This is a genomic window from Catenulispora pinisilvae (assembly GCF_015356865.1).
In the GTDB taxonomy this organism is placed as follows: Bacteria; Actinomycetota; Actinomycetes; order Streptomycetales; family Catenulisporaceae; genus Catenulispora; species Catenulispora pinisilvae.
In genome coordinates this window covers 1-41,076 of the sequence record NZ_JAAFZA010000078.1, presented here as the reverse complement: position 1 = coordinate 41,076, position 41,076 = coordinate 1, and the positions used below count along the sequence as shown (strand labels likewise).

24 protein-coding genes are annotated in these 41,076 nt (G+C 71.3%); 16 read left to right on the top strand and 8 right to left on the bottom strand.

What is annotated here, in order from left to right; genetic code table 11:
- Positions 1-1,090 (top strand): putative Ig domain-containing protein (locus IZR01_RS21860; RefSeq protein ID WP_194924936.1); only part of this gene is annotated, 1,090 nt, incomplete at its 5' end.
- A 195-nt stretch (positions 1,091-1,285) separates the two neighbouring features.
- Complete coding sequence (locus IZR01_RS21855) at positions 1,286-2,659, top strand: aspartate aminotransferase family protein (protein ID WP_194893229.1); 1,374 nt, start codon at positions 1,286-1,288, stop codon at positions 2,657-2,659.
- Between the two features lie 46 nt (positions 2,660-2,705).
- On the opposite strand, the gene IZR01_RS53405 is transcribed toward IZR01_RS21855, so the two are convergent.
- Both IZR01_RS53405 and IZR01_RS21845 read right to left on the bottom strand, forming a co-directional pair.
- Positions 2,706-3,347, bottom strand: a complete 642-nt coding sequence (locus IZR01_RS53405; RefSeq protein ID WP_194924935.1) for a Clp protease N-terminal domain-containing protein — start codon at positions 3,345-3,347, stop codon at positions 2,706-2,708.
- Positions 3,347-3,595 (bottom strand): RNA polymerase sigma factor sigma-70 region 4 domain-containing protein, encoded by a 249-nt coding sequence (locus IZR01_RS21845; protein WP_194893205.1) that lies wholly within the window; start codon positions 3,593-3,595, stop codon positions 3,347-3,349. The genes IZR01_RS53405 and IZR01_RS21845 overlap by 1 nt, the downstream gene beginning before the upstream one ends.
- Before the next feature lie 122 nt (positions 3,596-3,717).
- Here IZR01_RS21845 and IZR01_RS21840 point away from each other — a divergent pair, with 122 nt between their 5' ends.
- Positions 3,718-5,607, top strand: a complete 1,890-nt coding sequence (locus IZR01_RS21840; protein WP_194893204.1) for a Na+/H+ antiporter NhaA — start codon at positions 3,718-3,720, stop codon at positions 5,605-5,607.
- 18 nt (positions 5,608-5,625) lie between these two features.
- Here the strand turns inward: IZR01_RS21840 and IZR01_RS21835 are convergent, their stop codons facing one another.
- Positions 5,626-6,159, bottom strand: coding sequence for a hypothetical protein (locus IZR01_RS21835; protein WP_194924934.1), 534 nt, complete (start codon positions 6,157-6,159; stop codon positions 5,626-5,628).
- A 229-nt stretch (positions 6,160-6,388) separates the two neighbouring features.
- Positions 6,389-7,594, bottom strand: a complete 1,206-nt coding sequence (locus IZR01_RS21830; protein WP_194924933.1) for an ROK family transcriptional regulator — start codon at positions 7,592-7,594, stop codon at positions 6,389-6,391.
- 144 nt (positions 7,595-7,738) lie between these two features.
- Here IZR01_RS21830 and IZR01_RS21825 point away from each other — a divergent pair, with 144 nt between their 5' ends.
- Positions 7,739-9,643, top strand: coding sequence for a ricin-type beta-trefoil lectin domain protein (locus IZR01_RS21825; RefSeq protein ID WP_194924932.1), 1,905 nt, complete (start codon positions 7,739-7,741; stop codon positions 9,641-9,643).
- A gap of 111 nt (positions 9,644-9,754) precedes the next feature.
- Entirely contained in the window at positions 9,755-13,669 is a 3,915-nt protein-coding gene (locus IZR01_RS21820; protein WP_194924931.1) for a ricin-type beta-trefoil lectin domain protein, read from the top strand.
- Between the two features lie 1,568 nt (positions 13,670-15,237).
- Here the strand turns inward: IZR01_RS21820 and IZR01_RS21815 are convergent.
- Both IZR01_RS21815 and IZR01_RS21810 read right to left on the bottom strand, forming a co-directional pair.
- Positions 15,238-16,179 (bottom strand): DUF2797 domain-containing protein, encoded by a 942-nt coding sequence (locus IZR01_RS21815; protein ID WP_194924930.1) that lies wholly within the window; start codon positions 16,177-16,179, stop codon positions 15,238-15,240.
- Between the two features lie 124 nt (positions 16,180-16,303).
- Positions 16,304-16,945, bottom strand: coding sequence for a TetR/AcrR family transcriptional regulator (locus IZR01_RS21810; protein ID WP_194924929.1), 642 nt, complete (start codon positions 16,943-16,945; stop codon positions 16,304-16,306).
- Positions 16,946-17,082: 137 nt separating this feature from the next.
- On the opposite strand from IZR01_RS21810, the gene IZR01_RS21805 reads away from it, so the two are divergent.
- Together IZR01_RS21805 and IZR01_RS21800 are read left to right on the top strand one after the other, a co-directional pair.
- Positions 17,083-18,624: an MFS transporter gene (locus tag IZR01_RS21805; protein WP_194895201.1), complete on the top strand. Its 1,542-nt coding sequence runs from the start codon at positions 17,083-17,085 to the stop codon at positions 18,622-18,624.
- Between the two features lie 186 nt (positions 18,625-18,810).
- Complete coding sequence (locus IZR01_RS21800) at positions 18,811-19,176, top strand: VOC family protein (protein WP_194895200.1); 366 nt, start codon at positions 18,811-18,813, stop codon at positions 19,174-19,176.
- 117 nt (positions 19,177-19,293) lie between these two features.
- Here the strand turns inward: IZR01_RS21800 and IZR01_RS21795 are convergent, their stop codons facing one another.
- On the bottom strand, positions 19,294-19,767 hold the full coding sequence (locus IZR01_RS21795) for an SCP2 sterol-binding domain-containing protein (RefSeq protein ID WP_194895199.1): 474 nt from the start codon (positions 19,765-19,767) through the stop codon (positions 19,294-19,296).
- 101 nt (positions 19,768-19,868) lie between these two features.
- Here IZR01_RS21795 and IZR01_RS21790 point away from each other — a divergent pair, with 101 nt between their 5' ends.
- The 9 genes from IZR01_RS21790 (at position 19,869) to IZR01_RS21750 (ending at position 37,400) form a co-directional block, all read left to right on the top strand.
- Positions 19,869-20,714, top strand: a complete 846-nt coding sequence (locus IZR01_RS21790) for a MaoC/PaaZ C-terminal domain-containing protein (protein ID WP_194895198.1) — start codon at positions 19,869-19,871, stop codon at positions 20,712-20,714.
- Positions 20,715-20,839: 125 nt separating this feature from the next.
- Entirely contained in the window at positions 20,840-21,679 is an 840-nt protein-coding gene (locus tag IZR01_RS21785) for an SDR family NAD(P)-dependent oxidoreductase (RefSeq protein ID WP_194924928.1), read from the top strand.
- Positions 21,680-21,779: 100 nt separating this feature from the next.
- Entirely contained in the window at positions 21,780-22,457 is a 678-nt protein-coding gene (locus IZR01_RS21780) for a hypothetical protein (RefSeq protein WP_194924927.1), read from the top strand.
- A gap of 135 nt (positions 22,458-22,592) precedes the next feature.
- Positions 22,593-24,311 carry a phosphodiester glycosidase family protein gene (locus IZR01_RS21775; RefSeq protein WP_194924926.1) on the top strand — a complete coding sequence of 573 codons (1,719 nt, stop codon included), beginning with the start codon at positions 22,593-22,595 and terminating at the stop codon, positions 24,309-24,311.
- Between the two features lie 143 nt (positions 24,312-24,454).
- On the top strand, positions 24,455-25,327 hold the full coding sequence (locus IZR01_RS21770; RefSeq protein ID WP_194924925.1) for a DUF4132 domain-containing protein: 873 nt from the start codon (positions 24,455-24,457) through the stop codon (positions 25,325-25,327).
- Positions 25,324-30,492 (top strand): hypothetical protein, encoded by a 5,169-nt coding sequence (locus tag IZR01_RS21765; protein WP_194924924.1) that lies wholly within the window; start codon positions 25,324-25,326, stop codon positions 30,490-30,492. Before IZR01_RS21770 ends, IZR01_RS21765 begins: the two co-directional genes overlap by 4 nt.
- Before the next feature lie 77 nt (positions 30,493-30,569).
- Complete coding sequence (locus IZR01_RS21760; protein ID WP_194924937.1) at positions 30,570-31,787, top strand: ATP-binding protein; 1,218 nt, start codon at positions 30,570-30,572, stop codon at positions 31,785-31,787.
- On the top strand, positions 31,771-35,451 hold the full coding sequence (locus IZR01_RS21755; RefSeq protein ID WP_194924923.1) for a DUF5682 family protein: 3,681 nt from the start codon (positions 31,771-31,773) through the stop codon (positions 35,449-35,451). Before IZR01_RS21760 ends, IZR01_RS21755 begins: the two co-directional genes overlap by 17 nt.
- Complete coding sequence (locus tag IZR01_RS21750; protein WP_194924922.1) at positions 35,448-37,400, top strand: hypothetical protein; 1,953 nt, start codon at positions 35,448-35,450, stop codon at positions 37,398-37,400. The genes IZR01_RS21755 and IZR01_RS21750 overlap by 4 nt, the downstream gene beginning before the upstream one ends.
- 97 nt (positions 37,401-37,497) lie before the next feature.
- On the opposite strand, the gene IZR01_RS21745 is transcribed toward IZR01_RS21750, so the two are convergent.
- Positions 37,498-40,953: a hypothetical protein gene (locus tag IZR01_RS21745; protein ID WP_194924921.1), complete on the bottom strand. Its 3,456-nt coding sequence runs from the start codon at positions 40,951-40,953 to the stop codon at positions 37,498-37,500.
- Positions 40,954-41,076: the final 123 nt, after the last annotated feature.

Sequence of the window (41,076 nt, the reverse complement as noted above, 5' to 3'; positions counted from 1 at the left end):
CTACGACGGCCCGACCGGCATCGGCACCCCCAACGGCGTCACCGGCCTGTCGACCGGCGGCAGCGGCACCGAAACCGTCTCGGTCACCAACCCCGGCAACCAGACCTCCACTCAGGGCACCGCGATCAGCACCCTGCAGATCTCCGGCACCGACTCGGCCGGCAAGTCGCTGACCTACTCGGCCACCGGGCTCCCGGCCGGCCTGTCGATCAGCAGCTCCGGCGCCATCACCGGCACCCCGACCGGCACCGGATCGTCGTCGGTCACGGTCACCGCGTCCTCGGGCACCGCTTCCGGCTCGACCTCCTTCACCTGGACGGTCAACGCGCAGGGCGGCACCGAGACCGTCTCGGTCACCAACCCCGGTAACCAGACGTCCACTCAGGGCACTGCGATCACGAAGCTTCAGATCTCGGCGACCGACTCGGCGGGCAAGTCGCTGACCTACAGCGCCTCCGGTCTGCCGGCCGGCCTGTCGATCAGCTCCTCGGGCGCCGTCACCGGCACCCCGAGCGCGGCCGGCACCTCGAACGTCACCGTGACCGCGACCTCGGGCACCGCCTCGGGCACGACCTCCTTCACCTGGACGGTCAACGCCTCCGGCGGCGGCTGCACCTCGGCGCAGCTGCTGGGCAACCCCGGCTTCGAGACCGGTAGCGCCGCCCCGTGGACCGCCACCTCCGGCGTCATCAACAGCGACACCACCGATGAGCCGGCCCACTCCGGCAGCTACGACGCCTGGCTCGACGGCTACGGCACCACCCACACCGACACCCTCGCGCAGAAGGTGAGCATCGCCGCCACCTGCAAGACGGCCAGCTTCTCCTTCTGGCTGCACATCGACACCGACGAGACCACGACCACCACGGCCTACGACAAGCTGAACGTCCAGGTCCTGAACTCCTCCGGCACCGTGCTGGGCACCCTGGGCACCTTCAGCAACCTCAACCACAACAACGGCTACAGCCAGCACTCCTTCAGCCTGGCCAGCTACATCGGTCAGACCGTCACGCTGAAGTTCACCGGGACCGAGGACAGCTCGCTTCAGACCTCGTTCGTCATCGACGACACCGGGCTCAACGTGAGCTGATCGCGACACAGAACAAGTAACAGAACAGGTAACTGAGCAGGTAACTGAGGGCGGCGGATCTCTGGGCGATCCGCCGCCCTTCGCCGCGCCCGCAAGCCGGCCCGACTCGAACAACCACGCGGTGCGGCCGGGTCGGCTGAGGAGCAAAACGTGTCAAAGGTCGCCTACGGGACCTCCGTGCGCGAGACTCGTGACATGGGATTCGACCTCGCCGAACTACTCGCCGCGCGCCGAGGCGAGGGATACGGCCTGCACGCCAGGTACGGGAACCCGCAGTTGGCCCGGATGCTGCGGACCATCGGCTTCGACACGGTCTACGAGCAGGCCGAGGGTGCGTTCCTAGTGGGCGCGGACGGGCAGCGGTACCTGGACTTCCTCAGCGGCTTCGGGGTGTTCGGCCTGGGCCGCAACCACCCGGTGGTCCGGCAGGCTCTGCACCAATACCTGGACGCGCAGGTCGCCGATCTGGTGCAGTTCGACTGCGCTCTGCTGGCCGGACTGCTGGCCGAGCGGCTGGTGGGCAAGGCGCCGGGGATGGACCGGGCCTACTTCGCCAACAGCGGGACCGAGGCGGTCGAGACGGCGCTGAAGTTCGCGCGGTGCGCCACCGGCAAACCGCGGGTCCTGTACGCCGACCACGCGTTCCACGGACTGACGGCCGGGTCGTTGTCGGTGAACGGGGCGCGGGAGTTCCGGGCCGGGTTCGGGCCGCTGCTGCCCGGCGGTTCGGTCGCGTTCGGGGATCTCGGGGCGTTGGCGGCCGAGCTGCGCAAGGGCGACGTGGCGGCGTTCATCGTCGAGCCGATCCAGGGCAAGGGCGTGTTCCTGCCGCCCGATGGCTACCTGCGGGAAGCGCAGGAGTTGCTGCGTAAGCACAAGGCCCTGCTGATCTGCGACGAGGTGCAGACCGGCCTGGGCCGCACCGGGGACTTCTTCGCCTACCAGGCCGAGGGGCTGGAGCCGGACCTGGTGACCGTGGCGAAGACGCTGTCCGGCGGGTTCGTGCCGGTCGGGGCGACGCTCGGCAAGGAGTGGATCTTCCAGAAGGTCTACTCCTCGATGGACCGGGTCCTGGTCCACGACTCCACCTTCGGCTCCATGGCGATGGCCATGACCGCGGCGCTGGCCACGTTGTCCGTCCTGGACGACGAAGACCTCACCGCGAACGCCGCGCGGACCGGTGACCAGCTGCTCACCGGGCTGAAGGAGATGGCCGGACAGTACGAGATGCTCGCGGACGTACGGGGCCGCGGGCTGATGATCGGCATCGAGTTCGGGAAGGCTTCCTCGCTGCGGCTCAAGGCCGGGTGGTCGATGCTCCAGGCGGCTCGCAAGGGTCTGTTCTCGCAGATGATCGTGATGACGCTCTACCGGCGGCACCGCATCCTGACCCAGGTCTCGGGCGACTATCTGGAGGTGGTGAAGCTGCTTCCGCCGCTGACCATCGGCGAGCGCGAGGTCGAGGAGTTCCTGGCGGCCTTCGCGGACGTCATGGAGGACGCGCACAAGGGCACCGGGATGATGTGGGACTTCGGCAAGACCCTGGTGAAGCAGGCCCGGTCGTCCTGAGGCGCGCCGCGGTCGCGCCCGGTGGACGTGCTGGCGTTGTGAGGCGTCAGCCTGCTTGCTGGAGCTCGGCGAGCACCAGATCCCGCAACTGCCCCGGTTCCACTCCCTCCTCGCGCAGGATCCGGACGGCCGTGCCGTCTTCCCGGATGAGTCCGAGCAACACGTGCTCGGTACCGATGTAGCCGTGCTTGAGAGCCAGGGCTTCGCGCAGCGAGAGTTCCAGCGCCTTCTTGGCTCTGGGGGTGAAGGGGATGTGGCCGCGCGGAGCGCCGGCCGGCGGCTCGTTCCGGTTGCGGCGACGCCACCACGGCCCTTGGTGTGTACTCCCCGGACCGGCTCCGGCGCCGTGCCCGGGCCCGTTCTCGAGCGCGCCCGGTCCGAATGACTCCTCTAGGGCGGCCCGCACCGCGTCGATGTCGATGCCGATGCTCCGCAGCGCCGCCGCGTCCTTCTCGGCCAGGTCGCGGTCCGACTCCGGCCCGGCCTGCTCCAGTCGTCCGATGGTGGCCAGGACCCCGTCGCGGGTGATCCCGGCTTCGGCGAGCGCGCGCCCCCCGGCGTGGTCGGTACCGCGGAGCAGTCCGAGCAGGAGGTGCTCGGTCCCGATGCGCGGATGCCCCAGGATCCGCGCCGAGTCCTGGGCGACCACCACTGTCTGGCGGGCTTCGCCGGTGAACCGTTCGAACATCACATCTCCCGTCCGGACGCCGGGACGGACACACTCCGCGCCCGCCCCGCGTGCTTCTTGTGGACAGCCTGTTTGCTGACGCCGAGCTCGTCGGCGATCTCCTGCCACGACCAGCCCTTGGCCCGGGCGTGGTTGACCTGGAGGGTCTCCAGGGTTTCCAGCAGCCGGCCCAGCGCCGCGACCGCGCGGAGTCCTTCGCGCGGTTCGGCGCCGGCGGCGGCCGCCGCCAGATCTGTTGCCTCGGTCATAAAAGTCAATGTAAGTTGACGCCCGGGTTCTTGTCAACCGTGGTTGACGACCGGGGCCGCCGCCGGTCTCTGATGCCGATCACACCGCGCGTCCGGCGCGCCGACTCGGCAGAATCGCCGGTATGGCCCTCTCCCGATCACCGGCTTCCGCCGAGGCGGGAACGACGACGGCGGCCGACGGCGACACGCCGCGCCGCAAGTTCCTGCGGACCGAGACCGGCAGCTCCGCGCTGCTCCTGGCGGCCACGGTCGCGGCGCTGATCTGGGCGAACGTCTCCACGGCGAACTACGACTCGGTGTGGGCGACGCAGGCCGCGGTCACCATCGGACACACCGGCGTGGCCCAGGATCTGCGCGGCTGGGTCAACTCCGGGCTGATGACCTTCTTCTTCCTGGTCGTGGGGCTTGAGGCGCGCCGCGAGTTCGACATGGGCGAGCTGCGCCGGCGCAGCCAGCTCGCGCTGCCGCTGGCGGCCGGGGTCGCCGGGGCGGTGCTGCCGGTGGCGATCTTCCTGGCGATCAACGCCGGGCACCCCTCGTCGCACGGCTGGGGCGCGGCGATGAGCACCGACACCGCGTTCGCGCTCGGCGTGCTCGCGCTGGTCGGCCGGGGGCTGCCGCTGCGGGTGCGGACGTACCTGCTGACCGTGTCAGTCGTCGACGACCTGGTCGGCATCCTGGTCATCGCGTTCTTCTACAGCGACCACATCCGGGTGGCGGCGCTGCTGGTCGGGGTGGCGCTGCTCGGCGTGGTCCTGGTGCTGCGGCAGCGCGGGGTGCGGTACGGCCCGCCGTACTTCGTGATCGGACTCGCGGCCTGGGTCGCGTTCTTCAAGTCCGGGGTGGACCCGGTGTCGGTCGGCCTGGCGATCGGGCTGCTGACCATCGCCTATCCGGCCGCGCGCGACGATCTGCAACAGGCCAGCGAGCTGTTCCGGAGCTTCCGCGAGCAGCCGACGGCCGAGCTGGCGCAGAGCGCGCGCCTGGGGGTGTCGGCGGCCATCTCGCCGAACGAGCGGCTACAGAGCTGGTACCACCCGTGGACCAGCTACCTGATCGTGCCGCTGTTCGCCCTGGCCAACGTCGGCATCCCGATCGACGCGCGGTTCCTGGCCCACGCCTACACCTCCCGGATCACGCTGGGCATCCTGATCGCCTACGTGGTCGGCAAGCCGGTCGGGACGGTCGGCGCGGCGTGGGTGCTCACCCGGATCAGCCGGGGCCGGGTACGGCTGCCGGTCGGCTGGGCCGGGGCCGCCGGGGCCGGGGCGGCCGCCGGGATCGGGTTCACGGTGTCGCTGCTGATCGCGACGCTCGCCTTCCACGGCGTGCAGCTGGAGCAGGCCAAGCTCGGGGTGCTCTCCGCGGCGTTGGTGGCCTCGGCGGGAGCGTGGGCGGTCTTCCGGATCACGGCCCTGCTGCCCAAGCCGCTGCGGCAGCGGGCGCTGCTGGGGACCTCGGAGTCGATCATCGACCTGGCGGTCGGCGTCGACAAGCACCGCGACCACATCCGGGGGCCGGCCGACTCGCTGGTGACGATCGTCGAGTACGGGGACTTCGAATGCCCCTACTGCGGGCAGGCCGAGCCGGTGGTGCGGGAGCTGTTGGCGGCGTTCGGGGACGTGCGCTACGTGTGGCGGCATCTGCCGCTGGTCGACGTGCACCCCCGGGCCGAGATCGCGGCCGAGGCGTCCGAGGCGGCGGCGAAGCAGGGCGCGTTCTGGCCGATGCACGACCTGCTGCTGGACCGTCAGGACGCGCTGACGCCGGTCGACCTGCGCCGGTACGCGAGCGAACTCGGGCTGGACGTCGAGCGGTTCGCCTCCGATCTGCGCCAGCACGTCTTCGCCGCGCGGGTCGCCGAGGACGCGGATTCGGCCGATCTGAGCGGGGTTTCCGGGACACCGTCGTTCTTCATCAACGGCCGGCGGCACCATGGCGCGTATGACATCGAGACGCTGACGACCGCGGTTCGGGCGGCCTACGCCCGCGCGCAGATCGCGCGGGCGTGAGCCGGTCCCGCGCAGTACTCAGCGCGCGAGAGTGAACACCACGGTCGAGGTGACGTTGGTCTGACCGGACGCCGTGCCGCAGCCGGGACCGGTGGTCATGACCGCGCCGTCGATCGCGTCGCCGCCGAACTTGGCGCTGGTGGCGGCCATCGAGCCGGAGCCGTCGGTCGAGGCGTTGCCCAGGACCGTGACCACGGCGGCCTGGCCGAGCGACAGGGTGGAGACGGTGCCGTCGGACCAGGTGATGCCGGTCGTGGAGGGGTCGCTGTAGGCGATGCCGGTGCACTGCGCCGCCGGGAGCACCGTGGTCCGGGTCATGGTGCCGCCGACCAGCGGGGCGCCGCCGTCGTCGAAACACTCCACCGGCCCGCTCTGCCGGAGCGTCTCGGGCTGCGCGGCGTTGGTGCTGCCCGGGTCCAGCGGCGCGCTCCAGCTCCCGCTGAGCGTCGCGGTGCAGCTGGCGACCAGCACGGCGGCTTCGGCCCGCGGCGGCGCGGTGACGGCGAGTCCCGCGGCGACGGTCAGCACGGTGCCGAGGATGGCGGATCTCATGGTGCGGCCTCCGATTCGGTAGTCATGATCAACTACGCAGAAGCTACTGCCTCGGAGTTCTGCGACACCCTCGGCGCGCCGGGCCGGCGCGGTAATTGCCCGCGTCTGTTCACCCCGGCCCACCTCTGTTCAGCTGGCAGGCGTCTGGCCTCAGCCAGGCCGCGTCTGTTCAGCTCGGCCGGCGTGTGTTCAGCCCGGCTCGCGTCTGATCAGCTCTACCGGCGTCTGTTCAGCTCGGTCCACGCCGACCGCCGTCGGCCAGCAGCCGCGCGACCGGAAGCGTCGCCGCGCCGAGGGTCCCCGAGGTGTGGCCGAGTTCGCCCGGCTCGATGCGCGTGAACTCGAACAGGTAAGGCAGGGCGTGCCGGCGCGCGATGAGGCGGATGGCCGGGAGCAGCGCCTGACACAGCAGCGCCCCGGCCCAGCCGGAGATGATCACCCGGTCCGGGGCGACCAGGTTGATCAGGTTGCTGATTCCGGCGCCGAGGTAGCCGGCCGTGGTGTCCAGGACGGTGCGGGCCGCGGGTTCGCGGTGCTGGACGGCCCGGTCGACCAGTTCGGTCAGCTGCTCGACCACGCCTTCGGTGGCGAACGGCGTGCTGCCGCGGGTCGCCGCATAGCGCGCGAGGATCGCCTCCGCGCCGATATACGTCTCCAGACACCCGCGCGCACCGCAGCGGCAGGTGGGACCGTCGAGGTCGACGACCGTGTGCCCCCACTCCAGAGTGAAGCTGCGGGCCCGGCCGCCGGGGCCGGCCGCCATCGACAGCGCGCCGCCCGCACCGATCCCGAGGAGCAGGGTGACGGCACGTTCGGAGCCGCGCGCGGCTCCGCGCCAGACCTCGGCCTGGCCCAAGGCCATGGCGCCGTTGTCCACCTCGGGGGCGAAACCGAGGCCGTCGCGGAGCAGGCCGGCCAGCGGCACCGCGGACCAGCCGAGCGTGGGGGCGTGGATCACCGCGCCGCCGGCGCCCGGGACGCCGACGCCGACGCCGAGCAGGCCGGCCGGAGTGATCCCGACGCGGGCCGTGACCGCGGCTATCTCCGACAGGATCTGGTCGGCCACCTCCTGCGGCGGGACCTGCGCGGTGGCCACCGGCCGCACCTCTTCGGCGACCGGCTGCAAGGTCCAGTCGAACAGGCCCACCCGGATCGCGGTCTCGGCGATGTCGACGCCGACCACGTACCCGAAGTCGGGCAGCACCCGCAGCAGCGAGCGCGGCCGGCCGCCGGCCGAGCTCTGCGACCCGTTCTCGCCGACCAGACCGTCGGCGATCAGGTCGGAGACCACGTTGCTGATGGTCGCCGCGCTCAGCCCGGAGGTCCGGGCCAGATCGTTGCGATTGGTGCACTCCCCCAGATACAGCCGCGTCAACAGATCGGCGCGGTTGTGCCAACGCAGGTCGCGGGTCGTTTTCTGGGTGCGGGTGGTCACGGGGCGGATTCTGCCACCCTTGACGCCCGCAGGCGGTGAGAGTTCAATCACGTCTTGGAATAAGAAGTGAACAAAAGGGCTGATGACGATCAACCCCTGCACGCCTCCCCCACATTCCCCACGTAGTCCTCAGGCGGTACCCCCATGCCGAAAGCACCCCCGAGCTCCACCGCGAGACGCCGTATCCGGCTCCTGATACGCGCGCTGTCGGCGACCGCGCTCGTCGCGTCCGGAGTCGCGATCGCCGACGCTCCCGCGCACGCCGCGAACGAACCGGTCAACGTCTGGCTGACCACGACGAACGACTCCGGCGGCCGGAACGTCACCCAGGGCCTGGCGCAACAGGCCCCGGTCTCGTTCAGTGCCGGATCCGGAAGTTCCGGACAGGTCGTGACGGTCAACGAGAACACCAAGTACCAGCAGTTCACCGGGGCGGGGGCGTCCTTCACGGACACCGCCGCCTGGCTGATCAACAGCAGCGGGGCGCTCAGCGCCAGCACCCGCAATACCCTGATGAACAACCTGTTCAGCCCGACCACCGGCATCGGGCTGGACTTCCTGCGCAACCCGATGGGCGCCTCGGATCTGGCCCGCTACAACTACACCTACGACGACATGCCCTCGGGGCAGACCGACCCGTCGCTGGCGAACTTCTCGATCGCCCACGACCTGGTCGACGTGCTGCCGCTGACCAAGCAGGCACAGCAGCTCAACCCCGGGCTGAAGGTCATGGGGACGCCGTGGACCGCGCCGCCGTGGATGAAGGACAGCGGAGCCTACAGCCAGGGCTGGCTCCAGTCGCAGTACTACGCCGCCTACGCGCAGTACTTCGTGAAGTACATCCAGGCCTACCAGGCGCAGGGCGTGCCGATCGACTTCGTCTCGGTGCAGAACGAGCCGACCTGCTGCTCCGGCTACCCCTCGATGCAGTGGAACGGATCAGGGCTCGACTACTTCACCGTCAACGACCTGCTGCCGGCCTTCCACGCCGCGGGCCTGTCGACGAAGGTGCTGGCGCTGGACTGGAATCCCGACTCCTACGCCGCCTACGGCGCCCCGACCGTCGACGACGCCGCCGTGCGCAACGACCCGAACTTCGGCGGCATCGCCTGGCACGGCTACGAAGGCGACGTCAGCACCCAGACCGACATCCACAACCAGTACCCGAACGTCGACTCCTACGACACCGAGCACTCCGGCGGCACCTGGATCGCCAACCAGCAGCAGGAGGACATGAACAACATCATCGACTACACCCGGAACTGGGGTAAGTCGGTGGTGAAGTGGTCGCTGGCGGTGGACCAGAACATGGGTCCGCACAACGGCGGCTGCGGCACCTGCACCGGGCTGGTCACCGTGCACAACGGCGACTCGCAGTCCGGCCAGGTCGACTACAACATCGAGTACTACGACATGGGCCAGCTGACCAAGTTCGTGAAGCCCGGCGCCTACCGCATCGACTCCACGGCCAACACCAGCGTGCCGAACGTCGCATGGATCAACCCGGACGGCTCGAAGGCGCTGGTCGCGTACAACGAGTCGGGCAGCACTCAGACCCTGACCGTCAACTGGGGCAACGAGACCTTCAGCTACTCGCTGCCGGCTCAGACCTCTGCGACGTTCACCTGGAACGGGACGCAGAGCAACGGCGGGGGCGGCGGCGCACCGGCCGGGCAGATCACCGGCTACGGCGGCAAGTGCGTCGACCTGGCCGGAGCGAGCTCGGCGAACGGCACCGCCGTGCAGCTCTACGACTGCAACGGGACCGGCGCCCAGCAGTGGACGGTCGCCGCCGGCGGGACCCTCCAGGCGCTCGGCAAGTGCATGGACGTCACCGGGGCCGGGACCACGAACGGGACGCAAGTGCAGCTCTACGACTGTAACGGCACAGCCGCGCAGCAATGGCAGCACCAATCCAACGGGGAGTTGGTGAACACAAACTCAGGGCGCTGCCTTGACGCCACCGGACCGAGTTCGGCGAACGGGACCCGATTGCAGATCTGGGACTGTACGGACGCGGCGAACCAGCAGTGGACGCTGCCTTCTTGATCAGAGCGCTAATACAACACTTATGTCGTGGCATTGACGGACTCCGGGTTCGGCAGTAGAACCAAACGGACAAAGTCAAACAGCTCCAAACCAAAGCAAACGGAGCCCGGGATGCGACGGCAACGGCAAGGACAGGTTCGGGTTCGGGTCTGGGCGGCGGCGGCGTCCGTGGCGTTGGTCGCCGCCACAGCCCCGATGGCGGCGGGGAGCACGGGCCGGGCGGGCACGGCTGCGGGATCAGGAGCCGGATCGGGAGCGGCAGCCGGAGCGGGAACGCCAGGCCGGGCGAAACCGGCGCTCGGCGGTCCGTGGACGCTGTCGACCACGGATCCCACGACGAACTACGCACCGACCTTCATCGGCAACGGCTATCTCGCCGCGCGGGTGCCCGCCGAGGGCACGGGGTTCAGCATGAACCCCATCCCCACCGAGAGCGAACTGGCCGGGTTCTACTCCAATCCGCCCGCCGAGACTTCGTGGTCTGAGATCCGCGGCAGCCTGCCCACCTGGACCACCCTCGGGCTGACCGACGGCGGCGACAGCTTCGGGAACCTGCCGACGTGCGGCTTCGACGAGCTCTGCGAAGCCGCCGCCGGCCGGCTTTCCGGCGGTGCCACACCCGCGCATGATCACAATGACTCCGTCGGCGGGCTGTTCGTGGCGGGCCTGGGCTACGGGTCGCCCGAGGTCGGATCGACGGTCACGGTGCCGGTCGCGGGCACGCAGGCGGGTCCGGCCACGGTCGCCGTCCGGTACGCCAACGGCAACTCCGGCAATGAGACCGTCTCGTTCAGCGTCGACGGCGCCGCGCCGCAGCAGGTGTCGCTGCCGTCGACCGGCAGCTGGGACTCCTGGAACACGCTGACTCTTCCGACCACGCTCAACGGCGGCACCGACAGCGTCTCGGTCTCGGTCGGCGCAAACGATTCCGGCCAGGTCAACCTGGACACCGTCGCGGTCTACCCGGCCGGTGCCACGGCCCCGACCACGGTCTCCCAGGCGCAGGCCGGCACCGAGTCCGGCTACAAGCAGACGCTCGACATGAGTACCGGGACGCTCACGACGTCGTTCACCTGGACCGCGCCTTCGGGGCGGACGACCGACTTCGCCTACACGGTGAACTCCGATCAGTGCGACGCGCATGTCGGCATGGTGACGATGGCCTTCACGCCGCACTGGTCCGGATCGGCGACCGTCGTCGACGCGCTGGACGGGCGCGGGGTCGTCAACTCCGGGACGTCCGCGGCGACGGTCGACGGGGCCGACGGGACCCTGACCGAGACCGACGTCGCCGACGGGACCGGGGTGACCGCGGCTGTGGCGTCGGTGCTGCGGACCGGCGGGTCTTCGTCGCCGACCGCCACGAGCCCCACCGCCGGCGCGCCGGCTTCGCAGAGCGCGACGATGGCTGTGGCGTCCGGGACGACGTACACCGCGACCAAGTTCGTCGGGGTCGCGGCGACGAACGACGGCGGTCCGGACGCTCCGGCCGTCGATCCGCAGCCGATCGCGCTCAGCCAGGCCACGGCGGCGGCGAACGCCGGGGCGAAGGCAGTGACGACGCGCAACGACCAGGCTTGGTCGCGGTTGTGGAACGCGGACATCGCTGTGCCGGGCGACGACGCGCTCACCGGCGAGGTGCGGGCCAGCATGTTCTATCTGCTGGAGAGCTCGCGGGCCGATGTGCCGTGGAGCATGCCGCCCGGCGGGTTGTCGTCCGACGGCTACAACGGCCACGTGTTCTGGGACATGGACACCTGGATGAACCCGGCCTTGCTGGCGCAGCATCCTGATATCTCCGAGGCCGCCGACGGCTATCGACAGGCGTTGCTGGGCCAGGCCGATCAGAACAGCTCCACCTGCGCGCCGTCGGGGCAGTCGGTGAGTGGGGCGCGGTATCCGTGGGAGAGCGCGCTCACGGGTAAGGACACGTATACGGGTACCGGTGCGTATTGCGATGAGCTGCACATCAGCTCCGATGTCGCGCTCGCCCAATGGCAGTACTACTTGGCCAGCGGGGACACGGCTTGGCTGAGCGGCAAGGCGTGGCCGGTGTTGCGGGACATCGCGACGTTCTGGGCTTCGCGGGCCGTGCCGGACCCGAATGCGGCCGGGAGCTACCAGATTCTCGACGTCATGCCGCCGGACGAGTACCACGACGGGGTCAACGACAGCGCCTACACCGATGTCGCGGCGCAGACCGTGTTGCGGATCGCGGCGCAGGCGGCGCAGATCACGGGGAACTCGGCGGATCCGGCGTGGACGACGGTGGCTGACGGGTTGGAGGTCCCGTTCGACTCCGCCGACAACCGGTATCTGGAGTACGACGGGTATCCGACGGGACAGGGCATCAAGCAGGCGGACGTCACGATGTTGCAGTACCCATGGGCTCAGCCGATGACGTCCCAGGTCGCGCAGAACGACCTCGACTACTACACCTCGGTCACCGACATCAACGGGCCGTCGATGACGGACTCGGTCGCGTCCATCGACGCCTCCGCGCTGGGTGGGAGCCGGTGCGACTCGTACACGTATCTCAAGCGCAGCGTCGATCCGTTCATGGGTGCGCCGTTCGATCAGTTCCATGAGACGCGCGGCGGCGGGGCGTTCACGTTCGACACCGCTGCCGGTGGCTTCCTGCAGGAGTTCGAGTACGGATTCACCGGGTTGCGGTGGAACGCCGACGCGGTGCAGCTCGACCCGTCGCTGCCGCCGCAGCTGCCGGGGTTGGACCTGACCGGGTTGCAGTGGCACGGAACCACGTACTCGCTGTCGATCCGGCCCGGCGGCACGACCATCACCGTCACGGCCGGGCCCGCGCTTCCGGTCAGCGTCGCCGGCGGTGCCACACAGACGGTGAGCCCCGGGTCGCCGGCGACGGTGGCCACGCGGACGCCGAGCGCGTCGTCGAACGCAGCCGCTTGCAAGCCGGTCACCGCCTCCAACCAGGACCCCAGCTACCCCGCCGAGGCCGCGATCGACGGAAGCCCGGCCACCGCTTGGCACGCCACCGCCGCCGGCGCGAACCTGACAGTGGATCTGGGTACGAGCACTGCGATGAACCAGGTGCAGGTGCAGTCGGACGGGGCCACGACCGCCTACAGCATCGAGGGCTCCAACGACGGGTCCGCGTGGACCACGTTGGCGGTGCAGGCGGCGATCCCGGATTCGGACAGCACGGCCGCCTTCCCGACCGGCTCTTGGCGCTACCTCCGGTACCAGGCCGATCCATCCGCCACCGCGCAGGTCAGCGAGCTGGTGATCGGTCCTCCCGGGCAGCAGATCCGTCTCGCCTCGGCGGGGTGGTGCACCGACGATCGAGGCGGGGCCGGCCAGTCGCAGGACCCGATCCAGGCCTACGCATGCAACGGCACCGGGGCGCAGACGTGGACCGCACTCCCCGACGGGACGATACGGGCGACGGGCCGCTGCCTGGACGTGCAAGGCGGGCAGACCGGCGACGGGACGCTGGTGCAGCTGTATGACTGCGACAACACCGGCGCGCAGAGCTGGAAGGCGCAGAGCAACGGCGAGCTACTGAACCCCCAATCCGGCCGCTGCCTGACAAACCCGGCCAACGGCGGTTCCGGCACGCAGCTCGACATCGAGGACTGCAACGGCGGCGCCGACCAGACCTGGACGCTCCGCGCCTCAGTGGGCCCCGCGACCGGCCTCAACGGACTCTGCCTGGACGACCGCTTCTCCAACTCCGCCGACGACAACCCGGTGCAGGCCTACACCTGCAACACCAGCTTCGCGCAGCAGTGGAACCTGAGCAGCAAGACCCTCCAGGCCTTCGGCAAGTGCCTGGACATCACCCTCGGCGGCACCGCGAGCGGCACGCCGGTGGATCTGTATCGCTGCAACCAGACCGGCGCGCAGTTGTGGGAGCCGCAACCCAACGGGGAACTGCTGAACCCGCAGTCCGGGCGGTGCCTGACCGATCCGGGGAGCGGTGGTTCTGGGACGCAGTTGGATGTTGAGGATTGCTCGGGTGCGGCTGATCAGGTGTGGGGTCTGCCTTAGTCGGGGGCTGGGGCTGGCTGGCTTAGCCGACGTTGGCCGGGTTGGCCGGGTTGGCCGGGTTGGCCGGGTTGGCCGGGTTGGCCGAAAACGCTAGCCGCTGTAGCCGAGTCCTGCGGGCTGTTTGGGGGTCGGATCTTGGGGGGCTGCGGTTTGCGGACCGGGTTGCGGTTGGCGTGTGCGTTTTAGAAGCTTTTTACGGCCTTCGGTCATAGTTGAGCCGGTTCGGGGTTCGGAGCGGCGGGTGGGTTTGTCGGCTGCCGGTTTACGCGTTCACGACCCCGCCCCACCTCAGGCCTCTTCAACTCCCGCAAGTCGGAACAAGAGCAAGAGCCAGATCAAGATCAACAGCAAGGTCAACGACACAGGTCAAGGGCAAGATCAACAACAAGATCAAAAACTGTGATGCAGAGCCCGGCGCCTCCGGCGGGGGCTCTCGGCTCCCTCGGGGAACTGGCGCGGTTCCATAGGGTGGTCCGGTCAGGGCCCTGCGCTGGCGGTTTGTGAGGTGGCTACGGTCCGTTCCCCTCGCTCGCGTCGTCAGCCCCAAGGGGTACAGCGCCGAACCCCGGGAGTAAAGTCCGCGCCCTTGCGGTCAGGCGGGCAGGCGGCGGCCGCGTACAGCGCGAACTTGACTCCCGAGAACCGGCACTGTAGGCAAAGCCCTGCCGACGCGACCGAGGGGAACGAACCGAAAACCGACCGGAAGAAAAGCAATCGCAGGGCCCATAGACGCAGGCTGGTTAGTGCAGCTGCCGGTGAGGGCGTAGCGACGGGCCAGTGGTCAGTCGGTCGAGAACATGCCCGGGTGCGGTCGGGACCAGCTATACCCGCAGCGGGCTTCGAAGACCGGGCCGATCCGGCACCCGCCAACCCAGACCGCGCGCCCTCGGGACTGCCGCGCCGCCAGCACCTATACCGGCAGCCGGACTCGCCGGGCCGCCGGTACCGCACCACCAGCTTTGTACTTTTCCGGCCGGTTTTCGGTTCGTTCCCCTCGGTCGCGTCGGCAGGGCTTTGCCTACAGTGCCGGTGGCCGGGAGTCAAGTTCGCGCTCTGACAAACCGCCGCCTCCACGCCCGACGTGACGGCGCGGACTTTACTCCCGGACACCGGTGCTGTACCCCTTGGGGCTGACGACGCGACCGTGGGGAACGGACCGCACCACCTCACAAACCGCCAGCGCAGGGCCCTGACCCGACCACCCTATGGAATTGCGCCAGTTCCCCGAGGGAGCCAAGAGCCCCCGCCGGAGGCGCCGGGCCTTCATCACAGCTCTTGATCTTGATCTTACTTGGACTCTTGCCGTTGATCTTGCTTGGGCTCTTGATCTTGATCTAGACCCTGATTCAGACCTGCTGGAGATGAAGAGGCCTGAGGTGCGGCGGGGTCGTGAACACGGGAACCGGCAGCCGACAAACCCACCCACCGCCCCGAACCCCGAACCGGCACAACCATAACCGAAGGCCGTAAAAAGCTTTGAAACCCACACGCCAACCGCAGCCAGCCCGCAAGCTCCCGCCCCCGCTCAAAAGACCCAAACCCTCAATCACCCCTACCGCACGCAGCACCTAAAACAACGTCGGCATGTCGTAAAGCAGCGGCCGACGCCGCTCCGCCGTCCGCACCCCAACCATCCCGCCCGGGTCAGCGATCGCCGTATGCCGCCCAGCAAGCAGCCGTGTGTCCAGCAGCACCTGCGCACCGCCCTCGGCCGTCACGAACACGTGCTTGCCGATCACCGAGCGCACCTCGCCGCTCAGGCTTCCGCTGGCGTCCAGCGCCTCGACCTCGTGATATGTCGCCGGGGCGCCGTCGCCGAGTCCGAAGAAGTCCGTGTTGTCGACCAGCGGGCCGTCGGGGATGGCGTCAAGGGTGTGGTCGGCGAGTATCCGCAGAGCCTTGATGCGCGCCTGCGTCAGGGCGGAGCGGAGGCCGTCGCTCTCCGGTAGGCCCCACCAGGCCTCGACCTTCGCTCGGGACCGGTAGCGCTCCTTGGCCAGTCCTGAGGCCGACACCGTGAGTTCGGCGCGGCGGGCGGTTGGGAGAGTGCCGGTCGCGATCACCGTGTAGCCGATGGCGCCTTGTTCCAGCAGCCGGGCCACGCCACGGTGCACGCCGGTGATGCCCACCTTCAGCATTCCCGGCGCGAACCAGGCCAGGTAGAGCTGGTAGGCGCGGCCGTCGTCGGTGATCCGGTCGCGGGCGACGGCCAGGCCGTGGTCCCGGTTCTGGCACGCCGGGCACTGCGCTAGGGTCGCCGCGCCGCCGATCTCAGCGTCCTCGGCGCACGCGGTGCGGCCGGTGCCGGGCGCGGTCCAGCCGACGCAGCGGCGCCGGCCGGACCAGGACAGCGCGAGGCGCGTGCCCGGGGCCAGGGCTTTGAGACGCAGGTCGGCGCCCTCGACGGTGGTGAGCGCGGGTCTGTCCTCGAACCAGCTCAAGCCGGTGCACAAGCGGTCGGGCGCGGGGCTCGGCGCGGGGACTGAGACAGGGTTCGAAGTCGGTTCCACGCCTACCATTCTGAGTGCGGCGGGCCGTGTCGTCGCCACCTGATCCGCCGCGCCGCTGCCGACGCCGTCACACACCTCGCCATGGTTGGGAACTCTAGGGCAAGGCTCCGACAACCCCGGCCGGCTACTCCCCCGCGTCAGCTCCGGCTGATTCGGCCTCGGCCGCCTCGGCGCCGTCCGACTCACCGCGCGGCACCCGCAGTCCCTCCAACAGCACCTCAGCCATCAGCGTCGGGTTCCCGCCGGCCACGATGGCCTGGCCCATCCCGCACATCAGGGCGTCGAAGTCCTCCAGCCCCAGGTCGTCCCGGACGACGCCGGCCTCCTGCGCCCGCTTCACCATCGCCAGCTTCCGCACGTGCAGGTCCTGCCGGTAGTACACGCACTCGTCGAGCTGGTTGTCGGCCAGCACCTGCACCTGGAACGACTCGCGCAGCCCGAGGTCCTGGCCCATCATCGTCGCCATGTCGCGGATGAAGCGGCGCAGGGCGCCGGCCGGGTCGCAGTCCTGGATGGTCTGCTCGGCCTGGGTGATGGTGGTCTCCACCCGGACCTGGACCAGCTCGACGGTCAGCGCCTCCTTGGTCGGGAAGTGCCGGTAGACGGTGCCCACGCCCAGGCCGGCACGCTGCGCGACCTCGTCCATCTGCAATGCCATGCCGTCGCAGCGGAAGAGGTCGTCGGCCGCGGCGACGATCGCCTCTCGGTTGCGCCGGGCATCGGCGCGCAGGGGACGGCTCGTGGGCGGCGTCTGGGACAGGACCATGGTTGAACGTTACACCGCTTCGGAGGTAACCGGAAGCTGAACTCCGGTTCCACTTGACAACCGGAGGGAAGGTTCCGCTACTGTCTCAACCGTTAACCGGAACCGTAATTCACCTTCCGCTTTTAGGGGATGTCTCCATGTCAGCTGCTGCACCCACCGCAGCCGCGGCCCCACCCGGCAGCCGCACCGTCAACCGCGGAGCGGCGCTGGCGCTGCTCGCGGTGACCCAGTTCGTCCTGGTCCTGGACGCCGGCATCGTCGGCGTCGCGCTGCCGAGCCTGGTCAAGGGCCTGGGCTTCGCACAGGCCGACCTGTCCTGGGTCACCAACGCCTACACCCTGATGTTCGGCGGCTTCCTGCTCCTGGGCGGGCGCCTGGCCGACTACCTGGGCCGCCGCCGGATGTTCATGGGCGGCCTGATCCTGTTCGCCGTGGCCTCGCTGGCCGGCTCGCTGTCCCCGGACCCGGGCTTCCTGATCGGCGCCCGCGCGGTCCAGGGCTTCGCCGCCGCGGTGGTCTCCCCCGCCGCGCTGTCCCTGCTGCTGATCTCCTTCCCGGACAACACCACCGAGGAGAAGGCCGAGCGCAACAAGGCGCTGGGCGTCTGGGGCGCGGTGGCCGGGGCCGGCGGCGCCGTCGGCCTGATCCTGGGCGGCATGCTGACCGACTGGTTCGGCTGGCAGGCCTGCTTCTGGGTCAACGTCCCGATCGGCGTGGCCGCCGCGCTGCTCGCGCCGCGCATCCTGCCGGTGGGCGCGCCCTCCGGCGAGCGCTCCGGGTTCGACCTGGGCGGCGCCTTCACCGTCACCGCCGGTCTGGCCGGGATCGTGTTCGTGCTGGTCAACGCGCAGAAGGTGGGCTGGACCGCACCGGAGACGCTGGGCCTGGGCGCGGTGAGCGTGCTGCTGCTGGTGGCCTTCGTGGTGATCGAGTCCCGGACCAAGCAGCCGCTGGTGCCGCTGTCGATCTTCCGGCGGCCGGTGCTGCGCGGCGCCAACGTGGCCTCGATGCTCCAGGTCATGGGCCTGATGCCGGCGTTCTTCTTCATGACCCTGTACACCCAGCAGGTCCTGGGCTACTCGCCGCTGAAGTCGGGCCTGTCGCTGGTGCCGATCGCGGTGGCGATCATGGTGGCCGCCACCGCCGCCGGACAGCTGGTGGCCAAGGTCGGCATCAAGGCCACGACCGTGGTCGGCATGGTCCTGATGGCCGCCGGCCTGCTGTGGGTCAGCGGGATGCCGGCGAACGGGAGCTACGTCACCGACCTGCTCCTGCCGCAGATCGTGATCGGGCTGGGCGGCGGCATGGCCTGGGTCGCGCTGACCGTGGCCGGCACCGCCGGCGCCTCGGAGCAGGAGTCCGGTCTGGCCTCGGGCCTGCTGAACACCGCCCAGCAGATCGGCGGCGCGCTGGGGCTGGCGGTCCTGGCCGCGGTGGCCTCGGCCCGCACCTCGCACCTGCTCGGCACCGGCGACGGCCCGGCCCGGGCGCTGTCCGGCGGCTTCGGGACCGCGCTGCTGGTCGGCGCGGGGCTGGGCCTGCTGGCCGCGATCGCGACCATGTTCCTGCTGCCCGGCAAGAACGCGATGCCGGCCATCGACGAGCACGCGATCGAGCTCGCCGAGGAGACCGACCACATCGCGATCCTGCCGGTGCACGAGACGGTGTCGGCGAAGTAGCACGGCGACGGCGAAGTAGTACGGCGACGGCAAAGTAGTACGGCAGCGGCGAAGTAGCGCCGCCCGGACGGCCCGCGGGGCCCGGTGTCAGGGACGACCTGGCACCGGGCCTCGCGGGCCGTCTGCTGTTCGCCGTTCGCCGTTCGCCGACAGGCAGTAGTGGGTGGGCGCGGGTACGGTCGCATCATGTTCGCAAAAACCAAGGCCTTCAGCGGCTTTTCCGTGGACAGCGTCCCGGCCGCGAAGCAGTTCTACGGCGAGGTCCTGGGCGTCCCCGTCACCGAGGCCAACGGCATGCTGCAACTGCATGTCGGCGGCGACACCGAGATCCTGGTCTACCCCAAGGGCGCGGATCACACCCCGGCCACCTTCACCATCTTGAACTTCCCGGTCGACGACATCGAGGCCGCGGTCGCCAGCCTGAAGGAGCGCGGCATCGTCTTCGAGCAGCTGCCCGGGGTCGGCGCGGACGGGATCAACCGGGCCGGCGGCCCGCTGATCGCGTGGTTCAAGGACCCGGCGGGGAACTGGCTGTCGGTGCTCCAGGTCTGACCCCGGTAGCCGCGCCACCCCGGGGCGCCCTGGTACCCCGGCGCCCCCAACACCGTGACGGCGCGCGGACCGCCCCCCGAGGCCGTCCGCGCGCCGTCACCGTCCCTCAATGATCGACTACTTGCCGCCCGGAATCGCGAACCACCCCGCCACGGACGCGGCGAACATCATGTCGCCGCCGACCTTCAGCTTGCCCTTCAAGAACAGCTCGACGCCGCCGGCCCCGCCGGTGACCAGGCGCAGGAACGGCACCCCGTCGGCGGTGATGGTGGCCCGCGGGTGCTCGGTGAGCTCCTTGGACGTCGTGCACACCCCGTCCTTGATGGACGCCTGGTAGGTGTCCTTGCCGCCGTCCGGGCCGCCGGTGATCACGAAATGCACCGCGACGGTCTGGCCCTTGGCCTTGTCGGCCCGGAAGTGGTCGCCCATGCGGCGGAAGATCTCATCGAGCACCTGGCCGCGCAGCGCGCCGTCGGCCAGCACCGCGCGCAGCTCGGCGTCGGAGAGCTGGCCGACCATCCCGGCCAGCTGGTTCGGGTCGGAACCGGCCAGTTCGACGGGCAGTCCTGCGGTCCCGGAAGTCTCAGTCATCGCGGGTGGGTTCCCCTCTGGATCGTTACATCATTCTACGGTACGTTCAGTTGCGTCACAGTCTGATCCGGCAGCGCGGCGTCCGCAAGGGGGCAACGGCAATGAGCTTCAACCTGGAGGCGCTCGGCGTCTGGACCGAGCCGAAACGGTTCACCGTCGAGCGCGAGCGGATCGCCGCCTACGCCGCGGCGACCAACGACCCGATCGCCGAGCACCGCTCGGGCGAGCTGGCCCCGCCGGTCTTCGCGGTGGTCCCGGCCTTCGAGCCCGGTGCGGAGGCGGTGCTGGCGGTGGCCCCGCCGGAGCTGCTGATGATGCTGGTGCACGGCGAGCAGGACTTCTTCTACCACCGGCCGATCGTGCCGGGGATGGAGCTGGACACACGCTCGGCCCCGCTGGGCATCCGGCAGACCTCGGCCGGCGTCGTGGTCGCGGTGAAGTCCGAGACCCGCACCCCCGACGGCGAGCTGGTCAACGAGCAGTGGATGTCCACCTTCTTCCGCGGCGCGCAGGGCGAGACCACCACCGGCGAGCAGGCCCCGGGGCACGCGCTGCCGCAGGACCTGCGTGGCACCGAGCCGGTCGGCGAGGCGAAGCAGCACGTGGACTCCGACCAGACCGCCCGCTACGCCGAGCCCTCCGGCGACCACAACCCGATCCACCTGGACCCGGACTTCGCCAAGGCCGTGGGACTGCCGGGGATCATCAACCACGGCCTGTGCACGATGGCGTTCGCCTCACACGCCGTCCTCGGCCTGGCCGAAGCCGACCCTCGCAACCTGGAGCGGCTGGCCGTACGCTTCGCCCGGCCGGTGCTGCCCGGTCAGGACATCAGTACCCGGACATGGGGCGCCGGGGACGAGGGCGGGTCGTTCGTGTTCGAGACGTCGTCGGACACCGACGTGGTCGTGATCAAGGACGGCCTGGCGACGTTCCGCTCGGCCTGAGCAGCAGGATCTGACCCGCGCGGCCCGAGCAGCCCGGCCTGGGCAGCGCGGCCGAATCAGCACGGCCTAATCAGCACAGAGCACGCAGTTTTCCCACAAGAACAACAACCAGCCAAGGAGCGTAAATGGGAGTCCTGGACGGCAAGGTCGCGATCGTCACCGGATCGGCGCGCGGCATCGGGCGGGCCACCGCCGACCTGCTGGCCTCGCAGGGTGCCAGCGTCCTGATCAACGACCTGGACGCCGACGTCGCCGCCGAGACCGCGGCCGAGATCGCCAAGGCCCACGGCACCGACACCGCGGTCTTCGCCGGCGACCTCACCGCCGAGGGCGTCCCGGAAGCCCTGATCGCCAAGGCCGCCGACAGCTTCGGCAAGATCGACATCCTGGTCAACAACGCCGGCTACACCCTGGACAAGCCGATCCACACGATGACCGACGACTGGTTCCAGCGCATGCTGGACATCCACACCGTCGTCCCCTTCCGCACCATCCGCGCCGCCGCCCCCTACTTCCGCGACCCGGCGAAGAAGGAACGCGAGCAGGGCGTCGAGGTCTTCCGCAAGATCGTCAACATCTCCTCCGTCTCCGGCACCATGGGCAACGCCGGCCAGGCGAACTACTCCGCGGCGAAGTCGGCGGTAGTCGGCCTGACCAAGACCCTGGCCAAGGAATGGGGCCAGTTCAAGGTCAACGTCAACGCCGTCGCCTTCGGCCACATCGAAACCCGCCTCACAGCCGCCAAGACCGACGACAACACGATGACCATCGGCGGCGAAACCGTCCACCTGGGCATCCCCGAGGCGATGGTCGGCGCCACCAGCTTCCTGATCCCCCTGGGTCGCCCCGGCACGCCGGAGGAGGCCGCGGGCGGGGTGTTCTACCTGTGCTCGCCTTGGTCGAACTACGTTTCCGGGCAGGTACTGAATGTCACGGGTGGGCAGTGGCTCGGGATGACTTCCTGAGGACCTGAGTCAGCAACACACCGGGGCCGCCTTCGGGCGGCCCTTTGGATTCTGCCGAGATCCCATGGAACCGTGTCCGGCAAGGATGCGTCTCAGGGTAGTGACATATGCTTCGAACGCTCGGGCCGTCTTCGGCGTCGCCGTGCTGGCCGCGCTCACCGCGGCGCTGGCGGCTGGGTGCGCTAGTAAGCCTGCTGATTCCTCCGGCGCTGCCCCGGTCGGCAAGGGCTCCGTGACCACGGCGGGCGCGCCGCCCACGATGCACGGTAGCGCGCCGATTCCGGCCGCGACGGCGCCAGCGCCTAGCTCCGCTGGTTCCACCTGGATCTCGGGGCAGCCGCCTGGGCAGAACACGCTCGATGCCGCGATCCAGATCGTCGAGCCGATGCTGAAGCACGACTTCGCGAGCTCCTATGCCGGGCTCGAACTTCAGCAGCCGGCCGGGCCCGCGGACAAGACGCCGTATGCCCTGGTGATCTACCGGATTCCGGGCTCCGGGCTCGACGCCGCGGTCCGGCACGCGCTGCCGACGACGAACGTCGTGTTCAAGGACAGCGAGTACAACGCCGTCGATGCTCAGCAGGTGTGCGACAAGATCAGTGCGGACACCGCTTATTGGCAGTCCAAAGGGCTACGCATCAACGAGTACGGGCCCTGGCTCGATGGCCGGGCCGAGGTCGGCGTCGACGACCCGGGCAAGTGGGCGGCCGCGATCGCTGCGCGCTACGGCGCGGACCGGGTTGTGGTGAACAAAGTGGGGCCCATTGTTGCCGACTGACCCCCCATTCGCCGGCCGGCTGCGGACGCGAACACGTCGTGCCAGCGTATTGTCGGCAAGATAGTCGCCCACCGTTACCCGGCCCGTCGCGTCTGCGAAGCCGCTCGTTACGTGGGCCGAGATCACATCATCCGCATGAACAGTCCGCAGAGCAGTCCGTCCAGCACGTCCGCCCCCTCGGTCCCTGACATCCGCCGGACGCGCCGCCGCGTGGCGCTCTCCTCCGCGGCCGTCCTCGCGCTGGCGGTGCCGCTCGGAGTGTGCGGGACCTCGGCTCAGGCACAGGCTCAAACGGACGCCGGTGCCATTCGTCTCCTGGCTGACAGCTCCGCCTCCGGCCCCGGCCCTGCCTCCGGCTCCGCCTTCCTCGCGGGACTCGGGCTGGAGCAGTGGAACACGCAGAACGTCGCGCCCGGCGTGCGGGTCAGCACCGTGACGCTCCAGAACCAGGGTTCCGCCCCCTTCTGGACCGTCACCCTCGAACAGCCCGTCACCAGCAAGGTCACCCTCGGTCCGGCCCGGGCCGAGGTCGAGTCCGAGTCCTGGGCCCGGACGACCGCCGCGCAGCTCGCCGCCCACGGCTTCGCGGCGCGGGTGGAGGCGGTGCGGTGGCCCGGCTACTCGGACACGCCGCGCGGGCTGATGGGATACCGGGTGCGGGTCGGTGAGTTCCCGAGCAGCGGTGCCGCCGGCACCGAGCTGTCGGCGATCACCGCGGCCGGGTTCGCCGCCGTCACCGAGTGGACCGGCTACGACGCGCAGACTCCGGCGGACCGGGAGAACATCCACGTCGCGGTCATCGCCCGCGGGGCCTTCCGCGGCACCGTCGAGGCCACCCACGACGGGAACGTCGCCCAGCGCGCGACCACCTCCTCGGTGGCCGCCCAGCTCGGGTCGCTGGTCGGGGTCAACGGCGGGTTCTTCGTCACCTCGAACGCCGACGGGGTCCAGGGAACCCAGTCCGGGCTCGGCGCCTACGACGGACAGGTCCAGTCGCTCTCCTCCGGCGACCGGGCGGCGCTGGTCGTCAAGAACAATGGCAAGGGCGGCTACCAGATCGCCAACCTGACCAGCACCGCCACAGTCCGCTCCGGCGCCGCGACCTTCGCGGTCGAAGGCGTGAACCGGGTGCCCGGCACCGTCCGCGACTGCGGCCGTCCCGACGCCACCCCCACGACGCACCCCGAGCAGGACGTCGACTGCTACGAGACCAATGACCTGGTGCAGTTCACGCCCGAGTTCGCCGCGCCGCTGCCGACCGGCACCGGCACCCAGGCGGTCCTGGACGCCGCCGGCAAGGTGCTCTCGGTCGGCGCCCGCGGCGGCGCGGTCCCGGCCGGCGGCACCGTGCTCCAGGGCATCGGCACCGCCGCCGCCTGGCTGGACGCCCACGCGGTCGTCGGGCACCGGCTCACGGTCGACCAGCGGATCGTCGACAGTGCCACGGGCCGCACCGTGCATCTGGGCCCGAACGACAGCATCGTGAGCGCGGCCCCGCGCCTGCTCCGCGACGGCCGGATCGACATCGACGCCGCCGACGAGGGCGTCGTCGACCCGCGGGACCTGTCGTTCAACTACCAGTGGGCCAACGCCCGCCAGCCGCGGACGATCGCCGGTGTCGACGCCAGGGGCGATCTGATCCTGGTCACCGTCGACGGCCGCCTGACCGCCGGCAGCGAGGGCTTCACGCTCTATGAGGAAGCCGAGTTCATGCGCTCGCTCGGCGCCGTCCAGGCCCTCAACCTCGACGGCGGCGGCTCCACGGCCATGGCGGTCGACGGCCGGCTGGTGAACAACACCTCGGACGCCACCGGCGAGCGGCCCGTCGGCGACACGATCCAGGTGCTGCCATAGCCGCCGATCCAGGTGCTGCCATAGCCGCCGATCCAGGTGCCGCCGTAGCGATCACAACCCCGGTACAAACACCGGCCATGGCTGTCGGCGACTTCAGATAGGTTCCTGCCCAGCTGGTCAACAGACCCTGGGGAGGAACCAACATGGGGTGGATCTCCACCGCCGACCCGTCGTACGAGGTGGCCCTCGACGGCGGCAAGGTCGTGGCGCGGAACAGTGCGGGCAAGCTGCTTCGTTCGATACCCGCCAAGCTCAAGGACGACGCCGCCGTCGTCCAGCTGCGACAGCTCACCGAGTGGCTGGCGCAGCACGAGCGGGGCTGCCGGACCGAGATCGAGAAGTGGATGCTCCGGTCGTTGCCGGTGCCGGCCGCGCTGCTGGCCCGGGTGTGGCCGGACGAGGCGTGGCGGGCGGTGCTGACCGACCTGGTCGTCGCCGAGGTCGACGACGCCGGGCACTGGGACACCGCCGAAGTCGGTTTCCTGCGGGCCGCCGACGAGCGCGGGATCGGGGTCGTCACGCTGGACGGCGACACCCGCCGGCTGGCCGCCGAGCGCGTGGCGGTGCCGCATCCGGTGCTGCTGCCCGATCTCAGCGAGTTGCGCGAGTTCGCCGCCGAGTTGGACGTGACGCAGTCCTTCGACCAGCTGTTCCGGGAGACGTGGGAGCGGCCCGCCGAACTGCGGCCCGACGCCCGCGCGTATGACGCCTACGAGGGCGGACGCTACGAGCAGGTCCGGCATCTGACGGGGCGTGCCACGTCGCTGGGTTACCAGGTGCGCGGCGGCGAGGCCGTCTGCCGGGTCCTGGAGGACGGTCGGACCGTCGAGGCCCGGGTCTGGTGCGGCGAGGCGTATTACGAGGGCGAGACCGAGACCGGTTCGCTCAGTTTCACCGCGGACGGGACCTCCCTGCGGCTGCTTGATGTGGGGCCGATCGCCTGGTCCGAGGGCGTGCGGATGGCGGCGGCGCTCTACGCGGGCCGGGTCGTGAAGGACGCGGAGGAGACGAAGTGAGCACAGAGAGCACAGAGATGTCGAGCACTGCGACAACTGCGACCTCCACCGCCGCCACCGCCGAAGCGCTGCTGGACGCCGGCGCGGTGATCCCCTGGACCGGCAAGGAAGGCGACCAGCCCGGCGAGCGCGAAGACGTGCTCCAGACCCGCGCCTATCGCCACCCGGCGCTCCCCGACCGCACCGTCGTGCGCCTGGTGCCGCGCTCACTCGGCGAGGCCGAGGACCTGACGATGGAGTTCCTCGGCTTCGACCGGCCCGCCCCCGAGGCGGACGGCGTCGCTGAGGTCGGCGTGGTCCTGCGCAAGTCGCTCGGCTTCCCGGCCTGGGCGCTGGTGCACGACCCGGCGAACGGCCACCACGCGCTGGCCCTGGTCAAGGAGATCGAGAGCCTGGGCCGGCTGGCGCGCAACAAGCCCGGCTCGGCCAAGGACGGCTTCGACGCCCTCGGCAAGCGCCTGGCCGCCGCCGTGCCGCACTTCCTGCCCTCCTACTACGAGCAGGTCGGCCGGATGTTCCTGGCGGCCGAGAACAAGACCTATGCCGCGACCATGTTCACCAAGGCCCGCGACGCCGAGCGGGCCCACGGCCTGGCGGTCGACGAGGACGTGCTGGCCGAGTCGTTCCTGGAGTTCGCGCTCAACGGCGCGCTGCCGGCGAAGGCCGTCAGCGAGTACGCCCGGGCCCTGTCCGCCCGCACCGCCGCGCCGGAGGCGTTCCGGCGCTTCCGGCTGCTGGTCACCGAGCGGACCAGCGGCGGCCTGCCGCCGTACTCGGGGCTGGCCGCCGACATGAAGCGGCTGGCCAAGGCCGCCGGGCTGGACGTCGCCGCCGAGGAGCTGAGCCTGCTGCGCGACCTGCTGGACCAGCCGGCGCTGGCCCAGGCGGCGAAGCCGTTCTGGGTCTCCTACGCGCCCGCGCTGACCCGGCTGGCCCAGGCCGACCCGGCCGTGCGCGGGAAGCTGCTCGCGATGAACCCGGCCTTCCCCGGCGCTCCGAACACCGAGGCCGACACCTTCTGGCTGCGACTGCTCACCGACTGCGGGGCGATCGACTCGCTGATCGCGCCGAGCGAATCAGGACCCACCAAGGCAGGGCCGGCCGAATCAGCACCCGCCGAAGCAACGCTCACCGAAGCAGCACCCACCAAATCAGCACTGAGCAACTCAGTGCCCGCCGAAGCCCAGCCGGCCGACGGCGCCGCCGGCTGGCTCGGCCGCTTCGTCAAGAACCGCTCGCGCGGCTGGCGCTGGTACCGGGCCTCGACCCGGCTGCCCGAACTGCTCGACCTGGTGACCCGGATGGCTCCGCGGCTGCGCGCCGAGGGCCGGCCGCTGGCGGTCGTCGACCAGCGCCGCATCGACGTCGACCTGATCGATCTGTGCCTGGAGCTGGGCCTGCCGGTCACCGGCACCGGCACCGGCACCGGCAACCAGCCCTCCTGGCACTTCGACATCGGCGACTGGCTCGACGCCGCCGACACCCCCGACCAGCGCGACCTGTCCGCGTTCGCCGCCGACCCGGTCTTCGGCGCGGCCCTGGACCGGTCCATGGACCGGTTCGCCGCCGGCTCCTCGCCCACCGACGCCGCCGGAACCGGCCCCATCGCCGGCCGGTTCGCCGAGCTCCAGGCGGTGCCGGGCCTGCTGGTCGGAGTCCGGCGCTGGCTGGACCGGCGCGCCACGGAAGTCGGCGAAGAGGGCCTGCCCCCGTTGCACGACGCGCTGCACCAGATCCGCCGCGCACTCTCGGCCCGAGTCGCGGCGGTCAACCCCGAAGCGCTCCAGCGGGTCGCGGCCTTCGACGTCGCCCCACTGCTCGCCGAAGCTCTGCGCTTCGGGATCCTCGACGAGTACTCGTGGCCCGCGCTGGACGCGGCCTGCGTCAAGCTGACCGGCGACGGCTCCGGGCTCCCCTCGGCCCGTGGCGAAGCCTTCGAGATCTTCACACAGTGGCCGTACCTGGTGGTGAAGAAGGACACGCAGATCGCTGTCGTCGACGGCACCGGGACGGTCCTGGAACACACGGCGTCGATGCCGACCAGCACGCAGCTGTATAACTCCACCCTCCGATTCGCCGACGGCCAGCTGCTCCTGATGTGGTACAGCTACGGCAGCCCCGGCGGCGCCTACTGGTCCGGCAGCCCGCTGCGGAAGCTGGACCGGGCCACGTTCGGGGGCTATATCTACAGCCAGTTCTCCTCGATGGAGATACCCGGCCACGGCCGCTCGGCCGGCGAACGCCCGCTGCGGGCCGGCGACACCGAGCTGCACGAGTCGGCAGACGTCTTCTCGGACGGGACGACCTATTGGCGCCGGGGCCAGGGCGCTCATGACGACTGGCAGGAGTTCGATCCGGCCACCGGCACCGTCGGCCGCACCAGCATGCCGTCCTTCTTCGAGGACGCTCTGCCCTCCGGCCGCACCCTGCTGCGGCGCCTGTGCTGGATCCGCCCCACGGTGCCGGGCACCGAGAACTCTCCGATGGCGACCGCGAACGGCGTGCTCGGGTGGCGCGTCCATCAGGGCTCTGATGGAACGACCGTCGGCGAGGCCGTGGACGGCCGCTCGGTCCGCCTCACCCCGGCCGGCCACAACCAGTACCCCGTCGGCTTGGTCTCGTTCCCCGGCGCCGACGCTCCCAGAGCCCTGACGACGCCCGGACATCAGAGCCAGGCGCAGCTGACGCACCTCACCTTCACGGACACCTCCCGCACCACCACGTCCACCACGTCCACCACGTCCACCGGAGCCCGCCGGATCGCCGACCTCCAGATCGGACAGCGGGCTCCGAAATTCGCCAAGGGGACCTGGTGTGTCCCGCCGCTCAACTACTGGGACTACCTGGTCCCGAGGGACGAGGCCGGGTCCCGGTTCCTGCGGACCGTCGACGCCGAGCGAGCCAGGGCCCTGATGGACGCGGCGAAGCTGGCCCTGCACGACGCCACGAGCGAGAAGTCCACAACCGAGAGGTCCACCACCGAGGAGTCCACCACCAGGACCACCCTGGTCGCCGAGGCGGTCCAGGCCGCACTGCCCGACATCACGCATCCGAACCTGGTCCTGGGCATCGCCGGCTACGTCCTGGAGGCGATCGAGCGCGAGGCCGACATCACGCGGATCAGCGAGACGCTGGACGGCGACGCGCAAGATGAGGCCGGGGCCGAGGCCGTCGATCCGCGCCTGACCCGCCCGCAGTGGAACGACACGCTCCAGGACGTCACCACGGGCCTGGTCATCATCAGTTCCTCCGCCTACGGACAGGCCCCGCCGCCGCCCGGCGTCGCCCTGTCCTGGCTGGTCTCGGCGTTCCACGGCCGGGACATCAGCAAGCAATGGCGGAAGGGCGAGACGGTGCGGCAGGCCGTCGAGCTGCTGGCGGCGCTGCCGGGCCTGGCCTACCGGGCCGCCTCGCCGATGTCCGCCGAGCCGGTCCGCCGGACGCTGACCGAGTTGGTCCAGGCCGTCGCCGCTTCGGGCCTGCTGGAGCACGGCTCGGCGCTCCGGGGTGTCCGGGTGGTGCGGCTGGACGGCGACTTCGAGAAGAAGAGGGCCACCACCGGGAAGGTGTTGCGCACCGCCGACGGCTGCATCGTGTTCTGCGACACGGGCAGCGAATGGGACGGCCTGAAGCACACCACCTTCTGGCGCGGCGTCCAGCTCACCGGCGGCGACACGTTCGAGGCGGTGGCCGACGGCTGGGCGGTCTCCGGGCAGACGCCGGTCCCGCAGTGGCCGAAGGGGCTGCTGGAGCAGCTTGCCGGGCTGCTCGCGACCGGCCCGGTCACCTGGGACCCGGCGGCCGTGGAGCACCTGGCCGCGGCGACCGGCATGACCTCCGCCGAGGCATCGCTGGCCCTGGCCGGGCTCCCCGGCGTCATCACCTACGGAGCGGGGAAGCTGGACACCGAGACGCGCAACCGGCTCGGCCTCAAACCGGCGCAGGTGAAGGCCGCGCTCAACCGCTTCGACCGGTTCGCCACGGCGACCTCCGCCGAACTGCTGGGCGCGCTGGCCGGTCCCGGAGTCACGGGACTGTGGGAGCACGGGCCCGACATCGAGGCCGCCGCGGCCTGGTGGACCGCGAAGTTCGGCAAGCGGGTCGTGATCTCCGAGGAACTGCTCACCGAGGCGCACGCGGCGCTCAAACCGCGGTACACCTGGCAGGCCCAGCTGCCGGTCGCCGACATCCTGCAAGGGGTCGCCGGAATCGAGTCGTGGGAGCTGCTGCAAACCCCCGGCGCGCCCGGCACACCCGGCATGCCCTCCGGACTGGACGCGCTCGCCACCTCCGACATCGTCCGGGCCCTGCTGTGGCTGGCCTACCGGCTGCCCTACGGCGATCCGCTGCGCGGTGCGCTCCCGGGCGCCACTGAGCTGCTGCGGACCCGGTTGCGCGACCCGGCGACCCGGCTGACCGGCGGCTACTTCCAGGGCGCGGCGAAGATCGAGGCCGCGCTCGGGATGAAGGCGGTCCCGGACCCGGAAGCCAAGGACGGGCTCAAGATCGGCCCGTTCCGGGCGTCGAAGGGCCGCGAGGGCTGGCTCAACACCCTGCTGGTGCCCGGGGAACTGAGCGGCCCCGACGATCCGGCGCTGGAACTGGTGCTGGCCGCCGGGTCCGGGGCCGACGCGGTCCCGGTGATCCGGACGCTGCTCGGCGAAGCGCTCGACGCCTTGATGGTGGTTCCCGAGGTTGCGGAGCCCTATCCGGCGCAGGATCCGACCCGGTCGGTGCCGCATCTGGTGACCGAGGCGGCAGCTCACCTGAAGCTGTCGCAGGATGCTGCCACCCTGTATTTGATGGTGCTGGCGCTGCCGGATCCGACCGACCGCAACACCGCCGCCTGGACCGGCTGGAAGCCGGCCCGGCTGAAGGCCGCGCGCGCCGAGCTCGGCGCGTCGCCGCTGGTGGTGACCGGTTCGCGGCCCCGGGCCGGGCGGACTCTGTTCCTGCCCGGCGGCTGGCTGGCGCTCAAGACCCCGGTCCTGCCGGTGGAGGCCTGGAAGTCCCGGTGGCTCGGCATCGACGCCCAGGGACTGCCGGCGCTGAACGTGACCCTGCCCCGGCTGCCGGTCCCGGAGCTGTACGCGGCCGCCTGGCAGCGGGTGCTGGACGGCGACCCGCCGCGGCTCGAAGAGTTGACGACCGGCCGGAGGCGTTGAGGGATATGGGGAACCGGAACACAGCGATGGATGAGAGCGGTATGGACGCTGAGCACGAGTTGGGCGCTGAGCACGGTATGGATGCCGAACACGGTATCGATGCCGAGCACGGCGTCGCCAGGCAGATCGAGCCGGCGGAAGCGGTCCACGCCGCCGAGCTGCGCTTCCTGGCCGCGTACGACACCGGTCCGCGCCCGCCGGGCTGGCGGCTGACGCCGCGCGCCGTCGTGCTGTTCGTCTGCGGCAGCCAGGGCGTGGTGCTGGAGCTGCCCGAGGGCTCGGCGGCGCCGGGCGACGCGTCGAGCGCGGCGGCGGGCTCGGACCCGGTGCGGAAGATGGAGATCTCCGGCAAGTTCGTCGGCGACCGCGACCTGATCGAGCGCTGCGTCGTCACCCTGGCCGGGGAGCGCGGGCTGATGCTGGTCGGCGAGCCGGGCACGGCCAAGTCGATGCTCAGTGAACTGCTCGCGGCGGCGGTCAGCGGGGACAGCACCCGGGTGGTCCAGGGCACCGCCGGGACCACCGAGGACCACCTGCGCTACGGCTGGAACTACGCGCTGTTGCTGGCCAAGGGCCCGACCGGCGAGGCCCTGGTGCCCTCGCCGGTGATGGCGGCGATGCGCGGCGGCGCGGTGGCCCGGATCGAGGAGGTCACGCGCTGCCTGCCGGAGGTCCAGGACGCGCTGGTGTCGATCCTGTCCGACCGGCGGATCGCGGTGCCGGAGCTCTCGGGCTCCTCCGACGGCGCCGTCTACGCCGCGCCGGGCTTCACCGTCATCGCGACCGCGAACCTGCGGGACCGCGGCGTGTCGGAGATGTCGGCGGCCCTGAAGCGCCGGTTCAACTTCGAGACCATCGGCCCGATCGCCGACCCGGACGCCGAGGTCGGGCTGGTCCGCCGGCAGGCGCACAGCGCGCTGGCCAAGGCGGTGACCGGGCAGGCCGCCTTCGGCGTGGACGACGCGGTGCTCGGCGTCTTGGTGACGGCCTTCAGGGACCTGCGATCGGGCCGCTCGGCCGAGGGCTGGGAGATCGAACGGCCCTCGACGGTGATGTCCACCGCCGAGGCGGTCGCGGTGGCGACGTCGCTGGCGCTGGCCGCGGCGTACTTCCCGGGCGACCGGGACGTGCTCTCGCTGGTGCCGGGGCACCTGCTCGGCGTCGTGCGCAAGGACGACCCGGCGGACGCCGACCGGCTGCTCGGGTACTGGGACTCGGCGGTGCGGCGGCGGGCCCAGGACGGCGCCCGGACCTGGCAGCGGATGTGGGAACTGCGCGATGTCCTCAAGGGCTGAGACTGCTTCGGGGACGCAGGTGTCGTCGAGCACTGAGGCTTCCTCTGGGGCGCAGGCGTATTCGAGCACTGAGGCTTCCTCGATCGCCGAGCCGTCCTCGAAGGCTGAGACGCCCGCGGTCTCGGTGACCGCCGAGACCGCGGGCCCCGACGAGGCGGTCGACGCCCTGGCCGGGTCCCGGGATCCGTACCTGATCGGCGTCCGGCACCACTCCCCCGCCATCGCTTCGGCGATCGGCACGATGCTCGACGCGGCGGCCCCGCGGGTGCTGCTCATCGAGCTGCCGACCGAGGCGGCGGCGTGGCTGCCGTGGCTGGCCGACCCGGCGACCCGGGCCCCGGTCGCACTGGCCGGGAAGCAGGACTCCGGCCTGGCGTTCTACCCGTTCGCGGACTTCTCCCCGGAGCTGGCCGCGATCCGGTGGGCGGCGCGCGCCGGCGTCGAGGTCGTGCCGTTCGACCTGCCGCTGGCCGACGAAGGGTGGTCCGCCGTCGGGACCGGCGGCCGGACCGGGACGCCCACCCTGGCCGGGGCGATGAAGGCGGCGGCGAGCGGCCGTCCCGACGACGACCTGTGGGACCGGCTGGTCGAGGCCCGGGCGCCGGGCAACAGCGCCGAGCGGATCCGGCGCGCGGCGCTGGCGATCGGCTGGAGCTTCCGCCACGACGCGGCGCGCGCCGGGGCCATTGAGGTACGGGACCTGCGGCGCGAGCAGTGGATGCGGGACTGCCTGGCCGCGCACGCCGGGCGGCGGGTCGCCGTGGTGGCGGGATCGTTCCACATCCCGGCCCTGACCGGCACCGCGGCGACGACATCCCAGGCCGCTGAGAAGGTGCGCCAGGCCCTGGCGTCCGTCACGACCTCGGCGATGTCCCTGGTCCCCTACGCGTTCCCGCTCCTGGACGAGCGCTCCGGCTACCCCTCGGGCATCCGCGACCCGGCCTGGCAGCAGGCGGTCTTCGAGGCCGGCGGGGACGCCGACGCCGTCGAGGCCGCCCTGGCCGCGAAGACCGTCGCGGTCTGCCGGCACCTGCGCGCCGCCGGGCATCCGGCGGGTCCGGCCGAGGCGGCGCAGGTGGTCCGGCTGGCCGTCGACCTCGCCCGGCTGCGCGGCCTGCCCGCGCCGGCCCGCGGCGAGCTCGTCGAATCGCTGCAATCGGTGCTGGCCCAGGGCGAGACCCTGGGCCGGGGCCGGATGGTCGCCGCCGCGATGTCCGCCGTGCTCGTCGGGCAGGGCCGCGGCCGGGTCGCGCCGTCGGCTCCCCGGTCCGGGCTCCGGCCGGCGGTCGTGGAGTTACTCAAGGAACTCAGGCTGCCCGGGCCGGACGAGACCGCCAAGGACCTGCGCGACCTCCGCCTGGACCCGCTGCGCTCGCCGCTGGACCGGCGCCGCGAGATCACCCTTCGCAGGCTGCTGACCTGCGACGTCGGCTACGCCGAGCCGGCCGACGTCGGCACCCCCGACGGCGCCCCGGCCCTGACCCGGCGCTGGCGGGCGTCGTGGTCGCCGACCGTCGAGGCGAACCTGGACCTGCTGACGATCCACGGGGTGACGCTCGACCAGGCCACCGAGGGCCGGCTGCGTCAGGTGCTGCGCGGCCAGAGCGAGGCCGGGGGCCCGACCCCCGGCGAGACCGTCGCCGGACTCACCGCGGCCGCCGAGTGCGGGCTCCCGGCGCTCACCGGCGAGCGGCTGCGCGCGGTGGCCGGGGAGCTGATCCCGTCCGCGTCGCTGCCGGAACTGCTCGCCGCCGCCGACACTGTCGACGCGATCCAGTCCGGCCACATAGCCGGAATCGACCCGGCGGACCTAGCCAACGCACCCGACCTGCCGGAGCTGTCAGCCGCGCTCGACACCGCCGCGGTCGGCCGGCTGGACGGCATGCGCGGCAGCGACGACGCCGGCGAGGCGCGCACGATCGCCGCGCTGGCGATGCGTGCCTGGCGGGTCGGCGGGGAACTGCGCCTGGACGCGGCCCTGCGCACGCTGGAAACCGAAGGCTCGCCCCTGATCTCCGGCGCCGCGGCCGGTGCCAGGGCCCTGATCGGCACGCTGCCGGGCGAGCGGCTGGGCCAGCGTGCGGCGGGCTGGCTGGACGCCGCGGTCGACGCCGAATCGCGCACGGCGATCCGCCGTCGGCTCGTCGGGCTGCTGACGGCCGCTGAACCGCTGGTCGGCTCGGACCCGGAAATCCTCGGCGCGCTGGCGGACCGGATCGAGTCCCTGCCGGACGAGGACTTCCTGTCCCGGCTTCCCGCACTGCGCGGGGGCTTCGCCGCGGTCTCACCGGCTGCCCGCGACCGGCTGCTGGCGGCCGTCGAGCAGCGGATCGGGCAGGCGGTGCGGGATTGGAGCGCGGCACAAGCCAGCCCGGAAGCGCTGCTCGCCGCTACGCTCGCCGATCGGGCTGGACAGGCGGCGCTCGCGGCTGCGGGGATAGTCATAGCCGATCCCGGACCAGCCCCGGCGGGAGCATCGCAGGCCGCTGATCCGGCGCCGACCACGTCAATCACGTCTGCCATGCCGCCGAGCCCCGCCCCCGCATCAGCCCTCTCCGCACCAACCCGCTGGCGCCTGCTCCTGGGTCGCGACCGGCAAGCCCTGCCGCCCTCCTGCCTCCGCTACGCCACCGCCCTCGACGAGCTCTACGGCCAGAACCAAGGCGAAGGCGCGGCCCACGGCCACGACGCGCCGGGCGGCGCCGGCGCCGGAAACGAGCGCCCCTACCCCTCGGTCCGCGAGTGGTCGGAGGATCTGGCCGACCTGTTCGGGGTCAGCGTCCGGGAAGAAGTCCTCGGCCAAGCGGCCGCGGCCGGGCGGCTGGACGCCGTCGCCGAGCTCGACCCGGCCACCGTGCGGCCCTCGGTCGAGTTGCTGCGCCAGGTCCTGAGTCTGGCCGGCGGGCTGCCGGAGAGCGCCGTGGCGCGGTTGCGGCCGCTGGTCAAACGGATCGTCGAGCAGCTGGCCGCCGAGCTGGCACACCGGCTGCGCCCGGCGCTGACCGGGCTGACCTCGCCGCTGCCGACGAACCGGCCGTCCGGGGCGCTGGACCTGCCCCGGACGATCCGCGCCAACCTGGCCACGGCCCGGCGCGCGCCGGACGCGACGGTGACGCTGCTGCCCGAGCGGCCCGTCTTCCACACCCGCGCGCGCCGGCAGAGCGACTGGCGGATCATCCTCGTGGTCGACGTGTCGGGATCCATGGAGTCCTCGGTGATCTGGTCGGCGCTGACCGCGTCCGTCTTCGCCGCGCTGCCCGCGCTGACGACGCACTTCCTCGCGTTCTCCACTGAGGTCGTGGACCTCACCGACCGGGCCGCGGACCCGCTGTCGCTGCTGATGGAGGTCCGGGTCGGCGGCGGCACGCACATCGCGACCGGGTTGGCGGCGGCGCGCCCGCTGGTCACGGTCCCGACCCGGACCATGGTGGTCCTGATCAGCGACTTCGAGGACGGGGCCCCGCTGGGCACCCTGCTGGCCGAGGTCCGGGCGCTGGCCGAGGCCGGCTGCACGCTGCTGGGCTGCGCCAGCCTGGACGACGACGGCCGCCCCCGCTACAGCACCGGCACAGCCGGGGCACTGGTCTCGGCCGGCATGCCGGTGGCCGCGCTGAGCCCGACGGAACTGGCCGCGTGGGTCGGAGAACAGGTGCGGTCGCGATGAACGAGCAGGATCTGCCCCCGGTCGCCGCTCCCGTGCTGGCCGACGCCGTCGACGCCCTGTCGCCCCGGCTGCGCAAGCGGCTGGACGCCACGGTCGCCAAGGCCGCGGCCTGGGAGGCCAGCGCGGATCAGGCCACGAACACGGTCACGGTGACAGTGGACGAGGACACCCGCGTCGTGCTGACCGTCCGCGACGGCGCGGTCCGGATCGCGGAGGACGCCGTGTGCTCGTGTCTGCTCGCTCCGGCCTGCCTGCATCGCGCCGCGGTGCTCGGGCTGGCACCGGTGTCAGAACCGCTGGAGGACCCGGGTCCGAGCCTCGTCGAAGGTTCCGAAAGTCCCGGGAACCCCGCGAATCTCGCAAATCCCGCGATTCCCGAGAGCCCCTCAGCTGAAGAAGCACCGGACGAACCCGCGGCGCTGAGCTCGGACCAACAAGCCGCCGTCGAAGCCCTGCGTGCCGCCGCGGCCGAGCTCATCGACACCGGCCTGGTCGGCGCGGGCCTGGCGACCGAGGCCACGCTGCGCCGCGCGGTCCACACCGCCCGGGCGGCCGGACTCCACCTCCCGGCCGCGATCGGCAACCGGGTGGCGGCCCAGCTGCGCGGATATCGCGGCCGGGCCCAGGACCACAGCCTGCCCGCCTACGCCGACGAACTCCGCACCCTGATGGCCGCGCTGCACACACTATCCACGAGCACTGATCCGGTCACTCTGGAAGCCCTACGCGGCACCGCCCGCAGACGGCACGAGAAGCAGGGCGGTCTGCGGCTGGTCGGAGTGTTCAGCGAGCCGGTGATCGCCGGCTCGGGAATGGCCGGCGTCGTGACCTGCGTGGTCGACACCGATGGCGTCGCGTGGTCCGTCCCGGCCGTGACACCGGGCGGCCCGGCGCAGGTCGAGAACGCCTACGACGGTCCGGTCGGCCTCGGCGGCGCGGCGCTGAGCCATCGGGAACTGGTCCGCGACGGCGTGATCATCAGCGGTGCCGCCGCCTCGGCGGACGGCAGCCTGAGCCACGGGGCGGGGGTGCGCGCGGTGCGGGCGTCCGGCGCGTCGTGGTGGGACGGGCCGGTCGACGCCCGTTTCACGGAGCCGATCGGCGAGCAGTTGGAACGCGTCCTCACCGGCCGCGTCGGGCAGCCCGCAGCGGCACGGGCCGCTGCATCGGGCGTCGGCCTCGCACCCGGCGTCGGCCTGGCGCCCCGCATCGGCGACGATCTGCTGTTCGTGACGGCGACCATCCTCGGCAGCGACACCGACGCCACGGCCACGGCCACCGGGCCCGGGACCAAGCCCGGCGACGTCCCGGTCCGCCTCGGCGACCGGTTCGCCGTCCTGCGCAGCGTCTCCGACCACAAGGCCCTCGCCTACGCGGACAATCTCCGGATCCTGAGTCAGGCGACCGGCCTGCGGATCCGTATGATCGCCCGCCTGGACCCGGAACGGCCCGGCGTCATCTCACCGATCGCCGTGTCCCCGGACCCGGACCCGGACCCGGCGCAGAGCATCTTGCGTCTGCCAGAGGCCTGGCAGGGACGCGCCTGTCTGGGCCTGGACCGCCTACACAGCTCGATGATCACCCCCGGCGACGCCACCCCCGACCAGGCCGCGGAACTCCCGCCGCGCCCGACCGACACAACGGCGGCCATCCCGCTGCATCACCTCCGAACAGCTGTCGAGCGGACCGCCGCCGGCGGCCGCCGCGCCGCCCGCCTGGCCTCGGTCCACGACGACGCCCGGCGGCTCGCCGCGGCCGGCATGCCGCACGCGGCGGCCGTCCTGACCCACCTCGCGACGACAGCGGCGGCCCCGGACCGGGACGCCTACGGCCGCGCCGTCCCCGAGACCGTCGGCGTCTTCGCCCAGGCCTGGCTCGGCGCCGCCCTGTTCGCGTCCGCGGCCGCGGCACATCTGGCCGTCACGGCGTGGGGGTGCCGGGAGGAGTAGCTCTCAGCAAGACGCCGCGCCCGCCGGTGAAGATCGGCGGGCGCGGCGTCTTGCGGCTCTACTTCTACTTCACTGCTGTTCTTCTACTTCACTACTGCTACTGAACTGTGTAGTGATACGGGAAAGCAGCGAGCTCGTCACCGGTCGGCGACGGCCCGTTGTTGCTCAGCGCCGACGAGTCGTCCACATACACGACGCCCGAAACCGCCGTCCCCGGGACCTGGCTCGGAGTCACCGTCAGCGTCAACGTGGCCTGCCCGCCGGGCTGCACGATCACCGGAGTGAAGGCCGCGCTCGGGTTCACCCCGGCCTGCCACAGGTCACCGGTGCCCGAGACCGCGTCGGCGTTGAAGGCCTGGCTCACGGCCGTCATGGACAGCGTCGCGGTGGAGTTCGCCGTCCCGGTCGTGCCGCCGAAGGCCCCGCTCGGCTGCGGAATCAGATCCCAGTCGCCCTGCGTCACGCTCTCCCCGGCCTGCGGAGGCTGGTAGCTGGCGAACGCATTGTTGCCGGCGGCCGTGGAACCGACGTCCGGATCGCCGTTGAACGGTGAGCTGTCGAACTGGATCGGCGCGGTCGACACGGCCGCCATCGAGAGCTGGCTGGTCTGCGTCGGCACGATCCACTGCGGCGCGGGCGTGGTGCCCGCCAACGGCAGCGTCAGGTTCGCCGTGGGCGTCGCCGACGTCAGCGGCATGGTGACGTACTGGTCCAGCCGCGGGTCCAGGAAGTAGGACTCGGTGCCCCGCGAGGTGTTGTGGATGGTGAAGCTCATGGTCACCGGCTTGCCGTGGGCGATCACCCCACCCTGCGGGACGCCGGTCGCGGTGGCGCCGAGCCCGTGGAAGTCGACCTCCCCGGTGAAGGGGGTGTCCAGGGCGTCGCCGCTGACCGGGTTGGTGAAGGTGACGATGATCGTCCACTGACCGGCCTGCGGTTTCAGCACGCTGAGTTGCGCGCCCGGGCTCGCGACGGTCGTGTGAGTGCTCCCGCTCCCTTCAGGGGTCAGGTTCGACGCCCGGGCCGGGTTCTGCCCGTCGGGCGAGACCAGGTAGACGTAGTACGGGTCGGTCCGGTGGTCGGCCAGCGCGGTACGGACGTCCAGCGCCGGCTTGCCGGCCGGGACGTTCACGGCGAAGAACTCGCTCTGCGCCGGGACCTGGCCCCGGCCGTTGCCACCCTGGATGTCGGAGGCGAAGACGCCCCCGCCGTTGTTCACGGCGACCTCGGAGCGCAGCGTCATCGGGATCGAGCTGCGGCCGGACTGCGGCGAGCTGACAGTGAGCGAAGCGCTCAGGTCACCGGCGCTCGCCGGAGTCTTCGCGCTCACGGCGATGTTCGTGCTCTGACCCGGGTGCAGCGTCACCGTGGACGGGCTCACCTGTCCGAAGGGCACGAACCGGGCCACCGCGGCGTTGAAGAGGACCTTCCCGGTATACCCGGAGGCGCCGGCGAAGTCGGATATGATTGCCGTCCAGGTGCCGGGCACCGGGTTGTGCACGTCGACATGACCGTGGTTGCCGTTGCCGTTCGGCAGGCTGTTGGCGGTGAGCTTGCCGCTCGGGTCGAGCAGCACCAGGTTCACCGCGGCCTGCCCGGTGCCCGGCCAGGCTATGTTCGAGTCCAGCCGGTCCTGGCCCGGCGGGACCTGGAAGGTCACCTTGAGGTAGTTGTTCGTGGCTCCGGACTGATCCACGTAGGTGGAGCCGCCGTTCGCCAGCTGCACGGTGCGGTTCGCGACGTCGACGCTCGGGCTGAGCGTGCGGCCGCCGAGGCTGACCGTCTGGGTGCTGCTACCGGTGTTCGTCAGGCTGGTGCTGAAGTGCTGCACGCTACCGGGCGTGGCGGTGGCGTCGAACTGGTCGGCGCTCAAGACCAGGGTGTTGCCGGTGGCCTGGCCCGCGCCGTCCGGCGTACGCACCGACTTGGCCGCCTCGACCGCGCGGTAGGCGTCCACGAGCCCGGATCCCTGCTCGGACCCGACCACGTCGAGGTCGTCCGCGGTGCTCTCGATCAGCTGGTCCACCAGCGCCGGGGTCGGGCTGGCCCCGGCGTGGCCGGCGCGGTAGGCCTGGATGACGAGCGCGGCGACGCCCGCCACGAGCGGACCGGCCTCGCTGGTCCCGCCCTCCTGCAACACCGGGCTCGGCTTGCCGAGGGTGTTCGTACAGTCCGGCGCGACAGTCTTGTCCGCGGTGCAGATCATCCAGTCCAGGTCGCCGGGCGCCACAACCGAGATGCTGCGGCCCTGCTCGGTGGCACCGCCGGAAGACAGGGAGCTGATGTTGTCGCTGACGTAGCCGGTGGCACCGATGTTGTCGTAGCCGACGGTGTCGGACTGGGCATAGGAGCGGAAGGTGGTGGACGCCCCCACCGCGATGATGCCGGGCTGCGAGGCGGGCGACCAGATCGTGTTCTGGTCCCCGGCGTCGTAGGAGGGCACTGTGATGGTGACGCCGGCCGCCATCGCCGCCGCATTGGCGGCCTTGATCAGATCGGCGCTGGTGTCCGGCATCGGGAAGCTGCCGGCCTCCTCGTTCAGGACATTGACGTGGTCGACGCTGACGGCGTGGTCGATGGCCTCCAGGAACGCCGAGGTGGTGGTGTAGTCGTTCTCGCCGTAGACCTTGTAGGCGTCCAGCGTCACGCCCGGGGCAACGCCCTCCAGGCGGATGAGGCAGGGCTTGCCGAGCGCCGAGGCCGTGTAGTCCTGCAGGTTGTACACATGGTCGCCCTGCGCGGCGATCATGCCGTCGTCGAGCAGCGACTCGATCTCGTTGCCGCCGTTGACATCCCCGCCCTCGCCGGTGAAGTCCTGGTAGTCGGAGATGACGTGCGACCCGTCGGGCCGGATCATGTCCGGGGTGTTGACGTCCATCTCGGCAGCGATGTCGCCGACGGTGACCCCGGCCCCGGTGAAGCCGAGCGAGCGCGCGGTCTTCGCCCCGGGCACGTCGGAGTCCGCCTTGACGGCCTCGGTCGCCTCCGGGTTCAGCTGCACGCCGCCGTTCGCCGCACAGGTGCCTTGCGGGAGGGTCGCGGCCGCGGTGCCGGCACCGGTCCCGGCTCCGCTGCCGGATGCCGTCGCGGTCAGCCCGCCCTTAGCCCCGGACGGCAACCCCGGCAGCGCCAACCCGCTCCGCACCTTGATCGCGGAGTCCGGAACGACCTCGGCGACGGCCGGGTCGCTACGCAGCGCCTGCTCCTCAGCGGGCGAAACGGTGGCGCTCAGGGCATTGATGACGCTGAGCGGCCGAACGTTCCGCCCACCGGCGGACTTGAGTGATCTGAGCAACGGAGCCTGCGCCGAGGCGATCGCCGCCTGCTTGACGCCGGGCGAGGCGGCGGTGTCCGGCAGGTTCGCGTACTGGTTCGCCATGACCACGATCACCGGCTGGTCCCCGGTGGCGGCCGACACTGTGGCGGACGACGCGGCGGCGGCCGACGCGGCCCCGAACGCGAACGCGCTACTCGTGGGTATCGCCGTCAGAATGAGGGCCGCCGCGCACACGGAGGTCACCGCGGCGCGTCGGCGCCGGCGTTGGAGTGGCATCTACTCTCCGATTCGGTGTAAGGGCACTGCGGGTCGCGGTGCCCGGCCACCGATTCTCGCTCCCGATCAGCGATCGCGCTAGGGACTGTTGTTTGGGGTTCGGGTCCTTATGGGGGGCTGGGG

Coding starts and splice junctions, on each gene's coding strand:
- IZR01_RS21855 (WP_194893229.1), top strand. CDS start 1,286: ATGGGATTCGACCTCGCCGAACTACTCGCCGCGCGCCGAGGCGAGGGA.
- IZR01_RS53405 (WP_194924935.1), bottom strand. CDS start 3,347: ATGTTCGAACGGTTCACCGGCGAAGCCCGCCAGACAGTGGTGGTCGCC.
- IZR01_RS21845 (WP_194893205.1), bottom strand. CDS start 3,595: ATGACCGAGGCAACAGATCTGGCGGCGGCCGCCGCCGGCGCCGAACCG.
- IZR01_RS21840 (WP_194893204.1), top strand. CDS start 3,718: ATGGCCCTCTCCCGATCACCGGCTTCCGCCGAGGCGGGAACGACGACG.
- IZR01_RS21835 (WP_194924934.1), bottom strand. CDS start 6,159: ATGAGATCCGCCATCCTCGGCACCGTGCTGACCGTCGCCGCGGGACTC.
- IZR01_RS21825 (WP_194924932.1), top strand. CDS start 7,739: ATGCCGAAAGCACCCCCGAGCTCCACCGCGAGACGCCGTATCCGGCTC.
- IZR01_RS21820 (WP_194924931.1), top strand. CDS start 9,755: ATGCGACGGCAACGGCAAGGACAGGTTCGGGTTCGGGTCTGGGCGGCG.
- IZR01_RS21810 (WP_194924929.1), bottom strand. CDS start 16,945: ATGGTCCTGTCCCAGACGCCGCCCACGAGCCGTCCCCTGCGCGCCGAT.
- IZR01_RS21805 (WP_194895201.1), top strand. CDS start 17,083: ATGTCAGCTGCTGCACCCACCGCAGCCGCGGCCCCACCCGGCAGCCGC.
- IZR01_RS21800 (WP_194895200.1), top strand. CDS start 18,811: ATGTTCGCAAAAACCAAGGCCTTCAGCGGCTTTTCCGTGGACAGCGTC.
- IZR01_RS21795 (WP_194895199.1), bottom strand. CDS start 19,767: ATGACTGAGACTTCCGGGACCGCAGGACTGCCCGTCGAACTGGCCGGT.
- IZR01_RS21790 (WP_194895198.1), top strand. CDS start 19,869: ATGAGCTTCAACCTGGAGGCGCTCGGCGTCTGGACCGAGCCGAAACGG.
- IZR01_RS21785 (WP_194924928.1), top strand. CDS start 20,840: ATGGGAGTCCTGGACGGCAAGGTCGCGATCGTCACCGGATCGGCGCGC.
- IZR01_RS21775 (WP_194924926.1), top strand. CDS start 22,593: ATGAACAGTCCGCAGAGCAGTCCGTCCAGCACGTCCGCCCCCTCGGTC.
- IZR01_RS21770 (WP_194924925.1), top strand. CDS start 24,455: ATGGGGTGGATCTCCACCGCCGACCCGTCGTACGAGGTGGCCCTCGAC.
- IZR01_RS21760 (WP_194924937.1), top strand. CDS start 30,570: ATGGATGCCGAACACGGTATCGATGCCGAGCACGGCGTCGCCAGGCAG.
- IZR01_RS21755 (WP_194924923.1), top strand. CDS start 31,771: ATGTCCTCAAGGGCTGAGACTGCTTCGGGGACGCAGGTGTCGTCGAGC.
- IZR01_RS21750 (WP_194924922.1), top strand. CDS start 35,448: ATGAACGAGCAGGATCTGCCCCCGGTCGCCGCTCCCGTGCTGGCCGAC.
- IZR01_RS21745 (WP_194924921.1), bottom strand. CDS start 40,953: ATGCCACTCCAACGCCGGCGCCGACGCGCCGCGGTGACCTCCGTGTGC.